This is a genomic window from Pseudoxanthomonas daejeonensis (assembly GCF_022637495.1).
GTDB classification, from domain to species: Bacteria; Pseudomonadota; Gammaproteobacteria; order Xanthomonadales; family Xanthomonadaceae; genus Pseudoxanthomonas; species Pseudoxanthomonas daejeonensis.
Map to the genome: position 1 here is coordinate 794743 of NZ_CP093331.1, position 57307 is coordinate 852049.

46 protein-coding genes, 1 other RNA gene, 1 pseudogene and 1 riboswitch (2 of these 49 running past the window's edge) are annotated in these 57307 nt (G+C 69.2%); of the genes and pseudogenes, 27 read left to right on the top strand and 21 right to left on the bottom strand.

The window, feature by feature from the left end; translation table 11 throughout:
• The 7 genes from MNQ95_RS03700 to MNQ95_RS03730 all read left to right on the top strand — a co-directional run.
• Positions 1-302: the 3' portion of a cell division protein ZapA gene (locus MNQ95_RS03700; RefSeq protein ID WP_162409699.1), read on the top strand. It extends 4 nt beyond the left edge of the window; 302 of the gene's 306 nt are visible here — the last part of the coding sequence; its start codon lies off the left edge, out of view; its stop codon occupies positions 300-302.
• A gap of 115 nt (positions 303-417) precedes the next feature.
• Positions 418-600: non-coding RNA, 6S RNA (ssrS, locus tag MNQ95_RS03705), on the top strand.
• A gap of 129 nt (positions 601-729) precedes the next feature.
• Positions 730-1338: a 5-formyltetrahydrofolate cyclo-ligase gene (locus MNQ95_RS03710; RefSeq protein ID WP_241953841.1), complete on the top strand. Its 609-nt coding sequence runs from the start codon at positions 730-732 to the stop codon at positions 1336-1338.
• The gene (locus MNQ95_RS03715) at positions 1335-1805 is read left to right on the top strand and encodes an EVE domain-containing protein (protein ID WP_162409703.1); all 471 of its coding nucleotides are present in this window, start codon (positions 1335-1337) and stop codon (positions 1803-1805) included. Before MNQ95_RS03710 ends, MNQ95_RS03715 begins: the two co-directional genes overlap by 4 nt.
• A 42-nt stretch (positions 1806-1847) precedes the next feature.
• Complete coding sequence (gene rpiA / locus MNQ95_RS03720; RefSeq protein WP_241953842.1) at positions 1848-2495, top strand: ribose-5-phosphate isomerase RpiA; 648 nt, start codon at positions 1848-1850, stop codon at positions 2493-2495.
• Between the two features lie 58 nt (positions 2496-2553).
• On the top strand, positions 2554-3012 hold the full coding sequence (locus MNQ95_RS03725; protein WP_241953843.1) for a DUF192 domain-containing protein: 459 nt from the start codon (positions 2554-2556) through the stop codon (positions 3010-3012).
• A 77-nt stretch (positions 3013-3089) separates the two neighbouring features.
• Positions 3090-3947, top strand: coding sequence for a SirB1 family protein (locus MNQ95_RS03730; RefSeq protein ID WP_241953844.1), 858 nt, complete (start codon positions 3090-3092; stop codon positions 3945-3947).
• Positions 3948-3962: 15 nt separating this feature from the next.
• On the opposite strand, the pseudogene MNQ95_RS03735 reads toward MNQ95_RS03730, so the two are convergent.
• Positions 3963-4209 (bottom strand): annotated as a pseudogene (locus MNQ95_RS03735) (rubredoxin).
• A 12-nt stretch (positions 4210-4221) separates the two neighbouring features.
• On the opposite strand from MNQ95_RS03735, the gene thiE reads away from it, so the two are divergent.
• From thiE to MNQ95_RS03750, 3 genes are all read left to right on the top strand, one after another.
• Entirely contained in the window at positions 4222-4941 is a 720-nt protein-coding gene (gene thiE, locus MNQ95_RS03740) for a thiamine phosphate synthase (protein ID WP_241953845.1), read from the top strand.
• An 88-nt stretch (positions 4942-5029) separates the two neighbouring features.
• Entirely contained in the window at positions 5030-6322 is a 1293-nt protein-coding gene (hemL, locus tag MNQ95_RS03745) for a glutamate-1-semialdehyde 2,1-aminomutase (protein ID WP_241953846.1), read from the top strand.
• On the top strand, positions 6319-6963 hold the full coding sequence (locus MNQ95_RS03750; RefSeq protein WP_241953847.1) for an HAD-IA family hydrolase: 645 nt from the start codon (positions 6319-6321) through the stop codon (positions 6961-6963). The genes hemL and MNQ95_RS03750 overlap by 4 nt, the downstream gene beginning before the upstream one ends.
• Before the next feature lie 121 nt (positions 6964-7084).
• On the opposite strand, the gene MNQ95_RS03755 is transcribed toward MNQ95_RS03750, so the two are convergent.
• From MNQ95_RS03755 to MNQ95_RS03770, 4 genes are all read right to left on the bottom strand, one after another.
• Positions 7085-12811, bottom strand: a complete 5727-nt coding sequence (locus tag MNQ95_RS03755) for a fibronectin type III domain-containing protein (RefSeq protein WP_241953848.1) — start codon at positions 12809-12811, stop codon at positions 7085-7087.
• A gap of 528 nt (positions 12812-13339) precedes the next feature.
• Entirely contained in the window at positions 13340-14584 is a 1245-nt protein-coding gene (locus MNQ95_RS03760) for an acetylornithine transaminase (RefSeq protein WP_241953849.1), read from the bottom strand.
• Positions 14585-14776: 192 nt separating this feature from the next.
• Complete coding sequence (locus MNQ95_RS03765) at positions 14777-15214, bottom strand: VOC family protein (RefSeq protein ID WP_241953850.1); 438 nt, start codon at positions 15212-15214, stop codon at positions 14777-14779.
• A gap of 304 nt (positions 15215-15518) precedes the next feature.
• On the bottom strand, positions 15519-16337 hold the full coding sequence (locus tag MNQ95_RS03770) for an SDR family oxidoreductase (RefSeq protein ID WP_241953851.1): 819 nt from the start codon (positions 16335-16337) through the stop codon (positions 15519-15521).
• 233 nt (positions 16338-16570) lie between these two features.
• Here MNQ95_RS03770 and MNQ95_RS03775 point away from each other — a divergent pair, with 233 nt between their 5' ends.
• Positions 16571-18673 carry a bifunctional DedA family/phosphatase PAP2 family protein gene (locus tag MNQ95_RS03775; RefSeq protein WP_241953852.1) on the top strand — a complete coding sequence of 701 codons (2103 nt, stop codon included), beginning with the start codon at positions 16571-16573 and terminating at the stop codon, positions 18671-18673.
• Here the strand turns inward: MNQ95_RS03775 and MNQ95_RS03780 are convergent.
• The 3 genes from MNQ95_RS03780 to MNQ95_RS03790 all read right to left on the bottom strand — a co-directional run bounded on the left by MNQ95_RS03780 (position 18582) and on the right by MNQ95_RS03790 (position 21354).
• Positions 18582-19190, bottom strand: a complete 609-nt coding sequence (locus MNQ95_RS03780) for an LON peptidase substrate-binding domain-containing protein (protein ID WP_241953853.1) — start codon at positions 19188-19190, stop codon at positions 18582-18584. The genes MNQ95_RS03775 and MNQ95_RS03780 overlap by 92 nt on opposite strands.
• 56 nt (positions 19191-19246) lie before the next feature.
• The gene (gene mpl / locus MNQ95_RS03785) at positions 19247-20644 is read right to left on the bottom strand and encodes a UDP-N-acetylmuramate:L-alanyl-gamma-D-glutamyl-meso-diaminopimelate ligase (protein ID WP_241953854.1); all 1398 of its coding nucleotides are present in this window, start codon (positions 20642-20644) and stop codon (positions 19247-19249) included.
• A gap of 143 nt (positions 20645-20787) precedes the next feature.
• The gene (locus MNQ95_RS03790) at positions 20788-21354 is read right to left on the bottom strand and encodes an adenylate kinase (protein ID WP_241953855.1); all 567 of its coding nucleotides are present in this window, start codon (positions 21352-21354) and stop codon (positions 20788-20790) included.
• 146 nt (positions 21355-21500) lie between these two features.
• Here MNQ95_RS03790 and MNQ95_RS03795 point away from each other — a divergent pair, with 146 nt between their 5' ends.
• The 4 genes from MNQ95_RS03795 to MNQ95_RS03810 all read left to right on the top strand — a co-directional run bounded on the left by MNQ95_RS03795 (position 21501) and on the right by MNQ95_RS03810 (position 25226).
• A complete protein-coding gene (locus MNQ95_RS03795) occupies positions 21501-22766 on the top strand; it encodes a 6-phosphofructokinase (protein WP_241953856.1) in 1266 nt (421 codons plus the stop codon).
• Positions 22767-22770: 4 nt separating this feature from the next.
• Positions 22771-23562: a helix-turn-helix domain-containing protein gene (locus MNQ95_RS03800; RefSeq protein WP_241953857.1), complete on the top strand. Its 792-nt coding sequence runs from the start codon at positions 22771-22773 to the stop codon at positions 23560-23562.
• A 74-nt stretch (positions 23563-23636) separates the two neighbouring features.
• Positions 23637-24080, top strand: a complete 444-nt coding sequence (locus MNQ95_RS03805; RefSeq protein ID WP_241953858.1) for a VOC family protein — start codon at positions 23637-23639, stop codon at positions 24078-24080.
• A gap of 192 nt (positions 24081-24272) precedes the next feature.
• Entirely contained in the window at positions 24273-25226 is a 954-nt protein-coding gene (locus MNQ95_RS03810) for a hypothetical protein (RefSeq protein ID WP_241953859.1), read from the top strand.
• A gap of 57 nt (positions 25227-25283) precedes the next feature.
• Here MNQ95_RS03810 and MNQ95_RS03815 read toward each other — a convergent pair whose 3' ends face one another.
• Positions 25284-25904, bottom strand: coding sequence for a hypothetical protein (locus MNQ95_RS03815; protein ID WP_425605705.1), 621 nt, complete (start codon positions 25902-25904; stop codon positions 25284-25286).
• A gap of 219 nt (positions 25905-26123) precedes the next feature.
• Here MNQ95_RS03815 and MNQ95_RS03820 point away from each other — a divergent pair, with 219 nt between their 5' ends.
• The 3 genes from MNQ95_RS03820 (at position 26124) to MNQ95_RS03830 (ending at position 30196) form a co-directional block, all read left to right on the top strand.
• Positions 26124-28151, top strand: coding sequence for a sodium-translocating pyrophosphatase (locus MNQ95_RS03820; protein ID WP_162409741.1), 2028 nt, complete (start codon positions 26124-26126; stop codon positions 28149-28151).
• Positions 28152-28294: 143 nt separating this feature from the next.
• Positions 28295-28828: an inorganic diphosphatase gene (gene ppa, locus MNQ95_RS03825; RefSeq protein ID WP_162409743.1), complete on the top strand. Its 534-nt coding sequence runs from the start codon at positions 28295-28297 to the stop codon at positions 28826-28828.
• 261 nt (positions 28829-29089) lie between these two features.
• A complete protein-coding gene (locus MNQ95_RS03830) occupies positions 29090-30196 on the top strand; it encodes an HDOD domain-containing protein (RefSeq protein WP_162409745.1) in 1107 nt (368 codons plus the stop codon).
• A 40-nt stretch (positions 30197-30236) separates the two neighbouring features.
• Here the strand turns inward: MNQ95_RS03830 and MNQ95_RS03835 are convergent, their stop codons facing one another.
• The 9 genes from MNQ95_RS03835 to ilvD all read right to left on the bottom strand — a co-directional run bounded on the left by MNQ95_RS03835 (position 30237) and on the right by ilvD (position 42505).
• A complete protein-coding gene (locus MNQ95_RS03835) occupies positions 30237-32111 on the bottom strand; it encodes a sulfotransferase (RefSeq protein WP_162409747.1) in 1875 nt (624 codons plus the stop codon).
• A gap of 85 nt (positions 32112-32196) precedes the next feature.
• Positions 32197-32877 carry an ion channel gene (locus tag MNQ95_RS03840; RefSeq protein ID WP_162409749.1) on the bottom strand — a complete coding sequence of 227 codons (681 nt, stop codon included), beginning with the start codon at positions 32875-32877 and terminating at the stop codon, positions 32197-32199.
• A gap of 4 nt (positions 32878-32881) precedes the next feature.
• Positions 32882-33043: a hypothetical protein gene (locus tag MNQ95_RS03845; protein ID WP_202922839.1), complete on the bottom strand. Its 162-nt coding sequence runs from the start codon at positions 33041-33043 to the stop codon at positions 32882-32884.
• Positions 33044-33129: 86 nt separating this feature from the next.
• Positions 33130-35007, bottom strand: a complete 1878-nt coding sequence (thiC, locus tag MNQ95_RS03850) for a phosphomethylpyrimidine synthase ThiC (RefSeq protein WP_241953860.1) — start codon at positions 35005-35007, stop codon at positions 33130-33132.
• A 141-nt stretch (positions 35008-35148) separates the two neighbouring features.
• Positions 35149-35256: riboswitch (TPP riboswitch) on the bottom strand.
• A gap of 55 nt (positions 35257-35311) precedes the next feature.
• The gene (locus MNQ95_RS03855) at positions 35312-36730 is read right to left on the bottom strand and encodes a glycoside hydrolase 5 family protein (RefSeq protein WP_241953861.1); all 1419 of its coding nucleotides are present in this window, start codon (positions 36728-36730) and stop codon (positions 35312-35314) included.
• A 128-nt stretch (positions 36731-36858) separates the two neighbouring features.
• Entirely contained in the window at positions 36859-38583 is a 1725-nt protein-coding gene (gene ggt, locus MNQ95_RS03860; protein ID WP_241953862.1) for a gamma-glutamyltransferase, read from the bottom strand.
• 85 nt (positions 38584-38668) lie between these two features.
• Entirely contained in the window at positions 38669-39706 is a 1038-nt protein-coding gene (locus MNQ95_RS03865) for a hypothetical protein (RefSeq protein ID WP_241953863.1), read from the bottom strand.
• A gap of 91 nt (positions 39707-39797) precedes the next feature.
• Entirely contained in the window at positions 39798-40643 is an 846-nt protein-coding gene (locus tag MNQ95_RS03870) for a phosphate/phosphite/phosphonate ABC transporter substrate-binding protein (RefSeq protein ID WP_241953864.1), read from the bottom strand.
• A 5-nt stretch (positions 40644-40648) separates the two neighbouring features.
• Positions 40649-42505, bottom strand: a complete 1857-nt coding sequence (ilvD, locus tag MNQ95_RS03875) for a dihydroxy-acid dehydratase (RefSeq protein ID WP_241953865.1) — start codon at positions 42503-42505, stop codon at positions 40649-40651.
• A 490-nt stretch (positions 42506-42995) separates the two neighbouring features.
• On the opposite strand from ilvD, the gene ilvC reads away from it, so the two are divergent.
• From ilvC to gdhA, 8 genes are all read left to right on the top strand, one after another.
• On the top strand, positions 42996-44009 hold the full coding sequence (gene ilvC, locus MNQ95_RS03880) for a ketol-acid reductoisomerase (protein WP_162409761.1): 1014 nt from the start codon (positions 42996-42998) through the stop codon (positions 44007-44009).
• Positions 44006-45733 (top strand): acetolactate synthase 2 catalytic subunit, encoded by a 1728-nt coding sequence (ilvG, locus tag MNQ95_RS03885; protein WP_241953866.1) that lies wholly within the window; start codon positions 44006-44008, stop codon positions 45731-45733. The genes ilvC and ilvG overlap by 4 nt, the downstream gene beginning before the upstream one ends.
• On the top strand, positions 45717-45977 hold the full coding sequence (locus tag MNQ95_RS03890; protein ID WP_241953867.1) for an ACT domain-containing protein: 261 nt from the start codon (positions 45717-45719) through the stop codon (positions 45975-45977). The genes ilvG and MNQ95_RS03890 overlap by 17 nt, the downstream gene beginning before the upstream one ends.
• A gap of 114 nt (positions 45978-46091) precedes the next feature.
• Entirely contained in the window at positions 46092-47258 is a 1167-nt protein-coding gene (locus tag MNQ95_RS03895) for a threonine dehydratase (RefSeq protein ID WP_241953868.1), read from the top strand.
• Positions 47255-48829, top strand: coding sequence for a 2-isopropylmalate synthase (locus MNQ95_RS03900; RefSeq protein ID WP_241953869.1), 1575 nt, complete (start codon positions 47255-47257; stop codon positions 48827-48829). The genes MNQ95_RS03895 and MNQ95_RS03900 overlap by 4 nt, the downstream gene beginning before the upstream one ends.
• Before the next feature lie 120 nt (positions 48830-48949).
• Positions 48950-49126 (top strand): hypothetical protein, encoded by a 177-nt coding sequence (locus MNQ95_RS03905; protein WP_162409770.1) that lies wholly within the window; start codon positions 48950-48952, stop codon positions 49124-49126.
• A gap of 47 nt (positions 49127-49173) precedes the next feature.
• Entirely contained in the window at positions 49174-50232 is a 1059-nt protein-coding gene (leuB, locus tag MNQ95_RS03910) for a 3-isopropylmalate dehydrogenase (RefSeq protein WP_241954350.1), read from the top strand.
• 53 nt (positions 50233-50285) lie between these two features.
• The gene (gene gdhA / locus MNQ95_RS03915) at positions 50286-51626 is read left to right on the top strand and encodes an NADP-specific glutamate dehydrogenase (RefSeq protein ID WP_241953870.1); all 1341 of its coding nucleotides are present in this window, start codon (positions 50286-50288) and stop codon (positions 51624-51626) included.
• 74 nt (positions 51627-51700) lie between these two features.
• Here the strand turns inward: gdhA and leuD are convergent, their stop codons facing one another.
• Together leuD and leuC are read right to left on the bottom strand one after the other, a co-directional pair.
• Positions 51701-52348, bottom strand: coding sequence for a 3-isopropylmalate dehydratase small subunit (leuD, locus tag MNQ95_RS03920; RefSeq protein WP_241953871.1), 648 nt, complete (start codon positions 52346-52348; stop codon positions 51701-51703).
• A 13-nt stretch (positions 52349-52361) separates the two neighbouring features.
• Entirely contained in the window at positions 52362-53789 is a 1428-nt protein-coding gene (gene leuC, locus MNQ95_RS03925; RefSeq protein WP_241953872.1) for a 3-isopropylmalate dehydratase large subunit, read from the bottom strand.
• A gap of 146 nt (positions 53790-53935) precedes the next feature.
• Here leuC and MNQ95_RS03930 point away from each other — a divergent pair, with 146 nt between their 5' ends.
• A complete protein-coding gene (locus MNQ95_RS03930) occupies positions 53936-54811 on the top strand; it encodes a LysR family transcriptional regulator (protein ID WP_162409777.1) in 876 nt (291 codons plus the stop codon).
• Between the two features lie 336 nt (positions 54812-55147).
• Here MNQ95_RS03930 and MNQ95_RS03935 read toward each other — a convergent pair whose 3' ends face one another.
• Positions 55148-57307, bottom strand: partial view of an efflux RND transporter permease subunit gene (locus MNQ95_RS03935; RefSeq protein WP_277884374.1) — the 3' portion only. The gene runs 1005 nt beyond the window's last position; only the last 2160 of its 3165 coding nucleotides appear in the window; its start codon lies beyond the right edge, outside the window; its stop codon occupies positions 55148-55150.

The window sequence follows — 57307 nt, forward strand, 5'->3', positions numbered from 1 at the left end:
GCAGCCAAGCCGAACCGGTCAGCGTCCGCATCCTCGACCGCGAATACACCGTGGGCGTCAGTGGCGACGAGCGCGACGGACTGGTCGCCGCCGCCCGCCTGCTCGATGCGCGGATGCGCGAGGTCCGCGGCAGCAACCGCATGGTCGCGCTGGACCGCGTCGCCGTGCTCGCGGCACTGAACCTGGCGCACGAAGTACAGCAGCTGCGCGAGGAACGCGATGCGCAGCAACGCGAACTCGCGGGCACGCTCGATACGCTCAACCGTCGCCTGGATGGACTGCTCGGCACCAGCGCAGGCTGAATGCGCCGCATGCGATAGACGTCGTCTTGCGACGCTGAACCGTGGATTGCCGATTCCTTCGCACGCACCGACGGACGGGCTAGGCAGTCGCCCAAGGAACGCTATACTTCACCTGCGTTCTCTGCCGTGTTCGACAGCTGGCAAAACATTCACCTTGTCCCTTAAAAACGACACCGGGGATGCGACGACGCCGGGTGTGCATGTCCGCCTTGCAGCGGAAAGCCCGATGGTTTCCCAGCTTCCCCACTTGAACCCAGGGTTCAAGGTCGTTTCGCCGCATCGGCATGGTGGAGAATGCCTTATCCGACAACGCCTCCTCCGGGAGGCGTTGTTTTTTCCGGCCCGGCCGCGTCGCGCGCGCGGGCTTGGCGCGGACCGGCGCGTCCGCGATCATGCACCTCTCCGCCACACGACCACACACGTCCCGATGACCCAGGACCGCGACACGCTGCGTCGCCAGCTGCGCCAGCTGCGCCGCGAACTGCCCGCCGCCGCGCGCATCGCCGCCGCCGAATCGCTGGCGCGGCACATCCTCGCCCTGCCCTTTTTCCCGCAGAGCGGATATGTCGCCGGGTACTGGGCGATGGATGGTGAAATCGGCCTGCACGTACTGCAGCTGCGCCTGCCGCCGGGACTGGTCTGGTGCCTGCCGGTACTGGATGGCGACAGGCTGCGCTTCGCGCCGTGGCGCGCCGGCGATCCGCTGGTCACCAACCGGTTCGGCATCCCAGAGCCGGATGTGGCGCCGTCTTCGGCGCTGGAGCCACAGGCGCTGGCGCTTGCGGTCATGCCGCTGGTGGGTTTCGACGCCGGTGGCCAGCGGCTGGGCATGGGAGGCGGCTGGTACGATCGCGGCTTCGCGTTCCGCCACGGCAGCGCCGCGCCGCCCTGGCTGGTCGGCGCCGGGTTCGCCGTCCAGCAGGTGCCGGAGCTGGAAGCCGCGCCCTGGGACGTGGTCCCCGATGCGATCTGCACCGAATCCGCCACCGTGTTGCCGCACGACCGAACCGCCCGCGCCGAGACCGATCCCGCATGACCGCACGCAAGCGCTACTGGCTGATGAAGTCCGAACCGGACGCCTTTTCCATCGACGACCTGCAGCGCGTGGGCACCGAACCCTGGAACGGCGTGCGCAACTACCAGGCGCGCAACTTCATGCGCGACGGGATGAAGGTCGACGACGGCGTCCTGTTCTACCACTCCAACGCCAAGGTGCCCGGCATCGCCGGCGTCGCGCGCGTGGCAAGCGCCGCCTATCCGGACGCGACCCAGTTCGACCCCAAATCCCACTACCACGACCCCAAGGCGACGCCCGAGCAGCCGCGCTGGTTCCTGGTCGACGTGGCATTCGAGCGCAAGCTCAAGCGGACCATTCCGCTGGAAGAGATCAAGCAGCACGCAGACCGGTTGGGCGAAGGTTTCCCGCTGACCTCGCGCGGCAGCCGCCTGTCCGTGTTCCCGGTCACCGCCGCGCAGTGGAAGCTGCTGCTGGCGCTGGAATGACCGCGATCGCTGAATCCGCATACTCCTGCAAGGTCTGAACCCATGAGCGAAGCAAAGCGCCTGGCTGGCGAGAAAGCCATCGACTACGTCGAGGACGGCATGATCGTCGGCGTCGGCACCGGCTCCACCGTTGCCTACTTCATCGACGCGCTGGGCCGGATCCGCGACCGCATCGCCGGCGCGGTCTCCAGCTCCGAGCAGAGCACCGCGCGGCTGAAGGCGCTGGGCATCGAGGTGCTCGATGCCAACGCCGCCGGCCCCCTGAAGCTCTACGTGGACGGCGCCGACGAGTGCGACCCGCACAAGCGCCTGATCAAGGGCGGCGGCGCCGCGCTGACCCGCGAGAAGATCATCGCCGAGGCCAGCGAGACCTTCGTGTGCATCGTCGACCCGGCCAAGCAGGTGCCGGTGCTGGGCCGTTTCCCGCTGCCGGTGGAAGTGGTGCCGATGGCGCGCAGCCTGGTCGCGCGCCGCATCCTCGCCCTCACCGGCGGCCAGCCGGTCTGGCGCGATGGCGTGGTCACCGACAACGGCAACTGGATCCTGGACGTGCACAACCTGTCGATCACCGACCCGGTCGCCATGGAAACCGAGCTCAACCAGATTCCCGGCGTGGTCAGCGTCGGCCTGTTCGCGCGCCGCCCGGCCGACGTCGTCATCGTCGGCGGCGAGCCGCCCCGCGTGCTGTAGGCGCTTGCACCGGCCCGTGCCCGCCCTGCCGCTCCAACCCTGCTTCCGGAATCCACCCATGCACCGTCTCGCGCGCCTGACCTTCCTACCCCTGCTGCTGCTCCTGGGCGCCTGCGCCTCGGCCAGCACGCCCTGGGTGGAGGTGGGTGGCGAACGCTTCCAGGTCGAGATCGCCGACGACGACGCCGAGCGCGCGCGCGGCCTGATGTTCCGCGACGAGATGGCCGCCGACCACGGCATGCTCTTCATCCACGATCGCCAGGAACCGCTGGCGTACTGGATGAAGAACACCCGGCTCCCGCTCGACATCCTCTACTTCGACAGCGAACGCCGGCTGGTGTCGCAGCAGCGCGATGTGCCGCCGTGTTCGGCCGGCGACCGCTGCCCGCCCTATCCGAGCCGGGGCCCTGCGCGCTACGTGCTGGAGCTCAACGCCGGCCAGGCCGCGCGGCTGAAGCTGGAAGACGGTGCCGAACTGCGCCTGGGGCCAGGGGTTCCCGCCGCGCCCGGCGGCTGAATCCGCGCGGCTCCGCGCGACCACAGCGAGGATGCGCAGGGCTTGATTGTGGCCATTTCCGGCCCCAATCTTGCGGCATGGGGATCGAATCGCACCCGCCTGACTGGAACGCTCTTGACTGGAGCAGGCTCGCCACGCTCGATGACGACGCGTTGCCGCTGCTGCCGACGGCCCTGCTGATCGCCCGCGACGAGTATCCCGGACTCGATCCGCAACCGTACGAAGCCCTGGTCCAGGCCCACGCCGACCACCTGCGCACCGAAGTGGCCGCGATCGAGCAGCAGCCGCTGAAGATGGCCGCGATCAATCGCCACCTGTTCGACGAACTGGGCTACAGCGGCAACCACGACGAGTACTACGACCCGCGCAACAGCTACCTCAACCAGGTACTGGACCGCAGGCTGGGCAATCCGATCTCGCTGGCGCTGGTGCAGATGGAAGTCGCGCGCCGGCTCGGCATCCCGCTGGACGGGGTGTCGTTCCCCGGCCACTTCCTCGTCCGCCTGCCGGTCGACGGCGGCCTGCTGGTGATGGATCCCTTCAATGGCGGCCGGCCACTGGCGGTGGAGGAGCTGCGCGAGCGGGCCAAGCCGCACCTGGGCGAAACGCCCGACGATGGCGTGCTGCTGCAGATCCTCAGTCCCGCACCGCACCGCGCGATCCTGGTCCGCGTGCTGCGCAACCTGCATGGCCTGTACGCCGGGACGCAACAGTGGGATCGCGCCGCGCGCTGCGCCGACCGCGTGCTGAAACTGGTCCCCGAACAGTCCGAGGCGCTGCGCGACCGTGGCCTGGCCTACCTGGAACTGGATTACCTGCCGGGTGCGCGCCAGGACCTCGCCCGCTACCTGGAGCTGGCCCCTGAAGCGAGCGACGTGGATCAGATCCGCGAGCGGCTGATCGAAGCGGCCGGCACGCGCGCGCCGCTGCACTGAGTGCAGCGGTCGCTACTAGGCTTCCACCATCTCGAAATCTGACTTGGTCACGCCGCAGTCCGGGCAGGTCCAGGTCTCCGGGATGTCTTCCCAGCGCGTGCCCGGCGCGATTCCTTCCTCGGGCAAGCCCTCGGCCTCGTCGTAGGTGAAGCCACAGACGACGCACATCCAGTTGCGAAAGGGGGCGGAGTCGGCAGCGTTCATCGGATAATGCGGGATCGGGCGGAGGCGGGCGCGCATTGTCCCACCTCCTCCGCCGCACCGGAAATCCCGCATGACCCGCACCCCGCCACCACCGTCTCCCGCCGATCCGCCGCAAGGCTCGCCCTCGGCACCATCGGAAGGCATCCGCAGGCCACGTGGTCTGTACCTGGTCACCCCGGACGAACCGGATACCGCGCGGCTGCTGGCGCGGGTGGCGCCACTGCTGGGCGAAGGCGTGGCCTGGCTGCAGTACCGCAACAAGGCCGCCGGCGCCGGACTCCGGCGCGAACAGGCCGCCGCGCTGCAGGCCTTGTGCGCCCCGGCCGGCGTGCCCCTGCTGGTCAACGATGACGTCGCCCTCGCGAGGGCGATCGGCGCGGCGGGCGTCCACCTGGGCGAGGACGACGGGGATATCGCCACCGCGCGCGCGGTGCTCGGACCCGAAGCGATCCTCGGCGCCTCCTGCTACGACGAGCTGGAACTGGCCCGGCGCGCGGTAGCCGCCGGTGCCAGCTACGTCGCTTTCGGCGCCTTCTTCCCGACCACCAGCAAGGCGACCACGCGCCGGGCCTCGCCGGCGCTGTTGCGCGATGCGGCCGGCCTGGGCGTGGCGCGCGTCGCCATCGGCGGCATCACCCCGGAGAACGCCGGACCGCTGGTGGCGGCCGGCGCGGACCTGCTGGCGGTGATCGGCGGGGTGTTCGACGCCCCCGATCCGGCGGCCGCCGTCCGCGCCTATATCCGCTGTTTTCCGTCGCACGAACGCGCACCACATCCATCGGGCGCCTGAACCCGGCGGCATCAGCCGTGCCGACGTCGTCGTGTCGTGGGCATGCCCGCTCCTACAATGGCGCCTTTCGCACGCAGGAAGTCCCCCGATGAACCACGACCGCTCCCACGCCCTCTTCGCACGCGCACAGCAGCTGCTGCCGGGCGGGGTCAACTCGCCGGTGCGCGCGTTCAAGTCGGTCGGCGGCGAACCGTTCTTCGTGCAGCGTGCCGATGGCGCCTACCTGTACGACGTCGACGGCAACCGCTACATCGACTACGTCGGCTCGTGGGGCCCGATGATCGTCGGCCACAACCACCCGGCGGTGCGCGACGCGGTGCAGAAGGCGATCGGCGACGGGCTTTCGTTCGGCGCGCCGTGCGCGGCCGAGGTGACCATGGCCGAGACGATCACCCGGCTGGCGCCGTCGTGCGAGATGGTGCGCATGGTCAACTCCGGCACCGAAGCGACGCTCTCGGCGATCCGCCTGGCGCGCGGCGCCACCGGCCGCCAGCGCATCGTCAAGTTCGAGGGCTGCTACCACGGCCACGGCGACTCGTTCCTGGTCAAGGCGGGCAGCGGCATGCTCACGCTCGGCGTACCGACGTCGCCGGGCGTGCCAGCCGGGCTGAGCGAGCTGACCAGCACCCTGAGTTACAACGACTTCGAAGGCGCGACGAAACTGTTCGACGAGATCGGCCACGAGATCGCCGCGCTGATCATCGAACCGGTGGTCGGCAATGCCAACTGCATCCCGCCGCGCGAAGGCTACCTGCAACACCTGCGCGAGCTGTGCACGAAGCACGGCACGCTGCTGATCTTCGACGAGGTGATGACCGGCTTCCGCGTGGCCTTGGGCGGTGCCCAGGCTCACTACGGCATCACCCCGGACCTGAGCACCTTCGGCAAGATCATCGGCGGCGGCATGCCGGTGGGCGCCTACGGCGGCCGCCGCGACCTCATGCAGCAGATCGCACCGGCCGGGCCGATCTACCAGGCCGGCACGCTGTCCGGCAATCCGGTGGCGATGGCCGCCGGCCTGGCGATGCTGGAACTCATCCAGGCGCCGGGCTTCCACGAGCGCCTGGCCGCGGCCACCGCGTCGCTGTGCGAAGGCCTGGAAGCGGCCGCGCGCGACGCCGGCGTGGCGGTGACCACCACCCGCGTCGGCGCGATGTTCGGCCTGTTCTTCACCGACCAGCAGGTGGAGACCTATGCGCAGGCCACCGCGTGCGACATCGGTGCGTTCAACCGCTTCTTCCACGCCATGCTCGAGCGCGGCGTGTTCCTGGCGCCGTCGGCGTACGAGGCCGGCTTCATGTCCAGCGCGCACGACGACGCGGTGATCGCCGCGACCATCGAAGCCGCACGCGGCGCGTTCGGGGTCGTCGCCCGCGGATGACCGTCGCGGTGCGCCCACGCCTGCTGCTGCTCGACTTCGACGGCGTGCTGGCGCACTACTCGCACGGGCGGCGCATCGCGCATCTGGCCATCGCCGCAGGCTGCGAGCATGCACGCGTCGCCGACGTGCTGTTCGCTTCGGGCCTGGAGACCGAGTACGACAGCGGCCTGATCGACACGGCCACCTACCTGCGCCGCCTGGGCGACGGACTGGGATGCGCGATCGACCAGGCTGCCTGGATCGCCTCGCGCGCAGCCGGCAACCACGCCGACACCCGCGTGATCGGACAGGTGCTGGCGGTGGCGGCGCACACGCCGATCGGCGTGCTCACCAACAACGGCGCACTGATGTCCGAGGCGATGCGCGCGATCATCGCGCCGCTGTTTCCCCTGCTCGATGGGCGGGTTCTGTGCAGCGGCGCGCTGGGCGTGCGCAAGCCCGACGCGGCGATCTTCGCCAGGGCGCTGGAACATTTCGATGTGCCTGCGGCGCACGTGCTGTTCGTCGACGACAAGTTCGTCAACGTGCAGGGCGCACGCGCAGCCGGACTGCAGGCCGACACGGCCAGGGACGCGCGCTCGCTGCGCAAGGTGCTGAAGCGCCATGGGCTGGTGGGCGCATCTGCGCCCATGCCCGACTGAGGCGCTGGAAAGACAGGGACCGCGCCTCGCCCGCACGTTCCGGTGACCGCTCGGCGCCGTTCCTGAGCCCTGCGCACATCACGCCATGCCCCGGCCCCGCAAGGGGCCGGGACGGTCTGCATCAGGGCTGGGTGCCGCGCGTGCGGCAACCTCGCGCACGCGCCCCACAGCCATGGTCGGCCGGATCGTTGTAACCCAGCCGGTCATCGTCCACGTACACCGGCGAAGGGCCGGACTGCGCGCCGAAGCGGACCTGCAGGCCGATGCTGTTGCTGCGCATCTGGTTGCGACCCTGCTCGTGGCCCAGCAGCAACGAGAACATCCAGCCGCTGTCCAGCTGCAGCTCGACACCGCCCCCCAGGGCGAACATGTCGTCGTTGTAGCTGCGCATGGCCAGGGTGTAATCGCTTGCCAGAGGACGCTGCACGTAGTTGAGCGAGGCATCGCCCTGGTTCTCCAGCGCCTTGCGGTATTCCACGCTCCAGAAAGGACGCCAGCGGGTGCGGTCGCCCTGGAAGGCATGGTTGCCTTCAAGGCCCACGGCCAGAGCGCTGTTGTCCACGCGCTGGTCGCCGTAGGCCAGGTCGAAGATGCCCAGTCCGTGTTCGCGGTAGGCCTCCAGCTCGGAACGGTGGCCGTCATAGCGGCCATAGCCGGTCAGGGTCATGCCACGCGCATTGCGGTGCTCGTAGCCGAAGGTCAGCGAACCGAACCACTGGTCGCCGCCGCGGTCGGCCTGCGCGGTCGCACCGGCCACCTCGCTCCAGCGGGCCAGTTCGAAGTCCAGGCGGCCGGTGGCCAGCATGCCGTCGAGGAACAGGTGTTCGCCCGCGCGCCACAGGCCGTACACGGCGAGCGAGGTCTGGTCGGCATCGACCTGCGAAGGCGTGTCGTCGAAGTCGGTGCCCTGGCGACCCCAGCTGCCGGCCATGCCCAGGAGCATGTGTTCGCCCACGGCGCGGTCGGCGCCGAGGGTGATGCCGCCGGTGTTGAAGTCGAACGCGCCGCCGAGGCTGCCATTGCGTCCGGCCTGGCCGAACGTGGCCGTGCCGGCCAGCCACACGCCCCAGCCCTGGGGCAGTGCCGGGATCGCTCCCTGCGCCGCCTGGCCGACCGGTACCGACATGCCCGGCATGCGATCGCTGCCGGCATAGGCCAGGGTCAGGTTGGTGCTCGAGGCGTTCTGCCCGCCACGCACCTGGCGCAGCCGGTCGCGGATGTTGGCCTGCTGGACCTGGGCGAAGCGCACGGCCGCATCGACCTGGGCCTGCAGGCCGCCGGTGACCTGGGCGTCGGTGGTCGGATCAGGACGGGACGACACCACCAGCTGCACCTGGATCGATGCGGCGAGGAAGCTGCCGCTCGCGGCCTGGCTGGCGACCAGCACCGCCGTACCTTCGCCGACCAGGCGGACGGTACGGCCGCTGACCGTGGCCACCTGCGGATTGCTGCTGGTGAAAGTGAACGCGCCAGCGCTGTTGCTCTGCGGATCGGGGAGGTCGAAGTCGTCCTCGCCGTAGACCTTGTCCAGGTCAGCCAGCCAGGCCAGCACGGGGACGGCGGCGGCGATGGTCACCTCCAGCCGTGCCTGCACGGCCGCCGCGTACACCGCATCGCCAGCCTGGTCGGCGGTCAGCGAGCACACGCCGGAGGCGAGCATGGTGACCGAAGCACCTTCGACCCGGCACACGGCCGGCGTGGCCGAGCCGAACACGACCGGATTGCCGGATGCACCACCCGTGGCCGACACGCTGAAGGTGCCGCCCTGTGCAAACACCGGTTCGACCGGGGTGGCGATGAAGCCCCCGATCACCTGCGCGACCGTTTCCACGGTCAGGCTGTAGGCCTGGCTGCCGGTGAAGCCGTTGGCATCGGCGGCCTGCACGGTGAACGCATAGGTGCCTGCGGCAGCCGGTTCGCCGCTGAACTGGCCCGATGCCGACAGGGCCAGGCCCGGCGGCAGTTCGCCCGCGATCACCGTGAACTGGTACGGCGCGAGGCCGCCGCTGGCAGTGATCGCCTGCTGGTACGGGCTGGCGCCGCTGGCCGCCGGCAGTGCGGCCGGATCGAGCACGATCGCCGGTGCATCCACGGTCAGCGTGTAGCCCTGCGACGCCGTGAACGGCCCGGTGCCGGTGCTGCTGTCGGTGGCGGTGATGGTCAGGTTGAACGTGCCGGCCTGCGAGGGCGCGCCCGACAGTTCGCCTGTGGCCGAGAGCGACAGGCCTGCCGGCAGCGCGCCAGCAGTGACCGAAAAGCTGTATGGCGCCGCGCCGCCACTTGCGGCCAGCGCCTGCGCGTAGGCGGCACCGGCGGTACCGTCGGCCAGGGTGTTCGTGGTGATCGACAGGGCCGGTGCGGACACGGTGATGCTCACGACAGCGGCCGCCGACGTGCTGTACGCGTCGCTGGCGGTATAGCTGAAGCTGTCCGGGCCGCTGTAGCCGGCGGCAGGCGTGTAGCTCAGGGTCGTGCCGCTCACCGAGACGGTGCCGTGGGCCGGCGCGGTCGCCACCGCCACCGAGGCCGGTGCGCCGGTGATGTCCAGCGTGATCGGCGTGGCGGACGAGCCATAGGCCACGGTGGCGCTGACGGGGCCGGCCACGAGCGCGGGCAACGGGGTGATCGCGTTGGAGGCCGCCGAGGCCGAGCCGGTGCCAGCGGCGTTGTTTGCGGTGACGGTGAAGGTGTAGCTGGTCCCGGGTGTCAGGCCGTCGAAGACGACCGGCGAGACGGAGCCGGTGGCCGTCGCCCCGCCGGGATTGGCGGTGACGGTGTAGCCGGTGATCGCGACACCACCGGTGAACGCCGGCGCGGTAAACGCGACGCTCGCCTGGTCGGCACCGGTGATGGTGGCCGTGCCGATGACCGGCGCGCCCGGAACCACGGCATTGACCGTGAACGTGCGGGTCACCTGGGGGGCGGCCAGATAGCTGCCGTTGCCCGCCTGGTCGGCGTTGATCGTGCAGGTGCCGGCGGTGACGAAGGTCAGCGCGCCGCCGCTGGTGATCGTGCACACGCCGGTGGTGGACGAGCTGAACGTCGGCGTCAGGCCCGAATCGGCGGTGGCGGTGAACGTCGGCGTCGTACCGAAGTTCTGCGCACCAGGCGCGGCGAAGGTGATCGTCTGCGTCGCCGCGGGGGTGATCGAGTTGGAAGCCGCCGAGGCACTGCCCGTACCCGCCGAATTGGTCGCGGTGACGGTGAACGTGTAGGGCTGGCCGTTGGTCAGGCCGGTGACCACGATCGGCGAGCTTGCGCCGCTGACCGGCGCCACGTCCGCCGGCGACACGGTCACGGTGTACCCGGTGATCGCCGTGCCGCCGATGAACACCGGCGCATTGAAGGCGATGCTGGCCTGGGTGTCACCGGCGCTCGCCGTGGCCGCGGTCGGCGCAGCGGGTACCACCGCGGCGACGGTGAACGTCTGCGAGACCTGGGGCGCGGCCAGGAAGCTGCTGTCACCGGCCTGGTTGGCGTTGATGGTGCAGCTGCCGATACTCACGGAGGTCAGCGCGCCCCCGGCCGTGATCGTGCACACCCCGGTCGTCGAAGAGGTGAAGCTGACCGGATAGCCGCCGCCGGCATCCGAACTCGCGGTCAGCGTCGGCGTGGTGCCGAAGTTCTGCGTGCCCGGGTTGCCGAAAGTGATGGTCTGCGGCGAAGCCGGGATCACCGAGTTGCTGGCGGCTGATGCGGAACCTTCGCCCGCCGAATTCGTCGCGGTGACCGTGAACGTATAGGCCACGCCGTTGGTCAGCCCCGTGACCGTGATCGGCGAGCTGCTGCCCGTGGCGGTGGCGCCGCCCGGACTGGCTGTGACGGTGTAGCCGCTGGCAATGATCGCGGCACCGCCGGTGGACGCCGGCGCGGTGAAAGTCACCGTGGCCTGGGTATCGCCGGCCGTGGCCGTGCCGATGGTCGGCGCACCGGGCACGACCGCGTTGACGGTGAAGGTCTGGGTCACCGTGGTGGCCGCGTTCCAGGCGGTGTTGCCGGCCTGGTCGGCGTCGATGGTGCAGCTGCCGGCGGTAACGAAGGTCAGCGCACCCCCGGAGGTGATGGTGCACACGCCGGTGGTCGAGGAACTGAAGGTCGGCGTCAGCGAGGAAGTGGCCGTGGCCGACAGGGTCGCAGGCGTCCCGAAGTTCCGCGCGCCCGGATTGCCGAACGTGATGGTCTGGTTGCCCTTGGGCGTGGCCGAATTGGAGGCCCCCGACACCGCGCTGGTGCCGATCGCATTGGTCGCGGTCACGGTGAAGGTGTACGCGGTGCCGTTGGTGAGGCCGGTCACCGTGGCGGTGCAGGCCGCCGGGCCGGCACAGGTCCCGGAGGCGCCCCCGGGACTGGCGGTAGCGGTATAGGTGGTGATCGCCGAGCCGCCGTTGTTGCCCGGCGCGGTGAAGGTGACCGAGACCTGGCCATCGCCGGCGGTAGCCGTGCCGATGGTCGGCGCCGCTGGCGCGGTGGGAATGGCCACGGTGTGCGCGGTGCCTGAGGTGTACGCGGCCGGCCCGGCGTTGCCGGCGGCGTCGGCGATATCGGTGGCAGCATTGAGGCCGACCTTGAGCGTGCCGGAACCGCTGATGCCCGATACCGTCACGGTATAGCTGCTGCCACTGCCGGTCACCGATCCGATGGCGCCGCTGGCGCCGCCGGTGGTGGCCAAGGCGAAGTCGTCTACCGATACGCCGCTTACCGGCTCGCTGAAATTCACAAGGAAATCCACCGAGGTGTCGGTGGACACACCGCCGCCGGCCGGCGCACTCCCGGCGACGGTTGGCGCCTGGTTGTCCACTGCGGCGTTGCTGGTGTCGGCGGTAGTCGTCACATTCCCGGCGTTGTCCAGGACAGTGGCCGCCACGTTTCGATTCGTGCCCGCATTGATGGCGCCTGCCGTGATCGTATGGGTCGCCGTCCAGGTGCCGCCGCTGTTCACGGCCACCACGGCAGAGGCGCCGCCGAATGCGCTGAAGTTCACCGTTACGCCGGCGAGCGTATCGGAGTTGTTGTCGCCGCCCGCGGCGTTGTTCCAGGAGGCGGTGACCGTGTCGCCGATCTTGAACGCCCCTGCAGTCCCGGTCGCGCCAGTGATGCCGATCTGGCCGTCGCTCACCGTCGGGGCGATGTTGTCCACGATCGCGTTCGTAGTGTCGGCGGCGGTGGTACTCCCGCCGGAGCCGGTCGCCGTCACGCTGACATTGCGGTTCGACATATCGATGACACCGGGGCTGATCGTGTAGGTCGCAACCCAGGTATTGCCGCTGATGGAGGCGGCAATCGCGGCGCCGCCGCCAAACTGCGAGAAGTCCACGGTCACGCCGCTCACGCCGCCGCTGTTGTCACCCGTGGCGGTATTGTTCCAGGTCACGGTAACGACATCGCCGATGCGGTACGCACCACCGGTGCCGCTGGCCCCGGACAGGCTGATGTTGCCGTCGGTGACGGTCGGCACCGCACCCTGGCAGGTCACCGTGGCCGTTGCAGTGGCATCGCTGGAGCCCGACCAGAGGTAGACGATGAAATCGCTGTCGTCGGACGGGACGGTATGGGTGCCGTGCAGGTCGATCTCGTTGCCCGAGTGCGCGTACTCCTCCACAACGATGTCTTCCGGCTGAGCACCGCTCTCGCGATACATGGCGAAGCCGGCTCCGCTGAAGGGGTTGTTGGACAGGTTGGTGCTACCGGAAGTGGTCGCGTGGTAGGTGATCCTTTCACCCGCGGTCACCGAGTAGCCCGATGACCAGTCCTCGCTCCCTCCGGAAAGAGTGATGCCGCCGCCCCAGTGGGCCTGGATCGCGGCGCAACCGCTGGAGACGGCCGCCATGGCGGGAACGGCAACGTTCATGCCCAGCAGTGCCACCCCGGCAAGCAGCAGCCTTCGGCCCCTTGTCCGTCCATTGCGCCGCTTCACGCAATTGCCATGCGTGACACCAAGCCCGGACAGCGCGCGCGCGTTCCCCGACCTGGCGATAAAGGAAGCAGTGGTGATGGATGTCGGATCGATCGGCACGTGCGGCTCCGGGTCAATTGGATAGGCGGGCGCCATCGACTGGCGCACCTGGTCGGCGCTGGATTCGAGGAAACGGACCAGGCACGGTGCCCTTGCAGGCCCGCACGGCATGGCGTTGCGCGCGCAGGCGCGTCTCGGCCGCATGGCCGGTCGCACTGGCTGTCACGCTTTGCCCCCCGCCCGTCCGGGCTCCAGCGCGTAACGCCGGCGCGCCACATGCGCACCGCCAGATCGCTGGAACCACCCCTTTACCGCGACGGTGCCTCTGGAATAACGCGCCCGACTACCCGGACACTCCCACCGGCACCCCCCGGACGGACGCGCAGTCTAACGCAATAGCCTGACGAGGCCGCCCGCCGCCACTCAGCGCCCGACCAACTTCGCCACCGCCGCGCGCAGTCGTGCCAGGCCTTCGGCCACATCGGCATCGGTGATGTTCAAGGCCGGCACCAGGCGCAGCACGTCCGGACCGGCCTGCAGCAGCAGCAGGCCGTGCGCGGCGGCGTGGTCGAGGATTTCGCCGGCGCGCCCGGCGAAGGCGGGCTTGAGCACCGCGCCGAGCATCAGGCCGCGGCCGCGCACTTGCGCGAAGAGATCGAACTCCGCGCCGATCGCCAGCAAGCCCTCGCGCAACGCCTGCGACTGCCGCGACACGTTCGATGCGACCTGCGCCGAGGCGATCTTGCGCAGCGCGACCCGGGCCACCGCCGCGGCCAGCGGGTTGCCGCCGAAGGTGGTGCCGTGCGCGCCGAACTGCATCGCCTGGGCGACCTTCGGCCCTGCCAGCATCGCGCCGATCGGGAAGCCGCCACCCAGCGCCTTGGCCAGGGTGACGATGTCCGGCACCACGCCATCCTGCCAGTGCGCGAACAGGGTCCCGGTGCGGCCCATGCCGGCCTGGATCTCGTCCAGCACCAGCAGCGCGCCATGGTGGTCGCACAGCGCGCGGACCTGCTGCAGGAAACCGGACGCGGCCGGCATCACCCCGCCCTCGCCCTGCACCGGTTCGAGCATCACCGCCGCCACGTCGCCAGCGGCCATCGCCGTTTCAAGCTGGGTGATGTCGTTGAAGTCGACGTAGCGGAAACCGCCCGGCAACGGCTCGTAGCCTTCCTGGTACTTGGGCTGGGCGGTGGCGGTGACCGCGGCCAGGGTGCGGCCGTGGAAGCTGCCGCGGAAGGTGACGATCACCCGCTGCTGCGGCGGCCGGCCCTGCGCGGCGGCCCACTTGCGCACCAGCTTGATCGCCGCCTCGTTGGCCTCGGCGCCGGAGTTGCACAGGAACACGCGCTCGGCGAAGCGCGAAGCGCCGACCAGTTCCTCTGCCAGGCGCAGCGGCGGCTCGCTGTAGAAGATGTTGCTGGTGTGCCACAGCTTGCCGGCCTGCTCGACCAGGGCTGCATGCAGGTCCGGGTCGTTGTGGCCCAGCCCGCACACGGCGATCCCGGCTGCGAAATCGACGTACTCGCGACCTTCGCTATCCCATAGGCGCGCGCCCTGGCCTCGCTCCAGCACCAGCTCGCGCGGGCGGTAGACGGGCAGGTAGTAGTGGCGGCCGAGATCGAGCAGCGCGGCGGTGTCGCCGGCGGGCAGCGTCGTATCGTTCATGGTGATGGCGGGGATCCGTGGAGGGCGCCGACGGTTGCCGGCGCGGCCATTATCGCTCCCCAACGCGCCATGCAGTGCAAGGCAACCGGCCACTCCATGGCGCCGGGCTTGCCCGGCTGCCTCACGGGCCGGGCTACTTCCGACCGGGAGCAGCGGGGCGAGCCCCGCTCCACGCAACCCCGGAGGCGCGCCTCACCAGCTGCCTGTGTTCGGCATCGACGTCCACGGCTCGGCCGGCGGCAGCGCGGCGCCCTTCTGCAGCAGCTCGATCGAAATGAGGTCGGGCGTGCGCACGAAGGCCATGCGGCCATCGCGCGGTGGGCGGTTGATGGTCACGCCCAGCGACTGCAGGTGCGCGCAGAGCACGTAGATGTCGTCGACCTCGAAGGCCAGGTGGCCGAAGTTGCGGGCACTGCCGTAATCCTCGACCGGGGAACCATCGGCCGGCGGCCAGTTATACGTCAGCTCCACCTCGGCCTCGGGGTTTTCCGGGGCACCGAAATAGACCAGGGTGAAGCGACCGGCCTCGTTGTCCATGCGCCGGGTCTGCCGCAGTCCCAGCCCTTCGGTGAAGAAGCGGCTGGTCGCTTCCAGGTCATGGACGCGGATCATCGCGTGCAGGTACTTCATGGTGGCGCTCCGGTGGGGTCAGGCCGCCATTTTGCAGGACGCACCCGCCGACATGGCGATGCGGCGATCACGCGGTATCGCCAGTACCGAGCTCGTGGCTGTCGCGACCTGGAGTCCGCCGTCCGCATCGCCCACTTCTGTAGGAGCGGGCATGACCGCGACACCGAGGCAGTCGGCGATGCTGAAGCCCCGTTTATCCGAAGCTCTCTCAAGCCACGCCGTCGTGGTTGCGAGCGCGTCGGTGTCGCGGTCATGCCCGCTCCTACCCACGACTGCCGAACCGTCACTTCGCGCCGGGAAAGGCTCAATCCAGGAACAGGTCCGGCAGCAGCGGTTGCGTGGGGTCCACCGCATACCCGGCCAGGTCGGTGACGCCGGCTTCTGCCAGCACTTCGTCGTCGATCAGGAATCGCCCGGTGAAACCGCGCGCCGTGCGCACCAGCACTTCGCGCGCGGCGTCGGCCATGATTTCCGGCCGGCGTCCGTTGGCGATGCTCACCCCGGGGATCATGTTCAGCGCATCGGTGCCGATCAGCGTGCGCGGCCACAGCGCGTTCACCGCCACGCCCTGTGGACCGAATTCGGCGGCCAGGCCCAGGGTGACGAAGCTCATGCCCATCTTGGCCAGGGTGTAGCCGGTGTGCGGGCCCCACCATTTCGGATCCAGCGACGGCGGCGGCGCCAGGGTGAGGATGTGCGGATTGGGCGCCTGCAGCAGGTAGGGAAGACAGGCCTGCGCACACAGGTAGCTGCCGCGCGCGTTGACCTGCTGCATCAGGTCGAAGCGCTTCATCGGCGTGTCCAGCGTGCCGCGCAGCCAGATCGCGCTGGCGTTGTTGACCAGGATGTCGATGCCGCCGAACGCATCGACCGTGGCGGCGACGGCCGCGTTGACCTGGTCTTCCTCGCGGATGTCGCACTTCAGGGCCAGGCCCTGGCCGCCGGCGGCGATCACCGCTTCGGCCGCCTGGTGGATGGTGCCGGGCAGCTTCGGGTTGGGCACCGAGGACTTGGAGGCGATGGCCACGTTGGCGCCGTCGCGCGCCGCGCGCAGGGCGATCGCAAGGCCGATGCCGCGCGAGGCGCCGGTGATGAAGAGGGTCTTGCCGGCCAGGGTCGTCATCGGAGTGCCTGCGGGACGGAGTGCGGTTGCCTTCATTGTCGCCCGGAACGGTGTTCCGGCAGGGGCCGGCGTCGGCCGCAGGGCATGCCATCGGCAAGGCGCCGGTCCGCGCGTCCTGGCTGGGCGACCGCAGGGCCCCACCCTGTGCCTACCGCAAACGCGACCCGCTGGCGATCGGACCAGCCATCCGCGCTTAAGGCGGGCGCAGGTTGCCGCCTCTTATAATCGGCGCCATGGAATCCTCGTGGATGGACGCTGTTCTGGCGTGGATCGGGAACCACCCCATCCTCGCCGGTGCGGTGATCTTCGCCATCGCCTTCTGTGACGCCCTCATCGTGGTGGGCGCGATCGTGCCGGCGCTGCCGCTGCTGTTCGCGGTCGGCGTGCTGATCGGCATGGGCGAAATCAATGGCCCCTACGCGGTGGCCTGCGCGACCGTGGGCGCCTTCCTCGGCGATGGCCTGAGCTACTGGGTCGGCCGGCGTTGGGGCGGGCAACTGCACGGCGTGTGGCCGTTCCGCCGCTATCCGCAGCTGCTCGGTCGCGGCGAGATCCTGTTCCGGCGCAACGCCTTCACCAGCATCCTGGCCGCGCGCTACGTCGGGGCGGTGCGTCCCTTCGTGCCGGCGATCGCCGGCATGTCACGCATGCCGTTGCGCCGCTATTTCCTCGCCAGCGGCGTGGCCTGCCTGTCCTGGGGCCTGCTGTTCCTGGCACCGGGCTGGGTACTCGGCCGCGCCTACGACGCGATCGCCGCGGTCGCCGGCCACCTGGTGATCGTGCTCGGGCTGCTGCTGGTGGTCCTGGCCGTGGCCTGGGCCTGGGTGCTCTACACCTATCGCTGGTTCGCCGACCATGCCGATTCGCTGCTGGCCCGCGCACTGGACTGGTCGCACCGGCATCCGGTGATGGGCCGGCATTCGGCTGCCGTTTTCGATCCGGCACACCGCGAATCGACCTCGCTGGCGTTGCTGGCGGTGCTGCTGCTGGCCATCGGCTGGGCGTGGTTCGCTTTGGTGCTGGTGGTGGTCGGCCATGGCGAGCCGCTGGCGCTGGACCTGGCCGTGCACCAGGCGATGCTGGCCCTGCGCAATCCGCTGGCCGACTATCCGATGGCCGCGCTGGCCTCGCTCGGCGACTGGCCGGTGCTGGCGCCGGCCTGCACCCTGGTGCTGCTGTACTTCATCTGGCGCCAGCGCTGGATGGCGGCGGCGCATTGGCTGGCGGCGCTGGCGTTCGGCCTGGCCCTGACCTGGCTGCTGGGCACCACCGTGGACGTGGTGCGCCCGCCCGGCGCGAGCAGCGGCTTCGGCTTTCCTTCGATCGCGGTGACCATGGCGACGATCGCGTTCGGCTTCTTCGCGGTGCTGATCGCGCGCGAGATGCCGGGCCGCGACCGGGTCTGGCCCTACCTGGTCTCGGGCGTGACCGTGGCGATCATCGGGTTCGCGCGCCTGTACCTGGGCGCGCACTGGCTCAGCGACGTGATCGGCGGGATGCTGCTGGGCATCGTCTGGCTGCTGGTGCTGGGCATCGCCTATCGCCGGCGTTTCAACCGCTCGTTCTGGGTCAAGCCGGTGGCGTGGGTGTTCTACGGCTCCTTCGCCGCCGCCGCGCTGTGGTACGCGCCGCGCAATGTGGAAGCCAAGCTGGCCAAGTTCGAGCCACCGCCGGCGCTGCCGGTCCTGGCGGACCTGGAGGACTGGTGGAGCCACGAATGGATGCTGCAGCCGGCACGCCGCAACGAATTCGACGACGAGCTGCGCTGGCCGCTGGACGTGCAGGTCGCCGGCCCGCTGGCGCCGGTGCAGGCGCGGCTTGAAGCCGATGGCTGGCGGATGCAGCCCCAGGCGCGCTGGGTGCAGGCGGTGACGCTGCTGGACACCGACGGCGATCCGGACGAAGTCCCGGTCCTTCCCGCGACGCTGGATGCGCGCACCGAAGCTTTGCTGATGATCCGCGACGTGCCCGGCCAGCAGGTGCGCCACGTGCTGCGGCTGTGGCCGACGCCGGTGCAGCTGCAGCCAGGCGACGTGCCGCTGTGGGTGGGCACCGCGCAGACCCTGCATTTCCACCACGAACTCGGCCTGGTCGTGACCTGGCGCCCGCAGCGCGGCGCCGATCCGGCGCTGGACAAGGCGATCGCCTCGCTGGCCGACCTGCCGCACGCGGTGGCGCCGCACCCGGGTTCCAAGCTGCCGGTGCTGCGCGTGATGACCGAAGGCTTCGACGCGCAGGCGCCCGCTACGCCTCCTCGTCCATCCACTCCAGCAACCGGTCCAGGCGCCGGTGTGGATCATCTTCCTGCAGCAGCGCCAGGCGCTGCTCGTCGGTAACCGGCAGCAGTTCGGCCAGCCGCCAGCCGACCCAGGACGCATCTTCGAGCTGGCGCAGGTTGGCGGTGGCATGCCCCAGGTCGGGATACTCGCCGCCGACCTTGTCCAGCAGCTCGGCCAGCAGGGTCGCCAGCGCTGCGTGCTGGGGCTGCAACGGCACAACGCCGGCCTCATCGCACCACTGGACGTCGCCGACCAGCAGGCCGTTGTCGCGCGCCCGCGTGCGGACCACGCGGAAGCGGCGCTGGCCGCGCACCTGCAGGGTCAGCAGGCCGTTGCGGTCGCTGCCGAAATCCTCGATCCGCGCTTCCACGCCGAATGCCGCCGGCGTGGCTGGTTCACCGGTCTCCTCGCCTTCGAGGATCAGGCAGATGCCGAAACCCTGCCCGCTGCGGCCGCATTCGGAGACCAGGTCCAGGTAGCGCCGCTCGAACACGCGCAGGCCCAGCGGCGCACCCGGCAGCAGCACCGTATGCAGCGGGAACAGCGGCAGCGTTTCGTTGTCGGTCACGGGCATGGCATCAGGGTAGCGCGTGGTGCGTGGCGATGCGTCATGGCCGCATCACCCGCCGTTCATTCCGCAAGCTGGGCCACGAAGCGTCGCGGCGCGCCATCGAAGCCGCCATTGGACATGAACACCACATGGTCGCCCGGCTGCACCGTGCCGCGCAGCGCCTCGAGCAGCGCGTCCGTGTCGGCCGCGGTGCGCGCGTCACCCCTGACCGCGGCGACCACGCGGCCGGCATCCCAGGCCAGTTCGGGCCGGTGCAGGAACACCACCGCGTCGGCGAGGTCCAGCGACGGCGCCAGCGCCTCGGCATGTGCGCCCAGCCGCATCGAATTGCTGCGCGGCTCCATCGCCACCACGATCCGCGCCGTGCCCACCCGCGCCCGCAGGCCTTCGAGCGTGGTGCGGATCGCGGTGGGGTGGTGGGCGAAATCGTCGTATACGGTGATCCCGCCCTGCGTGCCGAGCACTTCCAGGCGGCGCTTCACGCTCTGGAAACCGGCCAGCGCGGGAATCACCTGCGCGGCATCCACGCCGACCGCATGCGCCGCGGCCAGCGCGGCCAGCGCGTTCATCACGTTGTGCCGGCCGACCAGCGGCCAGCGCAGCGTGCCGACATCCTGCCCGCGATGCACGACCACGAAGGCGCTGCCATCGGCCTGCAGCAGTCGCGCGCTCCAGTCGAAGCCGGCGCCACCCTCGGCGCGCGGAACCGCGACCGCCGCGCCTTCGATGCCGAAGGTTTCCACCGGCGTCCAGCAGCCCATCGCCAGCACCTGCGCAAGGTGCGCATCCTCGCCATTGACGACCAGCCGGCCGGCGCGCGGCACGATGCGCACGAGGTGGTGGAACTGGCGCTGGATCGCGGCCAGGTCCGGGAAGATGTCGGCGTGGTCGTATTCGAGGTTGTTGAGGATGGCCACCGTCGGCCGGTAGTGCACGAACTTGCTGCGCTTGTCGAAGAACGCGGTGTCGTACTCGTCGGCCTCGACCACGAATTCGCGCCCGCTGCCCAGACGCGCCGACGTGCCGAAATCCTCGGCCACGCCGCCGATCAGGAAGCCCGGGTCGCGACCGGCCGCCTGCAGCAGGAAGGCCAGGATGGTCGTGGTGGTGGTCTTGCCGTGGGTACCGGCGACCGCCAGCGTGGTGCGCCCGGGCAGCACCCGCTCGGCCAGCCACTGCGCGCCGGAGGTGTAACGCCGGCCGTCGTCCAGCACCTGCTCCACCGCCGGGTTCCCGCGCGACAGCGCGTTGCCGATGACGACCTCGTCCGCATCGGCGGAGATGTTGCCGGCCAGGTAGCCCTGCCGCAGCTCGATGCCCAGCCTCTCCAGCTGGGTCGACATGGGCGGATACACCGCCTGGTCGCTACCCTCGACGGTGAAGCCCTGTTCGCGTGCCAGCGCGGCCACGCCGCCCATGAAGGTTCCGGCGATGCCGAGGATATGGATCTTGCTCATGCGCCGATTGTCGCCCAAGCGCCGCGATTTTGGGTGTCCGCCGTCGCGATCCGCACCATTGGCGGGCACGCACGTCGCCCCGCCAAAGAAAAACGCGCGCCACCTCGAGGCGACGCGCGTTTCCCGGGTACCACCGCGGCCGGTCAGGCCTTCTTCAACGCCGCCAGTACGCGCGCGGTGATCTCGTCCATGCTGCCGACCCCGTCGATCGCGGTCAGCGTGCCCCGGTCCGCGTAGAAGCCGATCACCGGAGCGGTCGAGTCGTTGTAGACCTGCAGGCGCTTGCGCACCGATTCGGGATTGTCGTCGGCGCGACCTTCGGCCTGCGCCCGGCCGGCGATGCGCTCGACCAGCAGGTCGGTGGCCACGTCCAGCTGCACCACTGCGTCCAGCGGCTGGCCGATCTTGGCCAGCAGCCCGTCCAGCGCGCCGGCCTGGGCCAGGTTGCGCGGATAGCCGTCGAGGATGAAGCCGCGCTCCACGTCGTCGCGGCCCAGCCGCGATTCGAGCATGCCCAGCAGGATTTCGTCGGAGACCAGGTCGCCGCGTGCCATCACTTCCTTGGCCTGCAGCCCCAGCGGGGTGCCGGCGGCCACTTCGGCGCGCAGCAGGTCGCCGGTGGAGATGTGGGGGACGCCGAGCGTCTCCTTGAGGCGCGCCGCCTGCGTTCCCTTGCCCGAACCGGGCGGGCCCAGTAGTACCAGTCGCATCGATTGCTCCCAGAAGAAATGTCCCGTGGCGGCCGGTGGCGCTAGACTTTCGTCCTGCGCCCGCATTGCACCGCACCATTCCAGTGCAGCTTACCGCATCCGCGGCGCTGTCCCCAAAAATGTCCCGCCTCCGAGGAACCCGATCCATGCCCAAGGCCACGCAAGGCACCCTGCTCTACGCCCAGTCCGGCGGCGTCACCGCCGTCATCAACGCCACGGCCAGCGGGGTCATCAGCGAGGCGCGGGCCCGCGGGGTCAAGGTGCTCGCCGCGCGCAACGGGATCCTCGGCGCGCTGCGCGAGGAGCTGGTGGACACCTCGAAGGAGTCGGCCGCCGCGATCGCCGCGCTGGCCCACACCCCGGGCGGGGCGTTCGGGTCCTGCCGCTACAAGCTCAAGTCGGTCGAGGCCGACCGGGCCCGTTACGAACGGCTGCTGGACGTGTTGCGCGCGCATGACGTGCGCTGGTTCCTCTACAACGGCGGCAACGATTCGGCCGACACCGCATGGAAGGTCTCGCAGCTGGCGGCCGAATTCGGCTATCCGCTGACCTGCATTGGCGTGCCCAAGACCATCGACAACGACCTGGCCGTGACCGACACCTGCCCGGGTTTCGGCTCGGCCGCCAAGTACACCGCCGTGTCGGTGCGCGAGGCCGCGCTGGACGTGGCCGCCATGGCCGAGACCTCGACCAAGGTCTTCGTCTACGAGGCGATGGGCCGCCACGCCGGCTGGCTGGCCGCCGCCGCCGGTCTGGCCGGGCAGTCGCCGGACGATGCACCGCAGATCATCCTGTTCCCCGAGCGCGCCTACGACGAAGCCGCCTTCCTGGCCCAGGTCGACAAGGTGGTGAAGAAGGTCGGCTGGTGCGTGGTCGTGGCCAGCGAGGGTATCCGCACCGCCGACGGCAAGTTCGTCGCCGACGCCGGCGGCGGCAAGGATGCGTTCGGCCATGCCCAGCTCGGCGGCGTTTCCTCGTACCTGGCCGGCAAGGTAAAAGACCAGCTCGGTTACAAGGTCCACTGGACCCTGCCCGACTACCTGCAGCGCTCGGCGCGCCATGTCGCCTCCAAGACCGACTGGGGGCAGGCGCAGGCGGTCGGCAAGGCCGCGGTCCAGTACGCGCTCAAGGGCATGAACTCGGTGATGCCGGTGATCGTGCGCAGTTCCAGCGCGCCGTATCGCTGGAAGATCGAGCCGGCGCCGCTGCACAAGGTCGCCAACCACGAGAAGACCATGCCGGCGAGCTTCATCCGCAAGGACGGCTTCGGCATCACGGCGAAGGCACGTGAGTACCTGCAGCCGCTGATCCAGGGCGAGGCGCCGCTGCCCTGGGGTCGCGACGGCCTGCCCAAGTACGTGACCCTGAAGAACGTGGCGGTGAAGAAGAAGCTGCCGGCCTGGGAAGGCTGATGGCATGACCGCGCGCGCGCCGCTGCCGGCCGCTTTGCGGCCGTACGTCGGCAACCTGTGGGTCGGCCAGTCGACCCGCGCGCGGCGCGAACACGTCATTCCTTCCGGCGAGATGCACCTGGCGGTGCGCATCGACGGACCAGCCTTGCGGCTGTACGCCGGCCGCGACGACGAGGAAGGCGAAGCGGTCGCCGCGGCGGTGGTCTGCGGCGCACGCAGCCGTTACTACGCCAAGCGCGCCGAGCCGTGCTGCACGGTCGGCGCGCAGTTGCTGCCGGGCGCGTCGCAGGCGCTGTTCGGCGTGCCGGCCACGGCGATCGCCGAACGGCACGCGCCCCTGCGCGAATTCTGGGGCGATGCGGTCGATGCGTTGCAGCGCGAGCTTGCGGCCACGACCACGCCGGAAGCGCGCCTGCACGCGCTCGAAAGCACCCTGCTCGCCCAGCTGCGGCCGGTCGAGCCGCTGCCGTCGCATGTCACCCGTGCCATTGCCGGGCTCGACGAAGGCGAGGACCTGCACGTGCTGCTGGCCGGCGCCGGGTGCAGCCACCGCCACTTCATCGCCCGCTTCCGCGATGCGACCGGCCTGGCGCCCAAGCGCTACGCGCGGCTGCGCCGCTTCCAGCGCGTGCTGGCGCAGCTGGACCTCGAAGGCACGGACTGGGGCACGCTGGCACTGGATCACGGCTATTGCGACCAGGCGCACCTGGCGCGCGACTTCCGCGAATTCGCAGGGCTGCCCGCGCGTGCCTACGAGCGCGCACGCCTGCACCCGCGCCACGTGCTTACCGGCTGAGCCGGTCAGTTTTTTCCAAGACCGCCGGCCTGCACGGCCGCATCCTGCGCGCACCACCACCGGAGTTGATCGCCATGGCCAGCCGTGAACTGTTCGCCTACCTGTGCGTCGCCGACGCAGCGCGCGCCATCGCGTTCTACCGGGAAGCCTTCGATGCGGCCGAGATGTTCCGCCTGGTCGAACCGGGTGGCCGCATCGGCCACGCCGAAGTCGATTTCGGCGGCACCACGCTGATGCTCTGCGAAGAGTTCCCGGAACTGGGCATCCGCCGCCCCGACCCGTCCCATGGTCACAGCGCCACCCTGCACCTGCATGTCGACGATGCCGACACGACCATCCGCCGCGCGATCGCCGCCGGCGCCACCCTGGAACGCGCCGCGAGCGACGCGTTCTACGGCGAACGCTCCGGCGTGGTCATCGACCCCTGTGGCCACCGCTGGAGCATAGGCCACAGCATCGAGGACGTGACCCCGGAGGAGATGCAGCGGCGCTATGCGGCCCTGATGGCGCAGGGCTGAGGCCACCGCCCTCCTCTTCCTCTCCGCGCCTGGTTGCCACCCCTTCTTGAGGTCGCCCCCCTTTCCAACGACGGCAACAATGCACTAGCGTTGGCCTGGGGAGCACATGCATATCCGCGAAAGTCGGATGCGTGGGTGCAGCAACGACGGACGCTGTCCCGAAGACAGCACGTTTCAGGGGGAAAACCGAAGATGATCAAGGCTGCATGGGGAGCCGGCTTGTTGCTGTGTGCTGCAACGGCTTCCGCGAAAGAGAAACCCATCGCGCTGTCCGAATTGGACGCCGCCACCCTCCAGGGCAAGACCATCGCGCTGACCGTGCATGAGCGCCCCTCCTTTATCGCTTTTACGGCCGGCAAGGCGACACTCGGCCTGCTTGGGACGGCAGCGATGGTCTCTGCCGGCAACAACATCGTCGACGAGAACGGCGTGGAAGACCCCGCCATCCTGGTCCGCAGGCAGCTGGCCCAGGCGCTGGCCGACCGTTATGGCGCCATCGTGTTGGAGCCAGATGCGGTGGCCAGCAAGGCCAAGAAGCCGAAGGACCTCGCAGCCCTGCACCCCGAAGCGGACTTCGTTTTCGATGTCCGCTCGGCGGGTTGGCAGTTCATCTATTTCCCGAGCAACTGGGACAATTACTGGATGGGCTACAACGTCCAGACGCAGCTGATCGATACAAGGACCGGCCGCCCTCTCGCCAGCATGGCTTGCGGCGCGCACACCAAGGAGCACGCCAATCCGCCCAGCCGCGACCAGTTGCTGGAGCAGGAGGCGCGACTGCTAAAGGACGTGACGCAGCATCTGGGATGGACCTGCGTCCATGTTCTCGCCAAGGAGCAGTATGGCCTGCTGCCGGAGCAAGTCGCGGCAATTCCCGCGCAGTACGTGGACCCGTTGTCGCCAGCACCGCCTGGTGATGTGGCGGATCGCGCCGTCGAACCGGTGGCCGGAGCGCCGGCAGAGGTCGCCATCGCAACCGATCCCACCGGCATGTCGGCCACGGAAGCAGCCACAAGCGAGGACTATGGACACGGCACTGCGGAAGCTCCCGCAGCGCCAGTGGATGCGGCGGGAACACCCCCCAATGGGGCTGCCCCACCGGAAGTTACCGACCTGGAAGCCGGCGAGGCCACGGACGCGCTCTAGTGGGTAACGCCATCTTCCGCCGCCACGCGGAGTAGGTCCGGGTGGCGGTGGCGATGGTCAGCGGCAGGACGCGCCAACGACTTCCATCTGCGCGCTGTACTGCGGCAGCTCGCGCATCTGCCCGGCTGCGGCCTGCTTCTGGGCATCCTGCAGGTAGATGCGCACCTGGCCCTGGCCGTCGCGGGCGAGGTCCTGCGCCACCGGCTTGCGCCACACGCGGACCTCGGCCTGCCGCGAGGGACAGCTGGCGTCGGGGATCCGGGTGAGGGTGTTGAGGATCCACCCGCTGGCCTGCGAAGGCCTGGCTTGCGCCGCTTCCACGTAACGGGCACGCGGCTGGCAGGTGGGTGCGGTCTGCACCGCCTGCATCCGGTAGGGCTGCGCGGCATCGCCGGTGAAGACGCCCTCGAGCCGGGTGCAGGCTTCCGGGATCGTCCGCACCGAATGCAACGCGCCCACCGCCTGCGCAGCGCCGGCCTGCTCGCGTTCGGCCTTCATGGCCTGGGCCTGCAATGGCGAAGCGACCGCGGCCACCGCCACCAGCACGGCCAGCAGCACCGCCTGGCGGAACACGTCGCCATGGCGCTGGGCCCGATCGGCGGCGGCAACGCTGACGGTACGGCCGGTGGAACTCGCGCCGGAGCGCTCTGGCGGAACGGGGATCGCGGTCACGGACATCGGATTCCATGCGTGGGAATGCAGATCCTGTCACCGCCTGCATGAACGCCATGTGGCCTTCAGGCCGCTGCAGCGGGCATACTCGGGTTGCTCCAGGGATGTTGAACACGATGTGATGCGCCTCGGTTACGGGTCCGCTCCAGTGCTTCACGACTCACCCGGCGTTCCCTCCTGTTCACCCGTCCACTGGGTGGCACTTATCAACCTTGGGAGGGGTTCATGCTGGAACAATACGGTTTGGCGCTGGCTCTGTTCTGCGCTGTCCTTGCAATCCTTTACGGCATCGTGTCCGCACGCTGGATCCTGGCGCAACCGGCGGGCAACGAGCGCATGCAGCAGATCGCCGCTGCCATCCAGGAAGGCGCGCGCGCCTACCTCAACCGTCAATACCTGACCATTGCCGTGGCCGGCGTCGTGCTGTTCGTGCTGGTCGGCGTGTTCCTCAGCTGGTACACCGCGATCGGCTTCGCCATCGGCGCGGTGCTGTCCGGCGCCGCCGGCTACATCGGCATGAACGTCTCGGTGCGGGCCAACGTGCGCACCGCCGAGGCGGCGCGGCGCGGCCTGGGTCCGGCGATGGACGTGGCGTTCCGCGGCGGCGCGATCACCGGGATGCTGGTGGTCGGACTGGGCCTGCTCGGCGTGGCCGGCTACTACTGGGTGCTGCAGCGGCTGGGCCTGTCGTTGGCCGACAACCTGCATGCGCTGGTCGGCCTGGCCTTCGGCTCGTCGCTGATCTCGATCTTCGCCCGCCTGGGCGGCGGTATCTTCACCAAGGGCGCCGACGTGGGCGCCGACCTGGTCGGCAAGGTCGAAGCCGGCATCCCCGAGGACGACCCGCGCAACCCGGCGGTGATCGCCGACAACGTCGGCGACAACGTCGGCGACTGCGCCGGCATGGCCGCCGACCTGTTCGAGACCTACGCGGTCACGGTGATCGCGACCATGCTGCTGGGCGGGCTGATGATCGACGAGGTCGGGCGCAACGCGGTGCTGTACCCGCTGGTGCTGGGCGGCGTGTCGATCGTGGCGTCGATCATCGGCGCGTTCTTCGTCAAGGTGAAGGCCGGCGGCTCGATCATGGGCGCGCTGTACAAGGGCGTGATCGTGTCCGGCGTGCTGGCGGCTATCGCGTTCTGGCCGATCACCACCTCGCTGATGGCCGACAACGCGCACGGCGCGTTCAACCTGTACGTCTGCGCGCTGATCGGCCTGGTCCTGACCGGCCTGATCGTCTGGATCACCGAGTACTACACCGGCACCCAGTACGCGCCGGTCAAGCACGTGGCACAGGCCTCGACCACCGGCCATGGCACCAACATCATCGCCGGCCTGGGCGTGTCGATGAAGTCGACCGCACTGCCGGTGGTGGCGGTGTGCGCCGCGATCTGGTTCGCCCACCTGCACGGAGGCCTGTACGGCATCGCGATCGCCGCCACCGCCATGCTGTCGATGGCCGGCATGATCGTGGCGCTGGACGCCTACGGGCCGATTACCGACAACGCCGGTGGCATCGCCGAGATGGCCGAGTTGCCGCCGGAAGTGCGCAATGTCACCGACCCGCTGGACGCGGTCGGCAACACCACCAAGGCGGTGACCAAGGGCTACGCGATCGGTTCGGCCGCACTGGCCGCGCTGGTGCTGTTCGCCGATTACACCCACAACCTGCAGGCCAGCAATCCGGGCGAGGTGTTCACCTTCGACCTGTCCGACCACACGGTGATCATCGGCCTGCTGATCGGCGGACTGATCCCCTACCTGTTCGGCGCGATGGCGATGGAAGCGGTGGGCCGCGCCGCCGGTTCGGTGGTGGAGGAAGTGCGCCGCCAGTTCCGCGAGATCCCCGGGATCATGCAGGGCACGGCCAAGCCGGACTACAGCCGCGCGGTGGACATGCTGACCCGCTCGGCGATCAAGGAAATGATCGTGCCTTCGCTGCTGCCGGTAGCGGTGCCGATCGTGGTCGGCCTGCTGCTCGGGCCCAAGGCGCTGGGCGGCCTGCTGATCGGCACGATTGTCACCGGCCTGTTCGTGGCGATCTCGATGACCACCGGCGGCGGCGCCTGGGACAACGCCAAGAAGTACATCGAGGACGGCCACTTCGGCGGCAAGGGCAGCGAGGCGCACAAGGCCGCGGTCACCGGCGACACGGTCGGCGACCCGTACAAGGACACCGCCGGCCCGGCGATCAACCCGCTGATCAAGATCATCAATATCGTCGCGCTGATGCTGGTTCCTCTTCTGTAAGTTATTGATTCTGATGGAAACGAAGCCCCGGCCTGGCCGGGGCTTCGCGTTTCCGGAGCGCCCGGCTCCCGGCTTTGTGCGGCGCAACAGGCAAAGGCGTAAAATGCCGGCCCTCTTCAACCGCAGTTTCCACGGAGCAGCAGATGGGCCTCGACCAGGTCAATTCCGGGCGCAACCCGCCGGACGAAATCAACGTCATCATCGAGATCCCGAAGGACTCCGAGCCGGTCAAGTACGAAGTGGACAAGGAAAGCGGCGCGATCTTCGTCGACCGCATCCTCTCCACGCCGATGCGCTATCCGTGCAACTACGGCTACGTGCCCAACACCCTGTGCGGCGACGGCGATCCGGCCGACGTGCTGGTGGTGCTGCCGCTGCCGCTGATCCCCGGCTCGGTGGTCCGCTGCCGTCCGGTCGGCGTGCTGAAGATGACCGACGAGGCCGGCGGCGACGAGAAGATCCTCGCCGTGCCCGTGTCCAAGGTGTTCTCCGGCTACGCCCACGTCGAGGATATCGACCAGGTCTCGCCGCACTGGCTCGAGCGCATCGGCCACTTCTTCGAGCACTACAAGGACCTGGAGAAGGGCAAGTGGGTCAAGCTCGATGGCTGGGGCAACGCCGTCGAGGCCAAGCAGATCCTGCGCGAATCGATGCAGCGCGCGGCCGACAAGGCCTGATCCAGGCTGGCGGCACCGGTGCCCGCCGGTGCCGGTCCGTCAGGTTGTCGATCGACGCCTGGCGGCAAATCCCGAACGCGGCGCCGGACCCGGCACTGCGCTTCGCGGCTCAAAGCGGAACTGGCGCACAGATCCGCACGCCGGGGCGAGCGAACCGCCGCGACCGGCTCAACTTCCGGTTCCCGCGACCGATACCGGCCTACGAGCGTCCGGCATCCGTAGGGGCGCGCCAATCCCGTCTTGCCCCCCAGGGAGGTTTCCGTGCGCATTCTGTTCGTCGGCGATGACACCGTATTCCCCGCCACGCTGGTCGAGCTGGTCTCCGAGCTGGGCGCGGACTGGGAAGTCGAACGCTGCACGGAGGCCGGCACCGCCATGGCGCGCGTCTCGGCCGCGCCGGTCGACGTGATCCTGGTGGCACCGACGCTTCCGGACATGCCCGCGGCCACCCTGCTCGGCCAGGTCCGCACGCTGCGCGCCGAAGCCTCGCGCGTGGCCGTCATCGACGGCGGCCAGAACCCGCCGGCGCGGATCATCGGCCTGGCCCACCGCTTCCTGCCCGCCCCGCTGGCACCCGAACTGCTGCTGGAATCGATCGGAAGCCTGGAAGAACTGCGCGAGCTGCTCGACAACCCGGAACTGCGCGAGCGCATCGGCCGGGTCGAACAGCTGCCTTCGCCGCCGCAGCTCTACCTGCGGCTGATGAATGCCCTGGAGACCGACGAGCACACCAGTGCCGCCCAGATCGCACAGCTGGTGTCCGGCGATCCGGCGATCGCGGCCAAGGTGCTGCAGTTGTGCAACTCGGCCTACTTCTCCAATGGCCGCACGATCACCGACCTGCGCGCCGCCGTCACCCGGCTGGGCATCGCCACCCTGCGCGACCTGGTCCTGGCCAGCGAGGTCTTCTCGCTGCCCGGCGTGGCCGGCGTGGATCGCGCCGCGCTCCAGGCGCGCGCGCTGATGGCCACCCGCCTGGCCAAGCGCATGCTGCCCGAATCCAGCGCCGAACTCGGCGCCACCGCCGCGCTGCTGGCCGACATCGGCCTGCTGCTGCCAGGTGTGCGCGACGAACGCGAGCCCTTCGTGGAAGGCGACACGCGTCCGGGACACGCCGAAGCGGGTGCCTACCTGCTGGGCCTGTGGGGCCTGCCGATGCCGATCATCGAGGCGGTGGCGTTCCATCGCACCCCCGCGCGCTCGAGCACCCGCAGCTTCTGGGTCACCGGTGCGGTGCATGTGGCCATGGCCCTGGCCGCCGGCGAGGAACCCGACGAGGCCTACCTGTCGCGTGCCGGCGCGCTTTCGCGCCTGGGCGAGTGGCGCGACTACGCCGAGTCGCTCAACGCAACGGCAATGGCGGCCTGATCGGGCCCGAGGCTACCCACCCCGGCTTGCGGTCCGACGGTCACCCGCGCAGAAGCGCTTCCGCGCGCGCGGCAACCGGCTCCCAGATCGAACGCTGCGCTTCGATGGCGGTTTCGTGTCGCCGCCACTTGTCCGGACTGGGCGCGGTAAGCGTGTAGCGCGAAAGCGGCAGCTCGGCACCCAGTTCCCGATCCCATTCCAGTCCGGCCCACGCGCACAGGCGCGATGCCTCCTGCTGGGGTGCGGCGAGGAATGCGTCATGGCGGATGCCGGTCCAGCTGCCAGCGGGCAGCGCCTGCAGGTCGTCGAGCAGGATCCGCGTGGCGGCGGCCCACTGGCGGGCCACGACTTCCTCGAGCGGCTGTCCGTTGCTTTCGCGCCATCCCGGCGTCAACAGGAAAGACCAGGTCGGCCCATCCCAGCCCGGCAGGTTCGGGTACATGCCGAAATCCCCCGAGCGCCAGCCGTCGATCATGCTGCCGAGCACCTGCCGCGGATCGCGGTACAGGAACACGAAGCGCGCCTCCGGGAACACCGTGCGCAGGAACGGGATCCGCAGCGCGTTCTTCGGCGTCTTCTCCAGCATGCGCAACGGGGCGACCGCTGGGGACCGTCCGTCGCGGTCGCGCAACTGGCGGAAGAAGCGTTCGCGCAGCGTCGCGGCGGCCTCGGCGGTGGCATCGGCGGCCTGAAGGCGATTGGAATCCCAACCGTGTGCCCCCGGCCCCAGCCCCGGAACGCCCTCGATCAGGGAATGGCTCTCGTCGCCTGGCGAATACAGCGCCGGTGCAGCAGCCAGGGTTTCGAACAGCAGCGTGGAGCCTGAGCGCGGCGGACTGACGATGAACAGTGGCCGGTCAAAAAGGGAGTCGCCCGCATTCGCCCGCGTGGACGCAGCGCGATCGGGCACCACCGCCGCGCCGGCATGTACGCCGATGGCCGGCTCGCCATGCCGGTCCAGCCTGGACTCGTCGGCGGCCGTGGCCAACGCCATGTCCAGCACATGCGATCCCAGCGCCTGCAGGAAGCCCAGCTCGTTCTTGAGGCCGACCTGGCCGGCACCCAGCGCGTCCAGTTCGAGGCGGATGTCGTCGAGCAGGCGCTGGTAGCGCGGCAGGCCTTCGCCGCGGTCGCCGTGCACGGCCCACAGCGCCTGCCAGCGGCGGGCGAAACGCAGCAGCGCCTGCTGCACCGGGCCAAGCCGCGGATCGGATACCGCTTCGCCGAGCAGGAACACGATGTGCTCGCGCAGCTCCCACGGCGACATCACCGCCGGGGCGTTGAAGTTCTCCAGGTCCAGCGACGGCGCCGCGCGTCCCGCCTGCGGAGCGAATCGGACAGGCTCCCAGTCCGCGCGATGGGTCCCCGGCGGCCGGGCCTGCGCGAGCAGGTCCCAGAAGCCTTCCCCACCGACGGTGTCGGCGACCAGGTGGATGCGCGTCTCGTTGCCGCCGTTGAGCACCCGATGGCGTCGCCAGGTATCGAATATCCAGCACTCGCCGGCGGCCATGTTCACTTCGCCTTCGCCGCACTGGAATCGCACCGATGGCGTGGTCACGATCGGCACGTGCACGCGCATGCGTTCGCGCCAGTAGTAGTTGATGTCCACGTGTGCGCGCACTTCGGCCTGGCCGGAAAGCCGCATGAGGCGCGCACGGCCCCACGTCGCTCCGAGGTGTTCGAGCACCTGCAGCAGGTAGGGACATTCCGCCAGCGCCGGGGTCGGCCGCATGGGGCCACTGAGCTCGTCGCTGTCCGGGTCGCCATGCGTGGTGATCAGGGTCAGCGCGCTGTTGCCATCGTCCTGCTGGGTTCGTCCACGCCACCAGCGAGGATCCACCGCGGCCACCTCGCGAGCCAGGGCGTCGGCATCGAACAGGACGGGCAGCTGGAGGAAGGGAACCTGCAGTTTCATGGCGGACTGGGATGCTTGCGGAACGCGCAGTTTCGCAAATGCCGCCGTCGCCGGCACGTGCCTGTGGACACGGTCCGGTCGCGGTTCAGCCCTTTCCTTGCCGGTGCAGGATGGTCAGGCCGATCAGGCGCGAGACCACCAGCGCGATGTACATGACCCCGGCGAACTGGGCCAGCATGGCCAGTGCGCGCGCTTGCGGCAGGACCGGCACCACGTCGCTCAGGCCCACTCCCGAAAGCAGGCTGAAGCTCAGGTACAGCAGCTCCATCCAGGTGCGCTGCGGGGCATCAGACGCCGCCACGAAGCTGCCGGGGTTGACGATCTGGCACACCGAGAAGGCGAAGGCGAAGGCCCATGCGAGCAGGGTGAAGGTGGCGCCGCAGGCGTACAGCTCGTCGCGCGTGACCTCATGGTCGGCCAGCATGTAGGCGGTCAGGCTGGCCGCCGTGTAGAAGTACAGCAGGCTTTCCAGCGCCTGCGACATCGCGGTGAGGGCCTGCATGTTCAGCACCGCCGCGGCGATGGACAGCAGCACCGCCGGCATCGCCAGGCACCAGGCCACCCAGCCCAGGGCCGGGCTGCGCTTGACCACCCATACCGCCAGCAACAGGACCACGATGCCGAACGCGCCGAACAGCGCACGACCGGCGGCAGCCTGTTCCATGACCGGATACAGCAGCACCCCGGCCAGCTGCACGGCCAGCAGCAGCGCCGACGGATGGCGCCGCGCCCTTACCAGCCAGCGAAGGTGCGAGAACAGGGCCATCGCGTCAGAAGTGTTTGAAAAGCGCGTAGTAGACGACGTAGATCCAGCCGAGGATGCCGTGGATCAGCACCCACAGCAGCGACTTGTTGGCCGTCCACGAAATGGTGATCGCCAAGGCCGTTCCGAAGCCGATGCCCGCCCTGACCACGCTGCTGCCTGCACTCATTGCCGCTCCTCGCCTGTACGGGACAGGCGCGACGATAGCGCATCACCGCCGCGGCCGGCAGGGCCGCGACGGCGCCGGGTCGGCGATCAGCCCGGCCGGTAGACCTGTGCGCCCTGTTCGAGGAACTGCGCCGATTTCTCCTCCATGCCGGCCTGCAACGCGGCCTGCTCGTCGACGCCGTGTTCTGCCGCGTAGTCGCGGACATCCTGGGTGATCTTCATCGAGCAGAAGTGCGGGCCGCACATCGAGCAGAAGTGGGCGAGCTTGTGCGCGTCCTTGGGCAGGGTCTCGTCATGGAATTCCTTGGCCTTCTCCGGATCCAGGCCCAGGTGGAACTGGTCCTCCCAGCGGAACTCGAAGCGTGCCTTGCTCAGCGCGTTGTCGCGCACCTGCGCGCCCGGATGGCCCTTGGCCAGGTCGGCAGCGTGGGCGGCGATCCGGTAGGCCATGATCCCGTCGCGCACGTCCTGCCGGTTGGGCAGGCCCAGGTGCTCCTTCGGCGTCACGTAGCAGAGCATCGCGGTGCCGAACCAGCCGATCATCGCCGCACCGATCGCGCTGGTGATGTGGTCGTAACCGGGCGCGATGTCGGTGGTCAGCGGACCGAGCGTGTAGAACGGCGCCTCGCCGCACTCGCGCAGCTGCTTGTCCATGTTTTCCTTGATCAGTTGCATCGGCACGTGGCCGGGGCCTTCGATCATGGTCTGGACGTCGTGCTTCCAGGCGATCTTCGTGAGCTCGCCCAGCGTTTCCAGTTCGCCGAACTGGGCCGCGTCGTTGGCGTCTGCGATACAGCCCGGGCGCAGGCCGTCGCCCAGCGAGAAGGCCACGTCGTAGGCCTTCATGATTTCGCAGATCTCCTCGAAGTGCGTGTAGAGGAAATTCTCGCGGTGGTGGGCCAGGCACCACTTGGCCAGGATCGAGCCGCCGCGGGAAACAATGCCGGTAACCCGCTTCGCGGTGAGCGGCACGTAGCGCAGCAGCACGCCGGCGTGGATGGTGAAATAGTCCACGCCCTGCTCGGCCTGCTCGACGAGCGTGTCGCGGAAGATCTCCCAGGTCAGTTCCTCGGCGCGGCCGTCGACCTTCTCGAGCGCCTGGTAGATCGGCACAGTGCCGATCGGCACCGGCGAGTTGCGGATGATCCACTCGCGCGTCTCGTGGATGTGCTTGCCGGTGGACAGGTCCATGACCGTGTCGCCGCCCCAGCGAATCGCCCAGACCAGCTTCTCCACTTCCTCGGCGATGCCCGAGGACACCGCGGAGTTGCCGATGTTGGCGTTGATCTTGGTCAGGAAGTTGCGGCCGATGATCATCGGCTCGCTCTCCGGGTGGTTGATGTTGTTGGGCAGGATCGCGCGGCCGCGCGCGATCTCGTCGCGCACGAACTCCGGGGTGATGATCTTCTGGATGTTCGCGCCGAAGCTCTCGCCCGGGTGCTGGGCCAGCAGGCCGGCATCGCGCACCGCGTCCAGCCGCTGGTTCTCGCGGATCGCCACGTACTCCATTTCCGGAGTGACGATGCCGCGGCGCGCGTAATGCATCTGGGTCACGTTGGCACCGGCCACCGCGCGGCGCGGCAATACCCGGCCGGGGAAGCGCACTGCGGCCAGCTTCGGATCGTGCTCGCGACCACGGCCGAATTCGGAACTCAGCGCGGGCAGCGCCTCGGTGTCGCCACGCTCGGCGATCCACTGCGCGCGCAGGGCCGGCAGGCCGGCGGCCAGGTCGATGCGCGTGTCCGGATCGGTATACGGGCCGGAGGTGTCATAGACGGTGACCGGCGGATTCTCCTCGCCGCCGAACACAGTCGGCGTGCGGGTCAGCGCGATCTCGCGCATCGGCACGCGGACGTCCGCACGCGAACCTTCGACATGGATCTTGCGCGAACCGGGGATCGGCCGGGTCACGGATTCGGAAAGCTGCTCGGTCTGCTGGAGCAGGGAGGCGGGAATGGCATTCATGCTGGGTGTCCGCTGAGAGTGCTCGGGGCCACCGCACCGGGGTGCGGTCCACGGCAACCGGGGCGCACGTGCGGGCACGGCGCGGCCAGTTGCCCGGAGCGGGCGGACACAGGACGACGGACTCCGGGTGCCGGATGAGCCGAACGTACTGCGAAAGCTTCCCTACGCCGGTATCAGCCGGATCAGGTTCCAAGGGACTGTCTCAACCATCGACCCGTGCCGGCGTCGGCGGTACCCCCGCTTCCGCGCGCATTAGACCACAGGCAGCCGGGACCGGGAGCCCGGCTCTCAAGGCCGGGCGGGTTCAGCGCGGCAGCGCGTGCACCGCCCGGGCATGGCCGGACACGATTCCCAGCGTCGAAGCATCGCTGTCGAACAGCGAGAACAGGCCCTGCGCCTCCTGCGGCGGATCGCCGGTGAACGGATCGCCGGGCGCCCACATCCAGTCGGCGTTGCGGGTGCGGCCACGGCCACCCCAGGCCCAGAAGTTGGATCCGGCGATGGCATCGCCCGCCTGCATCCGTTGCAGCACGCGGTCGTAGATCGCCTGGTAGAAGCGGTCGCGTGCCTGCGTGCCCGACGCCGGGTCGTAGGACCCCTGGTCGCGGTTTAGGCCGAACTCGGAAAGGACGATCGGCTTGCCCAGCTTGCCCGCCACCTCGATGTGGCGGTCGATGTAGTCCAGCGACGTCGCCAGCCCGGACTCCAGCCGCGCAGCCGGATCCTTGTGGTCGATCCAGCTCCAGTTCGACGGCCACAGGTGGAAGGTCAGGTAATCGACATTGGTCGTGGTGTGTGCGCGCACGAACAGGTCCATGTCGCCCGCCGAACCCTTCTCGCCTTCGCTGCCGGTGCTGACCAGTTGCCTGGGCGCCAGGCCGCGGATGAAGCCGGCGGTCTCGTCGATCCAGCGCACGTAGACGTCGGCATTGGCTTTCCCGTCGGCGTCGCTGCCCGGGCGCGGCTCGTTGGCCAGCTGCCAGGACATCACCGTCGGATCGTCGACGTAGGCCATGCCGTTGATGCTGTTGGTGCGACCGATAACCGTGCGGATCGCATCGCGATACCAGGCCTGCGCCTCGGGGATCGCATAGAAGCGCGCCGAGTTCTGCATGAACCCGTTCCAGTCGCCGGTCAGGTCCGGGTCGTGCTCCGACACCGATCCGCCGGTGGCCCAGGCCACGTACTGGGACATGCCGCCGGACCACTGCCAGAAATTGTTGAGGTAGAGCACGGCCTTCATGTCGCGCTTGGCCATCTCCGCCAGCAGGTAGTCCAGGCCCAGCAGCAGCTGCTCGTCGTACACGCCCGGCTCGCCCATGATCGCCGGCCGCACGCCGCGCTTGAAACCACTGGCTTCCGACATCGCCAGCACGCGCAGGTTGTCGATGCCGGCGGCCTTGAGCTGGTCCAGTTCCGCACGCAGGCGCTCGCGGTCGCCGACGCCATCGGGCGCGCCCAGGTAGGCGCCGTACCAGAAGTTCGCGCCGGCGAAGCGATAGGGTTTTCCGTCGAGCACGAAGTGCGTGCCCTGGACACTGACGAAACCGGACTGCTGCGTCGGCGCCGTCGGGCTGGCGGCGGCAGGGGCGACACCGGCCTGCGCGCTACCGGCACCTTCGGGGCCGGATTTCCCGGAGCAGGCTGCCAGCAGGCCGGACAGCGACAGGACACCCAACATCGCGATGCGGCCGAAGCCGTTCGCCCACATGGACACGTGCATGGAAGAACCCCTAGCCGTCAGCCCGTGATCGCACACGGATGCCGCGCACCTTACACGCTGCCAATGCACCCGCAAAACACATGCGAATGGCGCATATCAGCTATTCCTGGCATGCGCCGTGCCAATACTCAGTAGCCGGCGGCGTGCCCATCCTTGCGGCTCTCGGAGGCGCCGAAGTACACGCCGTTGCCCGGATCGCGCTGGATCGCCTGGTAACCACCGTAGGGACCGTCGGCGAAGATGACGCGATGGCCCTTGCGCATCAGCGCGCGGATGGTCTCGTACGGGAAGCCGGTTTCCAGGTTCACTTCGCCACCGTCGCTCATCGCGGTGGACTGCCCGGTCGGCTCGGTCGAACCCTCGTGCTGGATGCGCGGCGCATCGCCCGCTTCCTGCAGGTTCATGCCGAAGTCGACCAGGTTCATCACGATCTGCACGTGGCCCTGCGGCTGCATCGCGCCGCCCATCACCCCGAAACTGACCCAGGGCTTGCCACCCTTGGTGATGAAGGCCGGGATGATGGTCTGGAACGGGCGCTTGCCGGGCGCATACGCGTTCGGGTGGCCCCGCTGTTCATCGGATGCCGGCAGGACGAACATCTCGCCACGATCCTGCAGGATGAAACCCAGTCCCGGCGGCGCCATGCCGCTGCCCATGCCGCGGTAATTGGACTGGATCAGCGAAACCATCATGCCGTCGGCATCGGCGGTGGTGAGGTAGATGGTGTCGCCCTCCTCCAGTTGCTTGGGCGTGCCCGGCTGCACTTCGCGCAGCGCCTTGTCGGGGGAAACCAGCGCGCGCCGCCGCGCGGCGTAGTCCTTGGATACCAGGCGGTCGACCGGTGCCGGGTTGAAGGCCGGATCGGCGTAGAAGCGCGCGCGGTCGGCGAAGGCCAGCTTCTTGGCTTCGACGAACAGGTGCACGTGCTCGGGCGAGCCGAAGGCGATCTTCGAGAAGTCGTAGCCTTCGAGGATGTTGAGCATCTGCAGCGCGGCGATGCCCTGGCTGTTGGGTGGCAGCTCCCAGACGTCGACGCCGCGGTAGTTGGTCGAAACCGGTTGGACCCATTCGCCCTGGTGCGTGGCCAAGTCGTCGTAGGACAGGAAGCCGTCATTGGCCCGGAAGTAGGCATCGATGGTGCGTGCGATGTCGCCCTTGTAGAACGCGTCGCGACCGCCGTCGGCGATCTTCTGCAGGGTGTCGGCCAGGTTCGGGTTCTTCCACATCTCGCCCTTGCGGGGCGCGCGCCCGTCGATCGTGAACTGCTCCTTGAAACCCGGGTACTGCGACAGCCGCGGCACCGAACGGTCCCAGTAGTACGCGATCACCTCGTGCACCGGATGGCCTTCGCGCGCGTAGCGGATCGCCGGCGCCAGGTTGTCGGCCATCGGCAGGCGACCGAAGCGGTCGTGCAGCGCGAACCAGCCGTCGACCGTTCCGGGCACCGACACCGGCAGCGGCCCGGTCGGCGGGATGTCCTTGAGGCCGCGGCGCTGGAACTCGGCCAGGGTCAGCGACTTCGGCGAGCGCCCCGAGCCGTTGTAGCCGTACAGCTTCTTCGTCTTCGGATCCCACACGATGGCGAACAGGTCGCCACCGATCCCGTTGCCGGTCGGCTCCATCAACCCGAGCGCCGCGTTGGCGGCGATCGCCGCGTCCATCGCCGACCCGCCCTGCTTCATCGTGTCCAGGGCGACCTGGGTCGCCAGCGGATGGGAGGTGGCCGCCATCGCGTGCGGCGCGATCACTTCGGAACGGGTGGCGAACAGTTCGCCGGTGACGCGGTCGGCGGCACAGGCGATCGCTGGCACCAGCAGCACGGCGCAGAACAGGGAGCGATGGAACAGGGACATGGCGTTGCACCGGGACGTAGCGAACGGAATCCCGGAAAGATAGCCGATCGCCGCCTGCCCGCGCCGGACCGGGTCGACAGTCCGCTCAACCGGCCGGGATGGTCACCAGCGGCGAGCCACTGCCGCCACCGGTATCGGCGATCGACAGCATGATCTGGGTGATCAGGAACATCTGCTTGGAACCTTCGTCGCGTCCGTCGATCCAGTACCAGCGGCCACGGAACTGCGTCGCCACGTGGGCTTCGACCGGGGCCGCGGTCCCGCTGTGGATGCGCACCAGGTATGGCTCGGCCGAAGGCGGCGTGCCTTCCATCTCCACGCCTTGCGACAGCTCCATCAGGATCTCGAACATCGAGCGCGTCGCGATCGCCAGTTCGCCCGGGTCGTGCGGATAGGTGGCGAACACCACGCGCAGTTCGCCCACCCCGCGCTGGATGCCCAGCCGCTCCGACAGGTACTGCAGGTCGGCCTCCTCTTGCGCGCTCAACGCCGGACGCACCCGCGCCAGCGCCGAGAACGTCTCTTCCTTCTGCCGCACGCGTACCGCCAGGCCCTGGCTGCGCTGAAGGCGCCGCAAGGCGGCGACCACCTCCATGAAATCCTCGTCGGCCTTCTGCTCGAACAACGGTGCGCGACTGATGTTGCCGACGCCGTTGATCGAGCGTACCGCCAGTGGAAACAGCAGGTCCGAGGCCCAGCCGGCCTCCATCATCGCCAGCACCGCCGCCGGCGGCAGGGGCGCCAGCAGGTGGCGGGAGAAACGGTCGCCGGTCACCGGCGTGTAGGTCACCGTCGGGGTTTCGCGCAGCATCACTGCGCCGCCGATCGCGCCAGCGTCGCTGTCGATCGCCGGTGTGATCGCCGCGTGCAGTTCACCGGTGCTTTCGCGCGTGTACTGGCTGATGACCGATGTGACGCCCAGGAACATCGGCGCATCGCCATGGCGCAGCGCGACGATGTTGGTCAGCAGCTGCTCCTTCTCGCTCTGGCGCAGGCGCTCGGTGTAGTCGGTGCGGTCGATCCCGACCCGCGCCGCGCCGAGGCTCGCGCATCCGGCCAGCAGGGCGACCAGCCCGCCGGCCATCCCCGCTGCCAGCCAGGTCCTCGCTTCGCGGTGCGCCATCGGCCGTTCCCCGTCCCCGAGTCGGCGCCAGATTACGCCAACTTTCCCCCGTGCGGCCGCTGGATCGGGCGCGCGCCGATGGACCCATGGGTCATTCGCGGTCGGGCAATGCCAGGGAAATCGATGGCGGCGCAGTGAACGACTGCGCATCGCCGAACTCGGGCCACCCCGCGCGCAGGGCCGCCATGACCAACGGGTCCCGTGCGTGCGCCTCCAGCAACCAGCCGGCGATGGCATCGCAGGGCACCGTGTCGGCGTTACGGCACAGGAGCGGCCCGGGCGGAATCGGTGCGGAACGCCACAACTCATGCACCCCATCGGGCTGCGCGGCGTCGTACACGTCCGCGGCCAGGGCGACGACATCGGCCCGGCCTTCGACCAGCGACTGCAAGGCCGCCGCGTGCGAGCCCGCATACGCCAGGGATGCGAACCCGGCCCGTGGATCCAGGCCCATCTCGCGCAGCCCGGTGGTCGGCACGAACCCGCCGGAGGCGGAATCCCGCCCGACCAGCACCAAGCGTAGTTCGCCGGCCTGCCGCTGCAGCGCCGCGACCGAATCGATACCGGCACGTGCGACGAGCACCGCGCGGTAGCGGTCGGCCTGCGCGGCGGGAACGTCCGGCACCGGCAGCGCGACGACATCGCCCGCACCGGGGCGCGCCTGCAGGTAGGCGTGCAGGTTCGGCACGGCTACGTCGACCCTTCCCGCGTGCAAGGCCTCGACCAGCGCCGTCGGTGAGGGCAGTACGACCACGCGCACCGGATGCCCGCCCCGGCTGCCGAGATAGTCGGCCAATGGCTGGATCGCCGCGGCGCGGTCGCGTTGTGGATAGGCGTACGTGGCGACCACCCAGGCCGCGGGCCCATTGGCCGATGACGGTAGCGGCGCGAGCAGCAGCAGCGTCGCGATGAGCAAGAGGCCGCGTCGGAAGTCCATGGTCATCAGATGCCTTCGAGCAGCGCCTTGTCGCGGACCGCGCCCTTGTCGGCACTGGTCGCCAGCAGGGCATAGGCCTTCAGCGCGGTACTGACCTTGCGCGGACGCGGCAGCGCAGGCTTCCAGCCCCGCGCGTCCTGTTCGGCGCGCCGCGCGTCGAGCTCGTCGCTGGACAGCAGCAGGTCGATGGTCCTGCCCGGAATATCGATGCGGATGCGGTCGCCATCGCGGACCAGGCCGATCGCCCCACCGGCCGCCGCCTCGGGCGAGGCATGCCCGATCGAAAGGCCCGAAGTACCGCCGGAAAAGCGGCCATCGGTGAGCAGCGCGCACTGCTTGCCCAGGCCTTTCGACTTCAGGTAGCTGGTCGGGTACAGCATTTCCTGCATGCCCGGGCCGCCCTTGGGACCTTCGTAGCGGATCACCACCACGTCGCCCGCCTGCACCTCGTCGCCGAGGATGCCGGCGACGGCCGCGTCCTGGCTTTCGTAGACGCGCGCATTGCCCTCGAAGACGTGGATCGATTCGTCTACGCCGGCGGTCTTCACCACGCAGCCATCCACGGCGATGTTGCCGTGCAGGACCGCAAGGCCGCCTTCGCGGGAGAAGGCATGCTCCATGTCGCGGATGCAGCCTTCGGCGCGGTCGATATCCAGCGATGGCCAGCGCGTGGCCTGGCTGAAGGCGACCTGGGTCGGGATGCCGGCCGGACCGGCCTTGTAGAACGTGTGCACCCCCGCGTCCTGCGTGGTGGCCACGTCCCACTTCGCGATCGCCTCACCCAGGGTCGGGGCGTGCACGGTGGGCACGCGGGTGTGCAGCAGGCCGCCACGCGCCAGTTCGCCGAGGATCGCCATGATTCCACCGGCGCGATGCACGTCCTCGATGTGGTACTTCTGGGTGTTCGGTGCCACCTTGCACAACTGCGGCACGCGCTTGGACAGGCGATCGATGTCGCGCATGCCGAATGGCACCTCGCCCTCCTGCGCGGCCGCCAGCAGGTGCAGGATCGTGTTGGTGGAACCGCCCATCGCGATGTCCAGGGTCATCGCATTTTCGAATGCCTCGAACGTCGCGATCCCGCGCGGCAGCGCGCTCGCATCCTCCGCGCCATACCAGCGATGGCACAGCTCCACCGCGGTGACACCGGCCTTCTTGAACAGCGCCTCGCGATCGGCATGCGTGGCCAGCACGGTGCCGTTGCCCGGCAGCGACAACCCCAGCGCCTCGGTCAGGCAGTTCATCGAGTTGGCGGTGAACATGCCCGAGCACGAACCGCAGGTTGGGCACGCGCTGCGTTCGACCACTGCGACCTGTTCGTCCGAGGCGTTCGGATCGGCCGCCATCACCATCGCGTCGATCAGGTCGAGCTTGTCACCTGACGTCGTTCCATCCGCCAGTCGCGTCTTGCCCGCCTCCATCGGCCCACCGGACACGAACACGGTCGGGATGTTGAGCCGCAACGCGGCCATCAGCATGCCCGGGGTGATCTTGTCGCAGTTGGAGATGCATACCAGCGCATCGGCGCAATGGGCATTGACCATGTACTCGACCGCATCGGCGATGAGTTCGCGGCTGGGCAGCGAATACAGCATGCCGTCGTGGCCCATCGCGATGCCGTCGTCGACCGCGATCGTGTCGAACTCCTTGGCCACGCCGCCGACGCGCTCGATCTCGCGCGCCACCAGCTGGCCCAGGTCCTTCAGGTGGACATGCCCCGGCACGAACTGGGTGAAGGAGTTGGCGATGGCGATGATCGGCTTCTGGAAGTCGTCATCCTGCATGCCCGTAGCGCGCCACAGCGCGCGGGCACCGGCCATGTTGCGGCCGTGGGTTGAAGTCCTGGAGCGGTAATCGGGCATTGGTCGGGAACGCTGGCGGACGCTGGCGCGTGTGGTGGGAATGGAGCCTCACACCCGGTTCCTGCAGGCTTCCTGCGGGCGCGGTGTCGGCACGGATTGTGCTGTGATTTTGCGGCGTGCGTGCGCCGTGTCCACGGTTGCAGTTGCAACATTAGTGCACGCGACCGTGATGCTTGACAAGCCAAAAGGCGCGTGCTTTCCTCGTCCCCATGTTGCATTGCCACACGCCCATGACGACCCACCGCAGCGCGCCCATCGGCGCCGCGTCGCTTGTCGTACTCGTCCTTATTACCTCGCCACCAGGTGCGGGACGAACCGGCGCGTAACCAGAAACACCACGCCAGATTCGCAAAACCCCGCACCGAAAGGCGCGGGGTTTTTTGTTGGCCGTCACCCTGGCCAGAAATTATCAGCAGAAACAAATCGTTTACGGCACATTCCACCCCCTTCGCTCCAACCCACATCAACACGACCCGCACAGGACCACGCCATGACCAGCAGCATTTCCCCCAAGATCGCGATCGTCGGCTACGGCAGCCAGGGCCGCGCGCACGCGCTGAACCTGCGCGATTCCGGCTTCGACGTGACCGTCGGCCTGCGTCCGGGTGGTCCGACCGAAGCCAAGGCGCAGGCCGACGGCTTCGTGGTCAAGGCACCTGCCGATGCGGTGAAGGATGCCGACCTGGTTGCGGTGCTGACCCCGGACATGGTCCAGAAGAAGCTGTACGACGACGTCCTGGCCGCGAACATGAAGCCCGGCTCCGTGCTCCTGTTCGCGCATGGCCTCAACGTGCATTTCGGCATGATCAGTCCGCGCGAGGACCTGGACGTGGTGCTGGTCGCACCGAAGGGCCCCGGCGCGCTGGTCCGCCGCGAATACGAGATCGGCCGCGGCGTGCCGTGCATCTATGCGGTCCACCAGGACAAGTCGGGCAAGGCCGAGGAATTCGCCCTGGCGTACGCCGGCGGCCTGGGCGGCGCGCGCGCCAACATCATCAGCACCACGTTCAAGGAAGAAACCGAAACCGACCTGTTCGGCGAGCAGGCCGTGCTGTGCGGCGGCGCCTCCTCGCTGGTGCAGGCCGGCTTCGAGACCCTGGTCGAGGCCGGCTACCAGCCGGAGATCGCCTACTACGAAGTCCTGCACGAACTGAAGCTGATCGTGGACCTGTTCTACGAAGGCGGCATCACCCGCATGCTCGAGTTCATCTCCGAGACCGCGCAGTACGGCGACTTCGTAAGCGGCCCGCGCGTCATCGATGCGTCGGTCAAGGCGCGCATGAAGGACGTGCTGACCGACATCCAGAACGGCACCTTCACCCGCAACTGGCAGGCCGAGTACGACGCCGGGCTGCCGAACTACAGGAAGTTCCAGCAGGCCGACAAGGACCACCCGATCGAGAAGGTCGGCAAGGAACTGCGCGCGAAGATGGTCTGGCTGCAGGCCAATGCCGCGCAGCCGGACACCGACGACGCGAACGCGAAGAGGACCGCCGCCGCATGAACGCGACCTCCCCCACAGCGGCGGCCGGGCTGCGCAATGGCGCGGCCTGGGTCGCGCACGCGCTGGAAGCCGAGGGGGTGGATACGATCTTCGGCTATCCGGGCGGCGCGATCATGCCGTTCTACGATGCACTGGTGGACTCGGGACTGCGCCACGTCCTGGTCCGCCATGAGCAGGGCGCGGCGCTGGCCGCCAACGGGTACGCCCGCGCCAGCGGCAAGGTCGGCGTGTGCGTGGCCACCTCCGGGCCGGGCGCTTCCAACCTCGTGACCGGCATCGCCGATGGCCTGCTGGATTCGGTGCCGATGGTCTGCATCACCGGCCAGGTCGCCACGCCCTTGCTGGGCACCGACGCATTCCAGGAACTGGATGTGTTCGGCATGACCCTGCCGATCGTCAAGCACAGCTTCCTGGTGCGGAAGGTCGACGACCTGCCGCACGTGTTGTCTGAAGCCTTCCGTCTGGCGCGCGAAGGGCGCCCGGGCCCGGTGCTGATCGACCTGCCCAAGGACGTGCAGATCGGTCCGGCCGCGCACCTGCCCGCACACGTGCCGGCCGAGGTCGAGCCCGAGCCGGCACCGGCCGACGACGCGCTGGCCGAAGCCATCGCCGCCATTGCCGGCGCCGAGAAGCCGGTGATCTATGGTGGCGGCGGCATCGGCATCGCCGATGCGGTCGAGGATTTCCGCAGATTCGTCGAGGCCACCCGCATCCCTACCGTGCTGACCCTGCGCGGCCTGGGCGCCCTGCCCGGCAACCATCCCCAGTTCCTGGGCATGCTGGGCATGCACGGCACGCGCGCGGCGAATATCGCGGTGCAGGAGTCGGACCTGCTGGTCGTGGTCGGGGCCCGCTTCGACGATCGCGCCACCGGCAAGCTGGCCGAGTTCGCGCCGTTCGCCCGCGTCATCCATCTGGATGCCGACGCCTACGAGATTTCCAAGCTGCGCACCGCCGACATATCGCTGCCGGGCGATGTGCCTTCCGGCCTGCGCACGCTGACTGCCGCACGCAGCAGTTGCGACGGCTGGCGCCAGCGCTGCGCCAAGAACCGCGAGAAGCACGCCGCGCGCTACGACGCTCCCGGCCAGGACATCTACGCTCCGGCCCTGCTCAAGCGCCTGAGTGAGCTGGTGCCCGACGCAGTCATCGCCTGCGATGTCGGCCAGCACCAGATGTGGGTCGCGCAGCACTGCCGCTTCAGCCATCCACGCAACCACCTGACCTCCGGCGCGCTGGGCACAATGGGCTTCGGCCTGCCGGCGGCGATGGGCGCGCAGTTCGCCTGCCCGGACCGGCCGGTGGTGCTGGTCTCCGGCGACGGCAGCTTCATGATGAACGTGCAGGAGCTGGTCACCGTGGCCCGCTGCAAGCTGCCGGTGAAGATGATTTTGCTCGACAACAGTTCGCTGGGCATGGTCCGGCAGTGGCAGGAGCTGTTCTTCGACAAGCGCTACAGCGAGATCGACCTGTCCGACAACCCGGACTTCGCCGCGCTGGCGCGGGTGTGCGGGATTCCCGCCACGCGCATCGAGAAGCGCGCCGACGTCGAGAACGCACTGGCCGCCTTGCTGGCTTCACCGGGCCCGGGCCTGCTGCACGTGGCGATCGATGCCCGCGCGAACGTATGGCCGCTGGTGCCACCGAACACGGCCAACAGCACGATGCTGGAATCCAATCCGAACGAACAGAAGGCGGAGTCCGCGCATGCGTTACCGGCTTGACCTGGTGCTGAAGCCCGTGGAGGGCGCGCTGGTCCGCGTGATCGGGATGACCGAGCGCCGCGGGTTCGCGCCGCGCTCCATCGCCGGCGGCCACGAAGGCGCGGACGGGCGCTGGCGCCTGCAGCTGGAAGTCGATGGCGGTCGTCCGGCCGAGACGCTGAAGCGCCAGCTGCAGAAGGTCTACGACTGCGAGTCGGTCGAGATCAGCCCGGTCGAGGCCGCTCCGCTGGAAACGGTGCGATGAGCGCGCGCATGGCCAGCGCGCGCAGCGGCGCCGCCGCTCCAGCGGCGGACCTCGTACGGAGGTCTCTTCTTCGCGATCGCCAGCCAGGGACGGAACCGGCGCGGACCGGCAGCGATGCCTGACACCGGCCGCGCCAGCGAAGGAGAACCCGACGTCGGCGATGTCGCCGGCGTGGACGTCAACGTCGCCGACGTACTGGCTGCGCAGTCGCGGCTGCGCCGCTACCTGCCGGTCACGCCTATGCACCACGCCGAGCGCTTCGGGGTGATGCTCAAGCTGGAGAACCTGCAGCGCACCGGTTCGTACAAGGTGCGCGGCGCGCTCAACGCGCTGCTTGCCGCGCGCGAGCGTGGCGACCGCCGCCCGGTGATCTGCGCTTCCGCCGGCAACCATGCGCAGGGACTGGCGTGGGCCGCCTACCGGCTGGGCGTGCAGGCGATCACGGTGATGCCGCACGGGGCGCCGGAGAACAAGATCGCCGGTGTCGCCCACTGGGGCGCGACCGTGCGCCAGCACGGCGACAGCTACGACGAGGCGTACGCGTTCGCACGCGAACTGGCCGAACAGAACGGCTACCGCTTCCTGTCCGCCTTCGACGATCCCGATGTCATCGCAGGCCAGGGCACGGTCGGGATCGAGATCGCCGCGCACACGCCGGACGTGGTCATCGTGCCCATCGGCGGCGGTGGCCTGGCCTCCGGCGTAGCCCTGGCCCTGAAAGCCCAGGGTGTGCGCGTGGTCGGCGCCCAGGTCGAGGGCGTGGATTCGATGGCCCGCGCGATCAAGGGCGATACGCGGCTCATCGACCCGGTCCGCTCGCTCGCCGATGGCGTGCGGGTCAAGGTGCCCGGCTTCCTGACCCGCCGCCTGTGCACGCGCCTGCTCGACGACGTGGTCATCGTCCGCGAGGCGGAACTGCGCGAGACGCTGGTCCGCCTGGCGCTCGAGGAAAACCTGATCGCCGAGGGCGCCGGCGCCCTGGCCCTGGCCGCCGGCCGCCGCGTAGCCGGCAAGCGCAAGTGCGCGGTGGTCTCCGGCGGGAACATCGACGCCGCCACCCTGGCCACGCTGCTTTCCGAGGTGCGGCCACGCCCGCCGCGCAAGCCGCGCCGGCGCACCGGCGAGCTGCCGGCCGTCGACCCCGCCGACCCTGCCCTTGCGAAGAAGGTCGCGGTGGCAAAACGCCGACCAGCCGCTAACCTGTCGCCCTCACCCACCATTTCCGCCCCATCGGCGCCCAGCGCGCCGCAGCCCGTCAGCGAAGAGGAGTTCACCTGGTGAACGCGCCCCAATCCCAAGCCCCCACCCAGGTCTCCCCGGCCCGCATCCGGGTGTTCGATACCACCCTGCGCGATGGCGAGCAGTCGCCCGGCTGCAGCATGACCCCGCCGCAGAAGCTGGTGATGGCCCGCGCCCTGGGCGAACTGGGCACCGACATCATCGAGACCGGTTTCCCGGCCAGCTCGCAGTCCGACCGCGAGGCCATGGCCCTGATCGGCCGCGAGCTGCGCGAACCGGTGCTGGCGGTGCTCTCGCGCTGCCTGCGCGCCGACATCGACACCTCGCTGCACGCACTGGAAGCCGCACAGCGGCCGCGCCTGCACGTGTTCCTGTCCACCAGCCCGCTGCATCGCGAGCACAAGCTGCGCATGAGCCGGCAGCAGGTGCTGGACATGGCGGTGGAGAGCATCACCTACGCCCGCCAGTTCATCGACGATATCGAGTTCTCCACCGAGGACGGCACCCGCACCGAAGAGGACTTCCTGCACGAGGTCGTCGCCGCGGCGATCTCGGCCGGTGCCACGACCATCAATGTGCCCGACACGGTCGGCTTCACCACGCCCGAGGAGATCCGTGGCCTGTTCCAGCGCCTGATCGGCACTGTGCCCGGCGCCGGCAACGTGATCTTCAGCGCGCACTGCCACAACGACCTGGGCCTGGCGGTGGCCAACACGCTGGCCGCGATCGAAGGCGGCGCGCGCCAGGTCGAGTGCACGATCAACGGCATCGGCGAGCGCGCCGGCAACTGCGCGCTGGAAGAGATCGTCATGGCGCTCAAGGTGCGCGGCGCGTTCTTCAACGTCGATACCGGCATCGATTCGCGCCGCCTGGTCCCGACCTCGCAGCTGCTGCAGCGCCTGATCGGCATGCACGTGCAGCGCAACAAGGCGGTCGTCGGCAGCAATGCGTTCGCCCACGAGTCGGGCATCCACCAGCACGGCATGCTGCGCCACCGCGGCACCTACGAGATCATGCGTCCGCAGGACGTGGGCTGGCCCGATACGCAGATGGTGCTGGGCCGGCACAGCGGCCGGGCCGCGGTCGAGCAGCGCCTGCGTGCGCTGGGCTACTACCTGGAGGAAGGCGAGCTGGACCTGGTGTTCACCGACTTCAAGGCGCTGTGCGAACAGCAGCGCGTGGTCACCGACGCCGACCTCCAGGCGCTCATGCAGGACACCGGCGACGGCGAAGGCTATCGCCTGGCCTCGATGACGGTCAGTGACCGTGGCCAGCGCGCGATCGCCACGGTCGAGCTGTCCGATCCGGATGGCAGTCGCGTGCTTGAAAGCGCCGAGGGCGACGGCCCGGTCGACGCGCTGTTCGCCGCGCTGTCGGCGGCCACCGGCGTGCGCCTGGCCCTGGAGAGCTACCGCGTGCACAGCGTCGGCCTGGGTGCCGACGCGCGCGGCGAAGCGAGCCTGAGCGTGCGCCACGGCGAGACCGAGTTCGAGGGCACCGGCACCAGCCGCGACATCATCGAAGCCAGCGCGCTGGCCTGGCTGGACGTGGCCAACCGGCTGCTGCGCCAGCGACGGGTCGCGGCGGGAACCGAACAGCTGGCCACCGCCTGAGCATTCCGTGACCTGCATCGCACCGGCCACCCATGGCCGGTGGTCCAATGCCCGGCTCCCGCCCTCCCCTCCACACTCCGCAGGCCATGCGCCTGCACCCCTGCCGCCAGGAATCAAGCAATGCCGCTCGCCGAAAGCAATCCCGCCGCCACGTTGACCTTCGACGCGGCCGTGCACCGCGCGCTTGCGCGCCGCCTGTCCGACACTCCCTACCCGCATAACGGCGCCGACGCGGTCGAGCGCACGGAAGCGGCCGAGCCCGCCGGCAACGAGCTGGCGTCCGAAACCTCGCGCTGAGCGCGCGCGGCCACTCTTCTTTCCCCGTCTCCAGGAAACCCATGCCCATCCACGCTGACATCGTCGTCCTGCCCGGCGACGGCATCGGGACCGAGATCGTCGCCGCGACCCTGCCGGTGCTCGAAGCCATCGCCCACCGCCATGGCCACCGCTTCGCTTTCCACGAGCACGACATCGGCGGCATCGCCATCGACCGGCACGGCGTGCCGTTGCCGGCCGCGACGCTGGAGGCGGCGCAGAAGGCCGACGCGGTCCTGCTGGGCGCGGTAGGCGGACCGAAGTGGTCGGACCCGAACGCGAATGTGCGCCCGGAACAGGGCCTGCTGGCGATCCGCAAGGGACTGGGCCTGTTCGCCAACGTGCGCCCGGTGCGACCGCACCGCGCCGCGCTGGGCGCCTCGCCGATCAAGTCCGAGCTGCTGGAAGGCGTGGACATCGTGGTCGTGCGCGAGCTGACCGGCGGCATCTACTTCGGCGACAAGACGCGCAGCGACAGCGACGCCAGCGACCTGTGCCGCTACACCGTGGTCGAGATCGAACGCGTGGTGCGCAGCGCCGCCGCGCTGGCGCGCACGCGCCGTGGCCACCTCACCTCGGTGGACAAGGCCAACGTGCTGGAAACCTCGCGCCTGTGGCGCGACGTCACCAACCGGGTGATGCGCGAGGAGTTCCCGGACGTGACCCTGGAACACCAGCTGGTCGATTCGATGGCGATGCACCTGCTGTCCAAGCCACGCGCCTACGACGTGATCGTCACCGAGAACATGTTCGGCGACATCCTCACCGACGAAGCCTCGATGCTGGCCGGCTCCCTGGGCCTGCTCGCCTCGGCTTCGCTGGGCGACGGCAAGGTCGGCATCTATGAGCCGATCCACGGCTCGGCACCGGACATCGCCGGCAAGGGCATCGCCAATCCCTACGCCACCATCCTCAGCGCGGCGATGCTGCTGCGCTATTCACTGGGTCTGGAAGCCGAGGCGGCTTCGATCGAAGCCGCGGTGTCGGACGCGCTGGACGCAAAGGTGTTCACCGCCGACCTGGCCGCACCCGGCCAGGCCGTGAGCACCACGCAGGCCGCGCAGGCGGTGATCGAACGGCTCGCCTGAAGCCCGTCGGCGCACCACCACCCGCCACAGATCCGAACGAAGGGGAATAGCACGTGCGAGGTTCCAGGGAAGCGTTTCTCGACCGGTTGCAACGCCGCGACCCGGGCCAGCCCGAGTTCCTGCAGGCGGTCAAGGAAGTTACCGCGAGCCTCTGGCCGTTCCTGGAACGGCATCCGGAGTACGCCCGCGACGGCCTGCTCGAGCGCCTGGCCGAACCGGAACGGGTGATCCAGTTCCGGGTGAGCTGGGTCGACGACCGCGGACAGGTGCAGGTCAACCGCGCCTTCCGCGTCCAGCACAGTTCGGCGATCGGGCCGTACAAGGGCGGCATGCGCTTCCACCCGTCGGTGGACCTGTCGATCCTGAAGTTCCTGGCCTTCGAGCAGACCTTCAAGAACGCGCTGACCACGCTGCCGATGGGCGGCGGCAAGGGCGGATCGGACTTCGATCCGAAGGGCAAGAGCGACGGAGAGGTGATGCGCTTCTGCCAGGCGCTGATGCTGGAGCTGCACCGGCACCTGGGCCCGGACACCGACGTGCCGGCCGGCGACATCGGCGTGGGCGCGCGCGAGGTCGGCTACATGGCCGGGATGATGAAGAAGCTGTCCAACCAGGCCGGCTGCGTTTTTACCGGCAAGGGCGTGGCCTACGGCGGCAGCCTGATGCGGCCGGAGGCGACCGGCTACGGCACGGTGTACTTCGTCGAGCAGATGCTGCACCACGCCGGCCGCCCGACCAAGGGCGCGCGCGTGCTGGTCTCCGGCTCGGGCAACGTGGCCCAGTTCGCCGCGGCCAAGGCCTGCGACCTGGGCGGCAAGGTGCTGACCTTCAGCGATTCGGACGGCACCCTGTTCGCGCGCGACGGGTTCGACCTCGAAGCGATCGGGCAGGTGGCGCAACTCAAGAACGTGCGCCGCGGTCGCCTGGCGGAACTGGGCGAGGATCCGCGCTTCGACTACATGCCGGGTCGGCGACCGTGGCACATACCCGCCGAGATCGCCCTGCCCTGCGCCACACAGAACGAGCTGGACGGCGGGAACGCGCGCACGCTGGTGGACAACGGCGTGATCTGCGTGGCCGAGGGCGCCAACATGCCGTCCACGCTGGAAGCGGTGGACGTGTTCCTGGAAGCCGGCACGCTGTACGCGCCCGGCAAGGCCTCCAATGCCGGGGGCGTGGCCACCTCGGGCCTGGAGATGTCGCAGAACGCGCTGCGCCTGTCCTGGCACCACGCCGAGGTGGACGAGCGCCTGCACGCGATCATGAAGGACATCCATGGCCACTGCGTGCGCCACGGCAAGCGCCGCGACGGCAGCGTCAACTACGTCGACGGGGCCAATATCGCCGGCTTCGTCAAGGTCGCCGATGCGATGCTGGCGCAGGGCGTGTACTGACCGGTGCCGGCAGGCGGGGTCGCCCCGCAGCATTCCGCGGGGTTTGGCAAAGCTGCGTCGCTACCGGGAGCGCGTCAGCCTTGGGCGTTGAACAGCCACGGTTGCGCGGCCTTGTGCCGCGCCTCGAACGCCACGATCGAATCACGCTCCTGCAGGGTCAGCCCGATGTCGTCCAGGCCATGCAGCAGGCAATGCTTGCGGAAGGCGTCGATCTCAAACGAATACCGCACGCCATCAGGCCGGGTCACCGTCTGCGCGTCCAGGTCCACGGTCAGCGCATAGCCCTCGGTCGCCTCGCACTGCGCGAACAGCGCGTCGACCTGCTCGTCCTCCAGCACGATCGGCAGCAGGCCGTTCTTGAAGCTGTTGTTGAAGAAGATGTCGGCGAAGCTGGGCGCGATGATCGCGCGGAACCCGTATTCGTCCAGCGCCCACGGCGCGTGCTCGCGCGAGGAACCGCAGCCGAAGTTCTCCCGTGCCAGCAGAACGCTGGCGCCGGCATAGCGCGGGAAGTTCAGGACGAAATCGCGATTGAGCGGGCGATGGGTGCTGTCCTGCCCGGGCTCGCCGATGTCGAGGTAGCGCCATTCGTCGAACAGGTTCGGGCCGAAACCCGAGCGCTTGATCGATTTCAGGAACTGCTTGGGGATGATCTGGTCGGTGTCGACATTGGCGCGGTCCAGCGGGGCGGCCAGGCCGGTGTGGGTAGTGAAGGCTCGCATCGTTCCAGTCTCCTCAGGCACTCAGCAGGTCGCGCACGTCGACGAAATGGCCGGCCACCGCAGCGGCGGCAGCCATCGCCGGACTGACCAGGTGGGTGCGCCCACCGGCACCCTGGCGGCCTTCGAAGTTGCGGTTGGAGGTCGAGGCGCAGTGCTCGCCATTGCCGAGCTTGTCCGGGTTCATCGCCAGGCACATCGAGCAGCCCGGCTCGCGCCACTCGAAGCCCGCCTCCAGGAACACCTTGTCCAGGCCCTCGGCCTCGGCCTGCGCCTTGACCAGGCCCGAGCCAGGGACCACCAGTGCCTGCTTGATGCTGGACGCGACCTTGCGACCCTTGGCCACCTCTGCCGCCGCACGCAGGTCCTCGATTCGCGAATTGGTGCAGGAACCGATGAACACGCGATCCAGCCGGATCGTGGTGATCGGCTGGTTGGCCTGCAGGCCCATGTACTTCAGCGCGCGCACGATCGAATCCTTCCTGACCGGATCGGATTCCTGGTCCGGATCGGGCACGTTCTGGTCCACGGCCAGCACCATTTCCGGCGACGTGCCCCAACTCACCTGCGGACGGATGTCCTCGGCGCGCAATTCGACCACGGTGTCGAAGTGCGCGTCAGGATCGGAGACCAGCGTCTTCCACATCGCCACGGCCGCCTCCCAGTCGGCGCCCTTCGGCGCGAACGGACGGTCCTGCGCGTAGGCGATGGTTTTCTCGTCGACGGCGACCATGCCGACGCGCGCGCCTGCCTCGATCGCCATGTTGCAGATCGTCATGCGGCCTTCGACCGACAGCTCGCGGATCGCCTGGCCGGCGAACTCCAGCGCATGGCCGTTGCCGCCGGCCGTGCCGATCCGGCCGATGATCGCCAGCACGATGTCCTTGGCGGTGACGCCCGGCGACAGCGTGCCCTCCACGCGCACCTGCATGTTCTTCATCTTCTTGGCGACCAGGCACTGCGTGGCCAGCACGTGCTCGACCTCGGAGGTGCCGATGCCGTGCGCCAGCGCGCCGAACGCGCCATGCGTGGAGGTGTGCGAGTCGCCGCAGACCACGGTCATCCCCGGCAGCGTCGCGCCCTGCTCCGGGCCGACCACGTGGACGATGCCCTGGCGCACGTCGTCCATCTTGAATTCGAGGATGCCGAAGTCGTCGCAGTTCTCGTCCAGCGTCTGCACCTGCAGGCGGGAAACCGGATCGGCGATCGCCTGCAGCCCGCCGGCGCGCTCGGTGCGCGTGGTCGGCACGTTGTGGTCGGGCGTGGCGATGTTGGCGTCGATCCGCCACGGCTTGCGGCCGGCCAGGCGCAATCCCTCGAACGCCTGAGGCGAGGTGACCTCATGGAGGATGTGGCGGTCGATGTAGACCAGCGAGGAACCGTCGTCGCGACGGGTCACCTCGTGCATCTCCCACAACTTGTCGTACAGGGTCTTGCCGGCCATGTGCTGCCTCGGATCGTCTGGCGGTGGCGGGTCGCAGAAAGACCTGGACCCACCGGCTGGAGGGTCATCGTGCCCCCTTGCCATCGATAACTCAAATGCATATTTTTCATCCATACGATTCCTGATTGGAATCAAATGGAGCCTCGATGGACTGGGCCAGCCTTACGGCATTCGTAGCTGTCGCCGACCACGGCGGCTTCTCGGCGGCCGCCCAGCAGTTGCACCTGACCCAGCCGGCGATCAGCAAGCGGATCGCCCTGCTGGAGGAGTCGCTGCAGGCGCGGCTGTTCGACCGGCTCGGCCGCCAGGTGCTGCTGACCGAGGCCGGGCGCCTGCTGCTGCCGCGCGCGCGACAGATGCTGGCCGAAGGCGAGGCGGCGCGTCGTGCGCTCCAGGACCTGGGCCAGGACATCGGCGGACGCCTGAGCCTGGCCACCAGCCACCACGTCGGCCTGCACCGCCTGCCGGCGCTCCTGCGCCGCTTCAGTGCGCTGCACCCGCGCGCGGCGCTGGACATCCGCTTCGTGGATTCAGAGCAGGCCTACGCGCAGGTCCTGCACGGCGACGTCGAACTGGCGGTGACCACGCTGGGACCGACCGATGCGCCGCTGCAGGCGACCACGGTCTGGGACGATCCGCTGTGCTTCGCGGTGGCACCCGACCACCCGCTCGCGCGGCTGTCCAAAGTGACCCTTCCCGACCTGGCCGCGCATCCGGCGGTGTTGCCGGATCCGGGTACCTTCACCCACCGGATCGTGGCGGAGACGTTCGCCCGTCGCGGGTTGTCGTTGCGCCTGCGGATGACCACCAACTACCTGGAGACGATCAAGATGATGGTTTCCGTCGGCCTGGCCTGGAGCGCCCTGCCGCGCACGATGGTCGACGCGCAGGTGCAGGTGTTGCCGGTGGCGGGCGTGCAGCTGTCGCGCCGGCTGGGCTATGTCGTCCACGGTGGCCGCACGCTGTCGCGCGCGGCGCAGGCATTCATCGGCTTGCTGCAGGCGGAGACTCCATCGTCCTGACTCGTGCTGCTGCACGACAAGCTGCGGCGAGGTCGCTCGGGGCCTGGCGCGAGGCCTCCTGACCTCGATGTCCCCCGGTACCGGCCCATGGCCGGTACCTCCTCCTTTATTTCCGGCCAGGAGGCCTCGCGCCAGACCTTCGGGGCGTGGCTTCGCGCATTGCGAGCGAACCGCCAAACACCTCCAGACACTCCGATGCGGGGCCTGTCGACGGGAGGTAAAGGAGGAGGCAGCGGCGGCAGGCCGATGCCGGGGGACACGAGCGGCGGCAGGCCTCGCATCGGAGTGCCGCCGCCCTGTCACCGGGTTTCGCTTTCGCCGGCATATCGGCTTACGTCAGCCCGCCGCTTCCTCCGGCTTCACCCGGAACCACGCCGCGTACAGCGCCGGCAGGAACAGCAGGGTCAGCGCGGTAGCCACGATCAGCCCACCCATGATCGCCACCGCCATCGAACCGTAGAACGCGCTGCGCGACAACGGGATCATCGCCAGCACCGCGGTGAGCGCGGTCAGCACGATCGGGCGGAAACGGCGCACGGTGGCGTCGACGATCGCGTGCCAGCGGTCGTGGCCGGCGGCGATGTCCTGTTCGATCTGGTCGACCAGGATCACCGAGTTGCGCATCACCATGCCGGCCAGCGCGATCGTGCCGAGCATCGCGACGAAGCCGAACGGCATGCGGAAGATCAGCAGGAACCAGGTCGCGCCGATCAGGCCCAGCGGCGCGGTGACCAGCACCATGACCGTGCGCGAGAAGCTGCGCAGCTGCAGCATCAGCAGCGTGGTCACCACGAGCAGGAACAGCGGCATGCCCGCCTTGATCGAATTCTGGCCGCGCGCGGCGTCTTCGACCGACCCGCCCACCTGCAGCAGGTAGCCCTGCGGCAGCTGACCGCGGACATCGTCGAGCGTCGGGTCGATCTGCGCGGTAACCGCCGCCGGCAGCAGCTCGTCGCTGAGGTCGGCACGCACGGTGATCGTCGGCAGGCGATCGCGATGCCAGATGATGCCGTCCTCGAACACCTGCCGCAGCCTCGCCACCTGCGACAGCGGCACGCTGCCGCCGTCGCCGGTCGGCACCGCCAGGCTGCCGAGCAGTTCGAGCTGGTCGCGATCGCCAGCGCCACCGCGCAGCATGATCCCCACCAGCTCGTTGCCCTCGCGGTAGGTGCTGGCGGTGTAGCCGGACAGCTGCGCGCTGAGGAACTGCGCCAGCTGCGCGCTGCTGATGCCCAGCGCGCGGGCACGGTCCTGGTCGACCTCCATCCGCACGACCTTGCTCGGCTCGTCCCAATCGAGATTGACGTTGGTGGTGTGCGGGTTGGCGCGCACCTTCTCCGCCACCTCGCGCGCGATCTCGCGCACCTGCCCGACATGCTCGCCGGACACGCGGAACTGCACCGGGTAGCCGACCGGCGGGCCGTTCTCCAGCCGGGTCACGCGCATCTGCAATTCGGGGAATTGCGGAACGACGTCCTTGAGCAGCCAGTTGCGCAGCTCCTCGCGCGCATGGGTGTCTTCGGCGAGCACGACGAACTGGGCGAAGTTGGTCGCCGGCAGCTGCTGGTCCAGCGGCAGGTAGAAGCGTGGCGAACCGGTGCCGACGTAGGCCACGTAGTTGCGGATGTCGCCGCGCTCCTTCAGCAGGACTTCCAGCTTCCTGGCCTGCGCCTCGGTGGCGCGCAGCGACACGCCCTCGGCGAGCTCCAGGTCGACCATGAGCTCGGGCCGGGTCGAATCGGGGAAGAACTGCTGCGGGATGAAACGGAACAGCACGATCGACATCACGAACAGGCCGATCGTCGCGCCGATCACCAGCCAGCGGCGGCGCAGGCAGGCGTCGAGCAGGCGGCGGAAGCGCTGGTAGAACGGACGCTGGTACGGATCCTGGTGGTGCGCATCCAGCGGTGCCGGTGCCAGCGCGAAGGCGAACTGCGGCCACCGGTCGGCCAGCCGTTCGCGGAACGCGCGGCGGCGCGCGGCCAGGCTGCCCGGCTTGGGCGGCTGCGGATGCGCCAGGTCCGGCAGCATCTTGTCGCCCAGCCACGGAATGAACAGCACCGCGGCGATCCACGACACCAGCAAGGCGATCGTCACCACCTGGAACAGCGAGCGCGTGTATTCGCCGGTGCTCGAAGCGGCCGTGGCGATCGGCAGGAAGCCGGCCGCCGTGATCAGCGTGCCGGTCAGCATCGGGAAGGCGGTGGACTCCCAGGCGAAACTGGCCGCGCGCAGCCGGTCGAAGCCCTGCTCCATCTTGATCGCCATCATCTCCACCGCGATGATCGCGTCGTCCACCAGCAGGCCCAGCGCCAGCACCAGCGCACCCAGCGATATCTTGTGCAGGCCGATGCCGAAGTAGTACATCACCGCGAACGTCATCGCCAGCACCAGCGGGATCGACACCGCCACCACCAGGCCGGTGCGGAAGCCCAGCGAGAAGAAGCTGACCAGCAGCACGATCGTCACCGCCTCGGCCAGCACGCGCACGAACTC

Excerpts from the sequence above, each read along its gene's own strand:
- MNQ95_RS03790 (WP_241953855.1), bottom strand. The coding sequence starts at position 21,354 with ATGCGACTGGTACTACTGGGCCCGCCCGGTTCGGGCAAGGGAACGCAG.
- MNQ95_RS03815 (WP_425605705.1), bottom strand. The coding sequence starts at position 25,904 with ATGTCCGTGACCGCGATCCCCGTTCCGCCAGAGCGCTCCGGCGCGAGT.
- MNQ95_RS03835 (WP_162409747.1), bottom strand. The coding sequence starts at position 32,111 with ATGAAACTGCAGGTTCCCTTCCTCCAGCTGCCCGTCCTGTTCGATGCC.
- MNQ95_RS03715 (WP_162409703.1), top strand. The coding sequence starts at position 1,335 with ATGACCGCACGCAAGCGCTACTGGCTGATGAAGTCCGAACCGGACGCC.
- MNQ95_RS03820 (WP_162409741.1), top strand. The coding sequence starts at position 26,124 with ATGCTGGAACAATACGGTTTGGCGCTGGCTCTGTTCTGCGCTGTCCTT.
- leuD (WP_241953871.1), bottom strand. The coding sequence starts at position 52,348 with ATGCGAGCCTTCACTACCCACACCGGCCTGGCCGCCCCGCTGGACCGC.
- thiC (WP_241953860.1), bottom strand. The coding sequence starts at position 35,007 with ATGAATGCCATTCCCGCCTCCCTGCTCCAGCAGACCGAGCAGCTTTCC.
- MNQ95_RS03795 (WP_241953856.1), top strand. The coding sequence starts at position 21,501 with ATGCCCAAGGCCACGCAAGGCACCCTGCTCTACGCCCAGTCCGGCGGC.
- MNQ95_RS03800 (WP_241953857.1), top strand. The coding sequence starts at position 22,771 with ATGACCGCGCGCGCGCCGCTGCCGGCCGCTTTGCGGCCGTACGTCGGC.
- ppa (WP_162409743.1), top strand. The coding sequence starts at position 28,295 with ATGGGCCTCGACCAGGTCAATTCCGGGCGCAACCCGCCGGACGAAATC.
- MNQ95_RS03780 (WP_241953853.1), bottom strand. The coding sequence starts at position 19,190 with ATGCCCGTGACCGACAACGAAACGCTGCCGCTGTTCCCGCTGCATACG.
- hemL (WP_241953846.1), top strand. The coding sequence starts at position 5,030 with ATGAACCACGACCGCTCCCACGCCCTCTTCGCACGCGCACAGCAGCTG.
- MNQ95_RS03870 (WP_241953864.1), bottom strand. The coding sequence starts at position 40,643 with ATGGACTTCCGACGCGGCCTCTTGCTCATCGCGACGCTGCTGCTGCTC.
- MNQ95_RS03770 (WP_241953851.1), bottom strand. The coding sequence starts at position 16,337 with ATGACGACCCTGGCCGGCAAGACCCTCTTCATCACCGGCGCCTCGCGC.
- MNQ95_RS03755 (WP_241953848.1), bottom strand. The coding sequence starts at position 12,811 with ATGAACGTTGCCGTTCCCGCCATGGCGGCCGTCTCCAGCGGTTGCGCC.
- mpl (WP_241953854.1), bottom strand. The coding sequence starts at position 20,644 with ATGAGCAAGATCCATATCCTCGGCATCGCCGGAACCTTCATGGGCGGC.
- leuC (WP_241953872.1), bottom strand. The coding sequence starts at position 53,789 with ATGGCCGGCAAGACCCTGTACGACAAGTTGTGGGAGATGCACGAGGTG.
- ilvC (WP_162409761.1), top strand. The coding sequence starts at position 42,996 with ATGACCAGCAGCATTTCCCCCAAGATCGCGATCGTCGGCTACGGCAGC.
- MNQ95_RS03865 (WP_241953863.1), bottom strand. The coding sequence starts at position 39,706 with ATGGCGCACCGCGAAGCGAGGACCTGGCTGGCAGCGGGGATGGCCGGC.
- MNQ95_RS03710 (WP_241953841.1), top strand. The coding sequence starts at position 730 with ATGACCCAGGACCGCGACACGCTGCGTCGCCAGCTGCGCCAGCTGCGC.
- MNQ95_RS03765 (WP_241953850.1), bottom strand. The coding sequence starts at position 15,214 with ATGAAGTACCTGCACGCGATGATCCGCGTCCATGACCTGGAAGCGACC.
- ggt (WP_241953862.1), bottom strand. The coding sequence starts at position 38,583 with ATGTCCCTGTTCCATCGCTCCCTGTTCTGCGCCGTGCTGCTGGTGCCA.
- MNQ95_RS03845 (WP_202922839.1), bottom strand. The coding sequence starts at position 33,043 with ATGAGTGCAGGCAGCAGCGTGGTCAGGGCGGGCATCGGCTTCGGAACG.
- MNQ95_RS03760 (WP_241953849.1), bottom strand. The coding sequence starts at position 14,584 with ATGAACGATACGACGCTGCCCGCCGGCGACACCGCCGCGCTGCTCGAT.
- ilvG (WP_241953866.1), top strand. The coding sequence starts at position 44,006 with ATGAACGCGACCTCCCCCACAGCGGCGGCCGGGCTGCGCAATGGCGCG.
- MNQ95_RS03895 (WP_241953868.1), top strand. The coding sequence starts at position 46,092 with ATGCCTGACACCGGCCGCGCCAGCGAAGGAGAACCCGACGTCGGCGAT.
- MNQ95_RS03930 (WP_162409777.1), top strand. The coding sequence starts at position 53,936 with ATGGACTGGGCCAGCCTTACGGCATTCGTAGCTGTCGCCGACCACGGC.
- MNQ95_RS03775 (WP_241953852.1), top strand. The coding sequence starts at position 16,571 with ATGGAATCCTCGTGGATGGACGCTGTTCTGGCGTGGATCGGGAACCAC.
- ilvD (WP_241953865.1), bottom strand. The coding sequence starts at position 42,505 with ATGCCCGATTACCGCTCCAGGACTTCAACCCACGGCCGCAACATGGCC.
- MNQ95_RS03810 (WP_241953859.1), top strand. The coding sequence starts at position 24,273 with ATGATCAAGGCTGCATGGGGAGCCGGCTTGTTGCTGTGTGCTGCAACG.
- MNQ95_RS03890 (WP_241953867.1), top strand. The coding sequence starts at position 45,717 with ATGCGTTACCGGCTTGACCTGGTGCTGAAGCCCGTGGAGGGCGCGCTG.
- MNQ95_RS03750 (WP_241953847.1), top strand. The coding sequence starts at position 6,319 with ATGACCGTCGCGGTGCGCCCACGCCTGCTGCTGCTCGACTTCGACGGC.
- MNQ95_RS03840 (WP_162409749.1), bottom strand. The coding sequence starts at position 32,877 with ATGGCCCTGTTCTCGCACCTTCGCTGGCTGGTAAGGGCGCGGCGCCAT.
- rpiA (WP_241953842.1), top strand. The coding sequence starts at position 1,848 with ATGAGCGAAGCAAAGCGCCTGGCTGGCGAGAAAGCCATCGACTACGTC.
- MNQ95_RS03805 (WP_241953858.1), top strand. The coding sequence starts at position 23,637 with ATGGCCAGCCGTGAACTGTTCGCCTACCTGTGCGTCGCCGACGCAGCG.
- thiE (WP_241953845.1), top strand. The coding sequence starts at position 4,222 with ATGACCCGCACCCCGCCACCACCGTCTCCCGCCGATCCGCCGCAAGGC.
- MNQ95_RS03725 (WP_241953843.1), top strand. The coding sequence starts at position 2,554 with ATGCACCGTCTCGCGCGCCTGACCTTCCTACCCCTGCTGCTGCTCCTG.
- MNQ95_RS03730 (WP_241953844.1), top strand. The coding sequence starts at position 3,090 with ATGGGGATCGAATCGCACCCGCCTGACTGGAACGCTCTTGACTGGAGC.
- MNQ95_RS03855 (WP_241953861.1), bottom strand. The coding sequence starts at position 36,730 with ATGCACGTGTCCATGTGGGCGAACGGCTTCGGCCGCATCGCGATGTTG.
- MNQ95_RS03905 (WP_162409770.1), top strand. The coding sequence starts at position 48,950 with ATGCCGCTCGCCGAAAGCAATCCCGCCGCCACGTTGACCTTCGACGCG.